Here is a 57,184-nt window from a genome sequence, read left to right on the forward strand (position 1 = left end):
CTTGTCGCGGACGACCTCCATTTCATACTCCTTCCAGCCGAGGACCGATTCTTCGATCAGGACCTCGGTGGTGGGAGAGGCGTCGAGGCCGGAATTGATGATCTCGTAGAATTCCGAGCGGTTGTAGGCGATGCCGCCGCCGGTGCCGCCCATGGTGAAGGACGGACGGATGATGGCGGGCAGGCCGACAACGTCGAGTGCCTGGGCAGCGATTGCCATGGCATGCGCCATGTAACGCTGCTTGCGGTCGGTCTCGCCAAGGTTCCACTGGTTTTCAAGTTCGTCGAGAGCTTTGTCGAGTTCTGCGCCTGACAGTTTAGCCTTCAGCTCGTTGCGGGCGGCTTCATGCGTCTTACGGTCGGCGTCCTTGATCTCGGTCGCGTTGGCGAGCATCGACTTCGGCGTTTCAAGCCCGATGCGGGTCATGGCTTCGCGGAAGAGGGCGCGATCTTCAGCCATGTCGATGGCGGCGGGCTTCGCGCCGATCATCTCGACATTGTAGCGGTCGAGAACGCCCATGCGCTTCAAGGAGAGCGCGGTGTTGAGTGCCGTCTGGCCGCCCATGGTGGGCAGAAGCGCATCTGGACGTTCCTTGGCGATGATCTTGGCGACAACCTCAGGCGTGATCGGCTCGACATAGGTTGCGTCGGCGAGGCCCGGGTCGGTCATGATCGTGGCCGGGTTGGAATTCACCAGGATGACCCGGTAACCTTCTTCCTTTAGCGCCTTGACGGCCTGGGTGCCGGAATAGTCGAACTCGCATGCCTGGCCGATGACAATCGGCCCCGCGCCGATGATGAGGATGGACTTGATGTCTTGGCGCTTGGGCATGGATCTATCCGTTCTTTGACCTGCGCGAAAAACCGGCCTGGGTGAGGGAGGTCACCGGCCGGGCGCAGAGAGATGGTCTTTTCAGGCTAGAAGCGGCTTATAGGGAAATGTTGGTCGGGAAGGAACCCCATATTTGCAGCCTCCGACAGGAAAGTTGGGGAGGGACTTTGGTGCTCTCCTGGGGCCGCCGTCATACGCGCTTCGTGCAGGACGATTACCGGAAGCGGATCAGACCCGAAGGAACTGCTCATGACCATCCCAGAACTCCCCGACCATCTTCATTTCTCCTCCCGCGGCCTCAATCCCGGGCCAATCCCGCATCATGGGATCCGCTACGATAGCTCCGGCAGGTTTTTGACCGAGCGCGGCAATACCGTGGTGTGCCATCTGGTCGAGGGTTCGGAGTCTGCTGCCGCGATTCTCGAGGCCCGGACGCGGTACACGACGATGCTGGGTGCCGACAAACTCGCCTTCACGGCGCCGTCCAGCCTGCATATGACGCTCTTCCAGGGGATTATCGAGACGCGACGGGCACTGCCCTACTGGCCGGGCGACGTGCCGGTCGAGACGCCGGTTGACGATATGACGGGTATCTTCATGGACCGTCTGGCGCATTTCCGTCCGGGAAAAGCCTTCTCCGTCGAGGTGAAACACGCGACGCCGCTCGGGCTTGTTGTTGATGGGGTGACCGATGGCGACCGGGCCGTGCTCAATGACTGGCGCGATCGTCTGGCGGATCTGCTCGGCTACCGGCATCCGGACCATGAGACCTATGCCTTCCACATTACCTTTGCTTACATGATCGAGCGTTTCGACGATGAGGCGCTGTCGGCCTGGATCCCGTTTCTGGAGGAGGTTGCCGCGGACATTCGCCGCCGCGCTCCGGTTATCGAACTGCGGGCGCCCGCCTTCTGCGCCTTCGACGACATGAACCATTTCGAAGAGCTTCTGGTCTTCGCGCCGGCTTGAGGCATGCCAGAATGAAAAATGGCGGGCCGAGGCCCGCCATTTCAGACATGCGTCTTTGAGACAATCTCAGAATTCTTCCCATTCCGCGCCGCTGGGGGCGGGCTTGGCGCCCATGGCCGAGGCGATCTTGCCGGCAAGGGCGCGGGCCGGGGAGGCGACGGGGCGCGCCGTTTCCGCGACCGTTGCAGGACGAGACGGGGCGACCGGACGGGCTGCCGTTTGTGTGGGAGCGGTAAAGCTGCGAGCGGCAGGCGCCGATGATGCCTGCTGCCGCGGACCGGAGCCGAGGTTGAACTGGGCAAGGCGGGCCGAGAGCGACTGCACTTCGGAGACCAGCGTGTGGGAGGCCGCATTGGTCTCCTCGACCATGGCGGCGTTCTTCTGGGTGCCCTGGTCCATGATGTTCACGGCGGCATTGATCTCGTGGAGGCCTGTCGACTGTTCGCGGGCGGCATCGACGATCGCATGAACATTGGTGTTGATCTGCTGTACTTCGGCGACGATGGCAGAGAGGGCCTCTCCTGTCTCGTCGACGAGCGAGACGCCGTGCTTGACCTGTTCGCCCGAGGCGGTGATCAGGGCCTTGATTTCCTTTGCCGCATTGGCCGAACGCTGGGCAAGTTCGCGGACTTCCTGGGCAACGACGGCAAAGCCCTTGCCGGCCTCGCCGGCGCGGGCAGCTTCAACGCCCGCATTCAAAGCGAGAAGGTTGGTCTGGAAGGCGATTTCGTCGATCACGCCGATGATGTTGGAGATCGACTGCGAGGACTGTTCGATCGCGCTCATGGCATCGATTGCCGAACGAACCACTTCGCCGGAACGTTCGGCGCTTTCCTTGGTGCGGCTGACCTGCTGGCCAGCCTCTTCCGCGCGCTGGGTCGATTCCTTGACCGAGCGGGTGATCTGGGAGAGGGCGGCCGAGGTTTCTTCGACCGAGGCTGCCTGCTGTTCGGTGCGGCGGGCGAGATCGTCGGCGGCCGAGCGGATTTCGTTCGAGCCGTTTTCGATCGTCGTCGCGTTGTCGCGGAAGGAGATCATTGCGGCGCGCAGCTTCTCGATCGAGTCGTTGAAGTTGCCGCGAATTTCGTCGAGTGCAGGAGAGAAGGGTTTATCCAGACGAACGGTCATGTCGCCGTCCGACAGGCGAGCGAGGCCGGAGCGCAGTTCGTCTACGACGAAGCGGATCTCTTCCTCACGCGCCTTGTGGCCCTTGGAACGTTCGACGCGTTCGACTTCTTCCTGTTCGTAACGGGCTTCGGCCGCCTTTTCGAGCTCCACCTTCTTGCGGTTGCTTTCCAGAAGCACGGCCAGCGAACGCGAGAGGTCGCCCAGTTCGTCGGCGCGGTCCTTGTCCGTCAGTTCGACGTCGAGGCGGCCGGCGGCGATATCGGTCGTCTGGCCGATGACGCGGTTGATGCGGCCGATGAAGCGGCGGGCAAGCAGCCAGCCGACGACGATCAGGATCAGGGTTGCACCGGCGATGACGAGGGCCGAGGTCCAGACGTTCTCAGAGACCGCGCCGAGAACGGTTGCGCTCGGGACGGCAACGACGACGTTCCAGACGGCGCCCGGGAAAGGCTCGATCGGAACCGCGATTGCCATGCGTTCCACACCGTCCTTGTCGACCATGGTGCCGACGGAGCCCGGCGACTTCAGCAGGCTTTCCCATGCGGTGGCGTCAAGCCCGCTATCCTTCAGCGCCTTGCCCATGGCCGCCTTGTCCGGATGGCTGACGAAGGCGTTGGCCGAGGACAGGAGTGCCACATAGCCGTCGCCCAGCGGTCGTTTGGCGGCGAGATCGGCGGCTGTCTTGTCGAGGTCGATATCGGCGCCGACATAACCGAGGGCGTTGCCGTTTTCCATCACCGGGATGGAGATGGTGGTCATCAGGACGTCCTTGCCGTCCACGGGATAGACATAAGGCTCGAGCAGGACCGTTTTCCCGGTCTTGACCGGCAGCTGGTAATAGTCGCCCGTCCCGGGCTTGTCGTAATCGACAAGCACATCCGTCTTGATGGTTCCACCCGCGCGATAGATGTAGGGCACGAAGCGGCCCGTCTGATCGTGAGCGGGTTTGCCGACGAAGTCTGCATCCTTGCCATCGAAGGCATTGGGCTCCCAGCCTGTGGAGAGGCCGATGGCGCCCGGAAAGCCTTCGAGCGTCTTCGTCAGAACGGCCATCACGACGTCGCGGTCGGCAATTCCTTTCTCTCGCAGCGCGGAGACGGAATAGTCGAGGCCAGCCACCATTTCGTGTGCGACGCTCAGGGTTCGATTGACCTCAGCTGCCGCGTCGGAGGCGGCCGTCTGCATCTTGTCGATGCCGGCCCCGCGGATCGTCCCGTAGCTCAGGCCGACCAGGGTCGCCGCGACGCCGATCGTGGTGACGACGCCCAATCCGACGGTCGAGAAGATGTTCCGGCTGGTGGCGGATTTGAATAACATGGGCCGTTCCCTCATGAGCCTATGACTGCAAGGCAGCGGACAACCGCCGCCGCGCCGGATTTGCGCCGGCCTTTGAGGATGACTTTAGCTGCCCATGGTTAAGTAGATATTTATATTCGACGAAGCCGTTATGCTCTGCGCTGCTTGATTGGCCGACGGATTGACCGGAAGGTGACCGGGATTTTGGCGAGTCGATCTGGGGGAGTGCCGATGTTCACGGAGTATGTGGATCATGACGGGTTGGGGCTGGCCGATCTGATCCGGCGCGGGCAGGTTTCTGCCTCGGAGGTCCTGGAGGCGGCGATCGCACGGATCGAGGCGGTCAATCCGCAGCTCAACGCCGTCGTTCGTCCACTGTTCGACCGGGCGCGTCAGAGAGTGGCGTCGGGCGTGCCGGAGGGAGCGTTTTCCGGCGTGCCATTCCTGGTCAAGGATTTGCTGGCGCAGATCGATGGCGTGCCGACGGGCAATGGCAATCGGCTGTGGGCGACGCGGGTTGCAAGCGGTAGCAGCGAGCTCGTCGAGCGATGGGAGCGGTCGGGTCTCGTGATTGCCGGGCGCACCAACACGCCGGAATTCGGTCTCACGCCCTATACCGAACCCGGCGCCAATGGACCGACGCGCAATCCCTGGGATCTGACCCGGACACCCGGTGGCTCGTCCGGCGGGTCCGGAGCTGCGGTCGCAGCCGGCATGGTGCCGATCGCATCCGGTGGCGATGGGGGCGGGTCGATCCGCATTCCGGCCTCGGCCTGTGGTGTCTTCGGGATGAAGCCGACCCGTGGGCGGACACCGGCTGGTCCCTTCATCGGCGAGGCGTGGTCGGGCTTTGCGGTCGAACATGTGCTCACACGATCGGTGCGCGACAGCGCGGGCGTGCTCGATGTGACACATGGACCGGATCGCGGCTCGCCACATCCGCTGCCGGTGCAGGAGGGCACGTTCCTGGATGCGTCGCAGCGCCAGCCGGGGAAGCTGAAAATTGCCGTGTCACGGGAACCGATGCTCGGAAAGGCGGTGGCGCCCGAGGTGATCGCTGCCTTCGACGACGCGGTGAAGCTGCTCGTCGATCTCGGCCATGAGGTGATCGAGGCCACGCCGCCCGTCGAGCGTGAGGCCTTCTCCATGGCCTTCCTGACAGCGCTTGCCGGGGAGCTGCGCGCCGATATCGAATTCACGGCGAAGACATTCGGGGTGAAGAACCGTCCTGGCGACTACGATGCTTCTTCCTTCGGCATGGGCCTTCTTGGCGAGGGTTTCACGGCCTCCGACCTCATCACCGCCCATCGCTATCTCACGCTCTCGGCCCGCTCGATCCTCGGCTTTTTCGAGGATGTCGACGTCCTGATGACGCCGGTTCTGTCGACGCTGCCGGTAAAGATCGGCGCGCTGCAGCCAAGTGCCATCGAGAAGAAACTTCTGACGGTGCTTGGTTATGTCGGCGGTGGGCGGCTCTTGAAGAAACTCGGGATTGCCGAACAGCTTGCGGCCCAGACATTCGAATTCATCCCGTGGACTCCGGTCTTCAACGTTACCGGCCAGCCGGCCATGTCGGTGCCGACAGGGTGGTCGCCCGAGGGATTGCCGATCGGGATGCAGTTCGTTGGCCGCTTTGCCGACGAGAACACGCTCTTCTCGCTCGCCGGTCAGTTGGAGCATGCGCGGCCTTGGAAGGACAAGCGCCCGCTGCTGTGACGTTGCCGATCAGAGGCCGGGGACGACGAGGACCTTGACCTCGCCGGGCTGTGGCGGGTTGCTGACCACCGCCGGTGCCTCGTCGAGCGAGACCTTGCGCGAGATGAGCCTTTCGACCTCGATCTTGCCCGAAGCGATCAGGTCGGCTGCGCGGCGATGGGTGAAGGGGTTGAGGAAGGACGTGACCAGCTTCACCTCGCGGAAGAGCAGGTCGAAGGGCTCGATTGCGATCTTTTCGCCTTGCGGCATCACGCCGAGGATGACCGCTGTGCCGCCGGGGCGTACGAGCTTTGTTGCCTGGATCACGGTTTCGCCGACGCCGGCACATTCCATGACGACATCGACGCCCCCAGGGACAAGGCCCGTCTCACCCGCAATCTGGGCGATGATGTCGCCTGCTGTGGGATCGACGCTGGCCGTGGCGCCCAGGTCTTCCGCGAGCTTGCGGCGGGTAGCCTGGCGGGTGACGAGGATCACCGTGGTTGCGCCTGCCAGTCTTGCGAGCTGCACCGTGAGCAGGCCGATGACCCCGCCACCGAGGACGACGACGGAGGAACCGGCTCTGATCTCGGCAAGATCTATGCCGTGCAAGCAGCAGGCCAACGGCTCACAAAAGGTGCCATGCATCGGATCGAGGTCTGCTGGCAGGAGAAAGGCCTGTTTGTGGGGAACCACGACATAATCGGCGAAGCCGCCGTCGCGGTGGATGCCGATGGCCCTCAGGTTCCGGCAGAGATTGACGCGACCATTGACGCAGTGGCTGCAGCGGCCGCAGGCAATGTTGGGGTCGCCCGTGATCCGGTCACCAACCGCAAAGCCTGTGACGGCGCTTCCCACGGTCTCTACGATGCCGCTGAATTCATGGCCGAGGGTCACCGGTGGGGTACAGGGAAATTCACCGTGGAAGAGATGCCGGTCGGTGCCGCAGACGCCACAGGCCTCGACGCGGACCAGAAGGTCATCCGGCCCGGCCTCAGGCTTCTCCACCTCCCGCGTGAAAAGTTGGCCCGTCGCCTCCAGTCGCATTGCCTTCATGTGCCACTCCTCCCAAAGCGCTCAACGGGCGGAGACTTGCATGTGGGAGGTGGGCTGCCAAGCGGTCCTGACGTGTGATCGGGTCGGAAGCGCTTGAGAAAGTTGCGACCTGCGCCTCGACGGGGAGGTCATCAGCTTCTAGATAGTTCAATCAACGACAATCGAAGGGCGCTTTCTGATGATCACCGTTCACTACCTGGACAACTCGCGTGCCCACCGGATCCTCTGGCTGCTCGAGGAGCTCGGGCTCGACTATCAGGTCCAGGTCTATCATCGGACGAAGGAATACCTGGCGCCCAGGGAACTCAAGGCGGTGCATCCGCTCGGCAAGTCGCCCGTTATCGAAGACAACGGCCGGATTGTCGCCGAAAGCGGCGCGATCATGGAGTATCTGATCGAAACCTATGGCGGGGAAGGGCTGCGTCCCGCTGCCGGTACCGACGAGCGTCTGCGCTACCGCTACTGGATGCACTACGCCGAAGGGTCTGCCATGCCGCTTCTGGTGATGAAACTGATCTTCTCGCGCATCCCGGGGCAAGTGCCCTTCTTCATTCGCCCGGTGGCAAAGATGATCAGCCAGGGCGTCTCGCGCAAATTGCTCGATCCACAGCTCTCCGACCATCTGGACCTGTGGATGGCCGAAGTTGCCAGGGATGGCTGGTTTGCGGGCAAGGATTTCTCCGCCGCCGATATCGCCATGAGCTTCCCGGTCGAGGCGGGGCTGACCCGGATTTCCGAGGGCAAGGACACGAGCGTGTTGCGCGGCTGGATCGAGCGCATCCGGGCTCGACCGGCCTATCAACGCGCGCTCGCGCGGGGTGGGGAATATGGTTACGCCAAGGCCTGAAGCGGCCGCTCTGCCTCCAGCGTTCAAGGTGCCTCCATCGTTCCGGTCGACGCAATGACGCTGCAAACGTCATGCCGTCACTGGTGTTAGGGAACAGTTCGGCTATCTTCTCATTGTGAGGGCTAGAGCGCAGAGGGGAAGCATCATGGAATGGAAGGGCCGTCGTCAGTCGGACAATATCGAGGACCGGCGTGGGCAATCCTCCGGCGGAGGCTTGGGCCGCAGCCCCTTTGGTCGATCCGGCATTCAGATCCCGATGGGTGGGCGCCGTGGCGGTGGCTTGAGCTTCGGGACGATCATCTTTCTGGTGATCATCTATTTCGTGCTCAAGGCCATGGGCATCGACATGCTGCAGGTTCTCGGTGAGGGCAATGTCGGAGGTGCGGGGTCCGGTTACGAGCAATCGATCGGCCAGCGTCCGGCAGGGCAGTCCAGTGACGATACGACCGCCTTTGTCCGCACGGTTTTGGCGGAGACGGAAACGACCTGGAATGCCATCTTCTCGGCGTCCGGCGAGCAGTATCGCGAGCCGATGCTGGTTCTCTTCAGCGGCGGCACGGTTTCTGCCTGCGGTCAGGCCTCTTCGGCCACCGGTCCCTTCTATTGCCCGGCTGACAGCAAGGTATATCTCGACACCCAGTTCTTCGATCAGCTTGAGCAGCAGTTCGACGCGGCGGGTGACTTTGCCCAGGCCTATGTCATTGCCCATGAGGTCGGTCACCACGTGCAGAACCTGACGGGCGTGTTGCCGGAATTCAACCGCCAGCGCCGCTCCATGGGCGAGCGTGAGGCGAACCAGATGTCCGTGCGCGTCGAGCTTCAAGCCGATTGCTACGCCGGCATCTGGGCCAAGTCTGCGGACAAGGAGGGCATTCTGTCCGATGGCGACCTTGAGGAGGCTTTGAATGCCGCCCAGCAGATTGGCGACGACACGCTGCAGAAGCGCAGCCAGGGTTATGTCGTGCCAGACGCGTTCAACCACGGCACCTCCGCACAGCGGATGAAGTGGTTCAAGCGGGGCTATGACAGCGGCAATGTCGGTGCCTGCGACACCTTCTCCGGCGCGATCTGACGCGCCGGCTCCTTCAACGGATCAGCAGGGCCGTCAGCCAGAGGCCAAGACCGAAGACGGTGTGGGCCAGAAGATTGAGGGCGCGGACTTTGGTCGGGTTCGGGGTTTTCGAGGCGGCCCAACCGATGCCGAGGCCAGGCTGTAGCAAGAACCAGCCGGCTGCGACCGTGGCGATGCCCCAGATCCAGGCCGGCAGGAAGGTCGGCTCCGCGAACCAGGCTGGCCCGACGAAGAGAGCCAGCATCACGCCATAGGCGATGCCGACGGCGTAGTGCGAGATCCAGCCAAGGGCCAATTCGTGGCGGTAGGGTTCTGCAGTGGCGATGGTGTCGTGGAAGATGCGCCCGGACTGCAGGTGGTAGAACCAGCGCCCGACGGGCGCCCAGTTTGCCTTCGGCTGCTTGAAGACAGTGGCGAGAATGATCGCCCAGATATCCATGGCGACGGTTGCTCCAAGGCCGATGATCGCGCCGCGCCAAACCAGTTCCAACATGTCTCGATCAATCTCTCGCTGCTTTCAGGAGCGGCGACCATAAGCGGGTTCCGATCAGGCAGAAAAGGGCGGTTTGGGCGGCATCCGTTCGGGCCCTGCATTTTCCGCTGATGTCGAAGAGGCCGCCTACAGCAGATGGCGGGTTTTCCATCAATAACTCTGATGTATCGCGCAAAAATTCTGCAACCTCGTGATTCCATCTTGCTGGAATGCGCGATGGCGCTTATCCCGTTGCGACATGCCGCTCGCCAGTATCCTGGAAGCGGCTTTTTTCGTTGAGATTATTGCCATGCACACCGACATCGCCTCGCTCGAAACCCACAGCCCTGCACCAACCGGTGCCGGCAGCTGGATGTCGCATATCCGTGCGACGCTCTCGCTCGGTATTCCCCTGATCGGGGCACAGCTGGCACAGCTCGGGATCCACACGACGGATGTCGTGATTGTCGGTCAGCTTGGGGCTGTGCCGCTCGCCGCCATGGTACTCGCCGGCCAGTTCTTCTTCACCATCTTCATCTTCGGCTCGGGCTTCTCCATGGCCGTCATGCCGATGGTGGCGCAGGCCTATGGCCGGGGTGACGTGGTGTCTGTGCGGCGCTCCATCCGCATGGGCATGTGGGTGTCGATCCTCTATGTGCTGCTGACGATGCCGCTGTTCTTCAAGGCGGAGGCGATCCTGCTTGCGCTTGGGCAAAAGCCTGAAGTCGCAGCACTTGCGGCCGGCTATGTCTTCATCATCCAGCTCGGTCTTTTGCCAGCGCTGCTCTTTGCGGTCCTGCGTGCGCTGGTCAGCGCGACCGGTCGGGCACGCATCGTGCTCTGGGTCACGCTCGGCATCCTCGTGCTCAACGCCATCCTCGCCTATGCGCTGGTGCTCGGGCATTTCGGCCTGCCGGCGCTCGGCATGACCGGTGCGGCGATCGTTGCCGTCATCGTGCAGTGGGTGAGCTTCGTGGCGATGGTCATCTACATACAGACCCGTGACGAGACGAAGCGCTATGAGCTCTTCATCCGTTTCTGGCGGCCGGACTGGCAGGCCTTTCGCGAGGTGCTGCATCTCGGCATGCCGATCAGCGTCACTGTGCTAGCTGAAGTGAGCCTGTTTAGCGCGGCTTCCCTGCTGATGGGCAGGATCGGGACGATCGAACTCGCCGCCCATGGCATCGCGCTGCAGCTCGCCTCGATCGCCTTCATGCTGCCGCTCGGATTGGCGCAAGCCGCAACCGTTCGGGTCGGTCTCGCCCATGGCCGCGGCAACTATCCGGAACTGGTGCGGGCGTCGATCACGGTGCTTGCCATTGCCGGACTGCTGTCGCTGGCGGGCGGGATCTTGTTCGTGATCGTGCCTGACCAGCTGTCGGCCGCATTCATCAACGAGAATGCCCCGGCCGCTGCCGAGGTGCTTGCCTATGCCGGACCGCTCGTCATGGTTGCGGGGCTGTTCCAGCTGGTCGACGGGTTGCAGGCAATTGCGGCTGGGCTGCTGCGGGGACTGAAGGATGCGCGGGTCCCAATGATACTGGCGCTCGTTTCCTACTGGCCGATCGGCTTTTTCCTCGCCTGGCTGATGGCCTTTCCGCTCGGAATTGGCGGGATCGGCATCTGGTACGGCTTCTGCCTCGGGCTTGCCAGTGCCGCGGTCATGCTCAGCCTGCGCTTCTATCTGAAGGTCCGGCATGAAATGCAAACGGCCCGGGGATGAACCCGGGCCGCCAATTTCGACTCTGATTGATTAGGCTCAGCGTTCGGCGAGTGCCGGTTCACCCTTCGTCTCGCGCACCATGTTGATGAAGCGGCGGAAGAGGTAGTGGCTGTCCTGCGGGCCCGGCGAAGCTTCCGGGTGGTGCTGCACGGAGAAGACCGGCTTGCCCTTGAGGCGCAGGCCGCAGTTGGTGCCGTCGAACAGGGAAACGTGAGTCTCTTCAACGCTTTCCGGCAGCGACTTCGAGTCGACTGCAAAGCCGTGGTTCATCGAGACGATCTCGACCTTGCCGGTGGTGAAGTCCTTGACCGGGTGGTTTGCGCCGTGATGGCCCTGGTGCATCTTTTCTGTCGTGCCGCCGAGTGCCAGGCCCAGCATCTGGTGGCCGAGGCAGATGCCGAAGAGCGGCTTGTCGCTCTTGACCAGGTTCTGGATGACCGGCACGGCATATTCGCCGGTGGCAGCCGGGTCGCCCGGGCCGTTCGACAGGAAGACGCCATCCGGGTTTAGCGCCAGGATATCTTCGGCCGAGGTCGTGGCGGGGACGACGGTGACTTTGCAGTCGAGGCCGGCGAAGAGGCGCAGGATGTTGCGCTTCACGCCGAAGTCGACGCAGACGATGTGATACTTGGCGTCAGCGGCGCCGAGCGTCGTGTGGCCTTCGGTCCAGGACCATGCCTTTTCGTCCCAGACGGAGGACTGGCCCGAGGTCGCGACCTTGGCGAGGTCGAGGCCGACGAGGCCACCCCAAGCCTTGGCTTCTGCCTTCAGAGCTTCCACGTCGAAGACGCCGTTCGGGTCATGGGCGATGACGGCGTTCGGGGCACCATTCTCGCGGATCCAGGCGGTCAGTGCGCGGGTATCGACGCCCGAGAGGCCGATGATGCCGCGGCTCTTCAGCCAGGCATCGAGATGGCTTGCGGAACGATAATTTGAAGGCTCCGTGATGTCGGCCTTGAAGATGGTGCCGACCGCGCCGTGGCGGGCAGCCGGCGTCAGGTCTTCGATGTCTTCGTCGTTGGTGCCGACATTGCCGATATGCGGGAAGGTGAAGGTGACGATCTGGCCGAGATAGGAGGGATCCGTAAGGATTTCCTCGTATCCTGTCAGTGCCGTGTTGAAGCAGACTTCCGCCTGAACCTTGCCCGTTGCGCCGATGCCGTGGCCTTCGATGACGGTGCCGTCGGCGAGAACGAGGAGGGCGGTCGGCTTGCGGGTCGTCCAGGGGGCTGTCGCGGTCATGGTCGTTCCTTGTTCGCCCGCGTCCCGGCCCCTTGTCGGAGCGGTATCGCAGGACCATTTATGTTGCAGATCGAGGGCGCGCGAAGTCGCGCGTTTTCAGCCCTGATGACAATTTGCGTGCAGGTGCCGAGCAATAGACATATCGCGTGGCGAGGTCAATTCCGGAGTTGCTTGGGGGCCTGATTTCCACCAAGCCATTTCAATGGTTTGCTCAATTCGTTTGCACTGCAGCACGCGTCTGGCTATGAGAACCACTTAACGAACACGGAAAAGCCACAATCACCGACGGTGAGACTGCGCTTCCACGGAGAAGAAAATGATACGCGACACGCTCGCCAACTCGCTGAAAGACTCACTGAAGGCCAAGGATGTCCGCCGGACCTCGACCGTTCGTCTGATCCAGACGGCGATCAAGGATCGCGACATTGCCAATCGCGGAACCGGCAAGGATCCCGTCACGGATGATGAGATCATGCTTATCCTGATGAAGATGATCAAACAGCGGGACGAGTCGGCCAAGATCTATGCCGACAACGACAGGCCGGAACTCGCCGCGCAAGAGCGCGAGGAAATCGTCATCATCAAGTCCTTCATGCCTGAGCAGTTGCCCGACGACAAAGTGCGCGAACTCTGTGCGGCCGTGATTTCCGAAACGGGTGCCCAGGGCCTGCGCGACATGGGCAAGTGCATCAGCACGCTGAAAGAGCGCTATTCCGGTCAGATGGACTTCGGCAAGGCTTCGGGCGTGGTCAAGGACCTGCTCAAGTAAGCTGTTTGCCTATCGCTTTGCGGCGCCGCCCTCGGGCGGCGTCTTGCGTTTCAGGGCTTGGAGCGCTTCTGCTCGTCGACGAAGTGGCGCAGGACCGCATTGATCCGGGTCTGGTAGCCCTTGCCGGTCGCCTGGAAGAAATCGATGATGTCGGGGTCGAGGCGGATGGAGATCGCCTTCTTCCTGTCCGGGATGACCATCTTGGCCTTGGACCAGTCAATGTCCATGTGATCCTTCCAGTCGGGATCGTCGCGCATGGCGCGCTCGATATCCTCGTCCGTCATGGCATCGACGCGGGCCCAGTCGGTTTGACTCTTTTCCCCGCGCGCTCGCTTTTCCAAAATTTCAGCGATTGTAGTGCGCGTGATATTCTCTTCGCTCATTTTTTCTCGCAACGCGTGCGGAGATGATCCGGCAGGCGTTTCCTCTCATGGTGTAGACTGCTGTAATCAATCGGCCGCTTTCCGGGCATGTCGCAAGGATGCGATGCTCCCCGTTGGTCACGGACAAAGTCTCAAGGCGAGGCCCGGCCAGAGCCAAAACAACATCGTCGAAATCAATCCCGTGCTTATGGCGATTGATGATCCGTTTAGCCTCGTCCCATTCGAAGGCCCATTCTTCCTGCGGAATGTCGTCCAGGCTTCGCATGGTCGAGGCTCTCAAAGTCTATAGTCAAGACTGTATATACAGATGTCACAACAATCAACCTCTGTGAATAACGGGCACTGCGCGCGAAAGCCTTGGCGCTTCATGACGGCGGCGCCTATATGGAGGATCAGCTTCCCAGGGATACAGATGCGTTTTTCCAGCGACTTCCTCGACGAGATCCGTGACCGCGTGCCGATTTCGGCCGTCGTCGGTCGCCGCGTGACGTGGGATCGGAAGAAAACCAACGTGTCGCGGCAGGACTATTGGGCCTGCTGCCCCTTTCATGGCGAGAAGAGCCCGAGCTTCCACTGTGAGGATCGCAAGGGTCGGTATCACTGCTTCGGCTGCGGCGTGTCGGGTGACCATTTCCGCTTTTTGACGGATCTCGAAGGCTTGAGCTTCGTCGAGGCGGTACAGCAGGTCGCCGACATGGCCGGCATTTCCATGCCGCAGCCCGATCCGCAGGCGGAACGCCGCGAGCGGGAACGCACGACGCTGCAAGACGTCATGGAAATGGCGACGCAGTTCTTCCAGGATCAGTTGCAGACGGCGAGTGGGGCGAGGGCGCGGGCCTATCTGCGCGAACGCGGGCTATCCGGCCGTACTATCGAGACGTTTCGGCTTGGCTATGCGCCGGAGAGCCGCAATGCGCTGAAGGAGTATCTGGCATCCAAGGGCGTACCGAAGGAGCAGATCGAGGCCTGCGGGCTTGTCGTGCACGGGCCGGATATTCCCGTCTCCTATGACCGCTTCCGTGACCGCATCATGTTTCCGATCCTGTCGTCCCGCGACAAGGTCATCGCCTTCGGTGGTCGCGCCATGGCGGCGGATGCCATGGCGAAGTATCTCAACTCCAACGAGACCGAGCTCTTCCACAAGGGTAATGTTCTCTACAATTTCTCGCGCGCTCGCCGAGCGATGCAGGGAGCGGATGGGGCCGATACGCTGATTGCCGTCGAAGGCTATATGGATGTGATCGCGCTCTATCAGGCGGGCATCGAGAATGCCGTGGCGCCGCTCGGTACGGCACTGACCGAAAACCAGCTGCAGCTGATGTGGAAGACGACGCCGGTGCCGGTGCTCTGCTTCGATGGCGATGGTGCCGGCCAGCGGGCGGCTTTTCGGGCCGTCGATCTGGCGCTGCCGCATATCAAGCCTGGCCAGTCGCTGCGCTTTGCTATGCTGCCTGACGGCAAGGATCCGGACGATCTCGTCAAGCGTGATGGACGCCAGCCCTTCGATCGGGTGCTGTCAGAGGCGCGGCCGCTGGCCGAGATGGTCTGGATGCGCGAGACGCAGGGTGGCGGTTTCGATACGCCGGAAAAGCGTGCGGAACTCGAAGCCAAGCTGAAGCAGATCGTCAACGTCATCGGCGACGAGAATGTGCGGCGCCATTACCAGCAGGATGTGCGGGACCGGCTCTACGGCTTCTTCCAGAGCGCCCAGCCCGGGCGAGGTGAACGTGGCAATTTCCAGGGTGGCGGCCGTGGACAGGGGCAGGGTGCGCGCAATGGCGGACGGCCTCCAGGGCCGGTTGCCTCGAGCCGCGGGACGATTTCCGACCGACTGGCGCGTTCCGGGCTTGTGCGTGGTGCGCTCGATCAGCCGACCCTGCGCGAGAGCGTGCTGGCGCTCACCATCGTCAACCATCCGCAATTGCTCGAAGACGAGTATGACGAGATTGCTGCCATCGACTATGAACATGTCGGCTTGCAGAAGCTTTGGTCATCGCTTCTGACGGCGGTTGCTGAAGCCGGTGCGTCGCTGACACGCGAGGTCCTGATACAGAAGCTGGAGGCCCATGGTCACGGCACGCTGCTGCGCGGTCTCGATCAGCAGATCCGAAATGCCCGGCTCTGGATCGCAACCGAGATCGCCGCTTCCGAAGACGCGCGGGAGGGGTATGGTCAGGCTCTCGCCCTCTACAAGCGGGCGCGGGCGCTGAAGCGCCAGCGCATGGAGCTCGAGCGTGAGATCGCCGAGGCGACCGAGACAGATGATGCCGGCCGCATCGAGCAGGTGATCAGCGCGCTGCACGAGGTTCAGCTCGAGGTTGCGCGAATGGAAAACCAGGAGGCGATCATCGACGGCTTCGGCGTGATGTCCGGTCGCGTCAAGGGACCGGCGACGGGACACGGCTGATATAATCGTTTGCATAAATCTGTTGCACTGCGGCGGCAAATAGGGGATTCAGGTCTTGTTCCATGGCTGCCGGAAGCAAGAGTGTCGCAGGACGAGTTCGATTTCATAGCCCGCAACGGGCGAAAATTCCGATCGTTCTGGCGATTGCCGAATGCGGTCTGGTGGGTGGCTCGGATCGGGACGTCAGGTTATCCACCGCGCGTGCGCCGCAGGCTTGCGGTGACCAATGTGATCTCGGCCATGGTCAGCCTGATGACCATTCCCTACATCCTGATCTACGCCTTCTACGACTGGTATGGTCTTTTGCCTGCCATTATCGCGTTTTCGCCGCAGATCGTGCTCTATGCGGTCACGCCCTTTTTCCATCGCTTCGGGCCAACGTCTGCCGCACTTTACCTCTGCAGTATCTGGCTGATCTTCGGGATCGGCTACTGCATGTTCTTTGGCCGGGAGTCCGGGCTGCATTTCTATTTTCTGCCGGGGGCTGCGGCCTCGATGCTGGTTTTCGGACCGGAGCGCCTCGTCCTCTCCGCCTGCGTGACGATCGCTGCGATCATTGCCTTCCTGCTGACGGAGGTGGTGTTCGTTGCGCCGCTTGATTTCATTCAGGTCGAGCCATTGTTCCTGGATGCGCTCTACTATCTTACGGTTCCCTTTGCCTTTCTCTTGATCTTCACGACGTCCTATTTCGCTTTCAAGGAGGCTTCCCAGGCGGAGATGGCGCTCGAATCGGAGCATGAGTTTTCCGAGCGGCTGCTTCAGAATATTCTTCCGCATGCGGTCGCCATGCGCCTTCGGGATCACGGCACGCAACTCGTAGCCGACCAGATCCCGTCTGCGACGATCCTGTTTGCCGATATCGTCGATTTCACGCCGCGAGCCGCGCGCTGGGAGCCGCAGCAGGTCATCGCGTTCTTGAGCCGCGTGTTCAGCCAGTTCGATGCGATCGCCAGCGCGCATGGGCTCGAAAAGATCAAGACGATCGGCGATGCCTATATGGTGGCCGGCGGGTTGCCTGAGCCGCAGCCGGATCACGAGGCGGCGGTGGCGCTGATGGCGCTCGATCTTCTCGCCTGTTGTCGGGGGATCTCGGAACAGGTGGGCGAACCGGTCGAGCTGCGGATCGGGCTCGACACGGGTCCGGTGGTGGCCGGTGTGATCGGGCCGAACAAGCTGCTTTACGATGTCTGGGGTGATACGGTGAACACAGCGGCACATATGGAATCACATGGCGTTGCCAGCCGCATCCAGGTTGCCGACTGTCTGAAGACGAGGCTTGAGGACCGTTTCGATTTCGAGCTTCGGGGCAATATCGAGGTCAAGGGCAAGGGGGCGATGCGAGTCTGGTTTCTGACTGGCGTGAAGGCCGAGGTCGCTGCCTCTCTCTGACGGCAGGCTTGCGGGCGGTTGCCCCTTGTTTCTGGTGCGTCACGTCCTACATCTGCGAAGATCGGTGATAAAGGCGCCGTAATACGGCTTGTTTTGTTGATTTTCCCGATCCAGCCTGCGGAAAGGCTTGACGTCAGGAAAAATTGTGGGAATCACCAATCCAAGCACACAAGGGTGAAGTGGGTTCGGACGGATCTCTGGTATGATGACCGGTCATGCAGACAATCAAGGTTTCGGGGCTGTGACCGCATTGCCCATAGTTAATCAGGAATTAAGCAACACTCCGTTAGGTCAGTGACAGCTATCCGCCCGGGTGAGTGGTCCGTCTCCCATTCCTCAGGCGACCAGCAGCATGATCAGACGTCAGGGAAAGCGACAAGATAAATGGCATCGAAAGTCAAAGAAAACGAAGAAGCCGACGGCGAACGCGACGGCGCGACGGACGGTCCGCTTCTCGATCTTTCCGATGACGCGGTCAAAAAGATGATCAAAGCCGCGAAAAAGCGCGGCTATGTCACCATGGATGAATTGAATTCGGTTCTGCCGTCCGAGGAAGTGACCTCGGAGCAGATCGAAGACACCATGGCCATGCTTTCCGACATGGGCATCAACGTCATCGAAGACGAAGACGTTGATGAGCCGGCTGCTGCCGAAGAGAGCGATGACGAGGACGGCGAAAGCGAGGGCGGCGAGCTCGCACCTTCCGCCGGTACTGCCGTTGCCACTGCCAAGAAGAAAGAGCCGACCGATCGTACCGACGACCCGGTGCGCATGTATCTGCGCGAAATGGGTTCCGTCGAGCTTCTGTCGCGCGAAGGCGAAATTGCCATCGCCAAGCGCATCGAGGCCGGCCGCGAGACGATGATCTCTGGGCTCTGTGAGAGCCCGCTGACGTTCCAGGCGCTGATCATCTGGCGCGACGAACTCAACGAAGGTACGACGCTGCTGCGCGAGATCATCGATCTCGAAACCACCTATTCCGGTCCGGAAGCCAAGGCTGCTCCGCAGTTCCAGTCTCCTGAAAAGATCGAGGCTGACCGCAAGGCTGCCGAAGAGAAGGAAAAGGAGCGCGCCAAGCGCCGTCCGCAGGCTGCCTCCGGTGACGACGACGACATCACCGCCATTGGCGGCGAAGGCATGCCGCCGGAAGAAGAGGAAGAGGACGAGGACGAATCGAACCTGTCGCTGGCCGCGATGGAATCGGAACTGCGTCCGCAGGTCATGGAGACCCTCGACCTCATCGCCGACACCTACAAGAAGCTGCGCAAGCTGCAGGACCAGCAGGTGGAGGCACGTCTTGCCTGTGCCGGCACGCTGTCGTCTGGCCAGGAGCGCCGCTACAAGGAGCTGAAGGATCAGCTGATCACGGCCGTCAAGTCGCTGTCGCTGAACCAGAACCGCATCGACAGCCTTGTCGAGCAGCTCTACGACATCTCCAAGCGTCTGATGCAGAACGAGGGACGCCTTCTGCGTCTCGCCGAGAGCTATGGCGTCAAGCGCGAAGCCTTCCTCGAGCAGTATCAGGGTGCCGAACTCGACCCGAACTGGATGAAGTCTGTTGCCAACCTGTCCGGCCGTGGCTGGAAGGAATTCGCCAAGGAAGAATATCAGACGATCCGCGATATCAGGGGCGAGATCCAGAACCTCGCCACCGAAACCGGCATCTCGATCGCCGAATTCCGTCGCATCGTGTCGATGGTCCAGAAGGGCGAGCGCGAAGCGCGCATCGCCAAGAAGGAAATGGTCGAGGCGAACCTGCGTCTCGTCATCTCGATCGCCAAGAAGTACACGAACCGCGGCTTGCAGTTCCTGGACCTGATCCAGGAAGGCAATATCGGCCTGATGAAGGCGGTCGACAAGTTCGAGTATCGCCGCGGTTACAAGTTCTCGACCTATGCGACTTGGTGGATCCGTCAGGCGATCACGCGTTCGATCGCCGACCAGGCCCGTACGATCCGTATTCCGGTGCACATGATCGAGACGATCAACAAGATCGTCCGCACATCGCGCCAGATGCTGCACGAAATCGGTCGCGAGCCGACGCCGGAAGAACTGGCCGAGAAGCTTGCCATGCCACTCGAAAAGGTCCGCAAGGTCCTGAAGATCGCCAAGGAGCCGATCTCGCTCGAAACCCCCGTGGGTGACGAAGAGGATTCGCATCTGGGCGATTTCATCGAAGACAAGAACGCGCTTCTGCCGATCGATGCCGCCATCCAGGCTAACCTGCGCGAAACGACAACCCGCGTTCTGGCATCGCTCACGCCGCGTGAAGAGCGCGTGCTGCGCATGCGCTTCGGCATCGGCATGAACACCGACCATACGCTCGAAGAAGTCGGCCAGCAGTTCTCGGTTACCCGCGAACGTATCCGTCAGATCGAAGCGAAGGCGCTGCGCAAGCTGAAGCACCCGAGCCGCAGCCGCAAGCTGCGGAGCTTCCTGGACAGCTAAGCTGGACATGGATGTCTGACATCATGACCCGTCGGAGTGATCCGGCGGGTTTTTTGTTACGCCGCTTGCTCGTAAGGTTAATTCGCCTTACTCTGTGTAAGAGGAGCGTTCGATGACAAGATTGAGCATCACATCTAAGGGTCAGGTCACCTTGCGCAGGGAAGTTCTGCAGCACTTGGGTTTGCGGCCGGGTGACAAAGTTGCCGTCGACCTGCTTCCCGATGGACGGGCGGCGCTATCCGCTGTGCGACGCGAAGGAAGCTTTCGCGATTTGGCGGATGTCCTCAACGGGCGCACGAATGGTCGCAAGTTGTCGCTGGATGAGCTGGATGAAGCGATCGCTGAGGCTGCAGCCGCTTCCGGCGACGTTTCCAGATCGCCGAAATGAAAATCGTTGCTGACACCAATGTCCTTCTTCGTGCGATCGTCGGCGACGACCCTGCGCAAGCGCAGGTAGCGCTCGATACACTGGCTGGGGCAGAGATGGTTGCTATCTCCCCGCAAGTCCTTTGTGAACTGGTTTGGGTTCTCGATCGGAGCTACGGGGTCCTGAGGGCTGACATTGCGACTGTCGTTCGAGGTTTGCTCGACACGAAAAACGTGGTTGTCGACGGCGCTCTTGTGCAAAGCGGTCTGGCAATGCTGGAAGCCGGGGGTGACTTCGCCGACGGTGTCATCGCTTTTTCCGGTCGGATGATGGGAGGCGAGCAGTTTGTGTCGTTCGACCGGAAGGCTGTCCGCATTCTCGCGGAGCGCGGCGTGGAAGCGTTGTTGCTTTCGTGATCACACGATCCGCATTCTGAACATTCCGCCTCCCTTTTCGCCGCAATCGTCGTTATGGATCACGCCATGACGGAAACGAGGAAGACAGGCTGGCGGCGTCTCGGCGGCGGGATGACGATTTCCCTGCTGCTGCACGCGCTTGCAGTGGCGGTTTTTCTGTTGAGTTTCGACAGCCCTGTCGATCTTGCCGAAGAGGAGCCGGCCATCGAGGTGACGCTGGTTGCGCCGCCGGAGGAGCCGGAGCCAGAGCCTGAGTCGCCGGCGCCGGAACCGGAGCAAACGGAAGAGGCCGCCGCACCAGAGCCTGAGGCGCAGCCACCTGCGCCGGAGCCTGAGGTCGAGCCGCAGCCAGAACCAAAGCCAGAACCAGAACCAGAAGCGCCTGTCCCGGCACCAGAAGTGCCGGAGCCGGAGGTGCCGGATGCAGCCCAGGTGCCCATCCCCGTTTTGAGGCCGGTGGTCCGATTCGGTGAGCAGGACCAAGGGCCGGAACTCTCGCGCGGCACTGAGGCTGAACCCGAGGCAGCGGAGGAGGCGACCGCCCCAGCGGAAGCTGAAACCGAGGAAGCTGCACCAACCGTTGCGCAGCCGGAGATCACTTTGCCGGAAGCACCGCCTGTCGAGACGGAGGTTGCCGAAGCGGCTGATGTGACGAGTGAGACCAGCGGCGAAGCGGAAACCTCGGCTACCCCGCAACCGTCGAATCTGCCGTCGGAGGCGGCGCTCCAGGAGGCGCAACTTGAGCCGCGCGAGGTGACGGAGTTGTTTTCTTCCGCCATCTCCGGCGACCAGGCTGCGATGACCGCCATGGCCGGGCTCACGCGGCAGGAGCGCGGCGATCAGCTTTGCGGTACTGAACTCAGCCAGCAGCTTCGCAACGGCAGCCCGGCCTATGTGCCCTATCTCCTGCCGATCCTGCGTCTGAAGGACGGCAATGTGGTGGATGTACCGCTCGCGGCCTTCCGTGACATCAACGGCGCCTGGATCAACATTGCCGTGCGCTGTGAAGTCGATGACGATGCCACACAGGTGGTGCGCTTCTCGCTCTCGATTGGAAAGACCGTGCCTCGCACCGAATGGGCCGAGCGTGGCTTTCCCGATACGTGACGGCGGAGCCGCTTAGCCCAAGCCCTTCCGGATCACCGCCATGAAGACCCGGGCGCCGATGGTGGTCAGGTCATCCGGATAGTCGTAGTCGGGATTGTGCAGGGCAGGGTGTTTCTCACCGGCGCCGAGGAAGAACATCGCCGAGGGGCAGATAGCGCGCAGGCGGCCGAAGTCTTCCGATGCGCGCATCGGCAGGGTTCCTTCGTCGAACCGCACACCCTCTGACGTCAGTGCCTCTTCAAGATGGGCAACGGCCTCCGGTGCGTTTTCGCAGTGGAAGAAGATGTCGTGGTAGCTGATGGCGTGCTCAAGGCTGGCTTCCCGTGCCGCCTCGACCACCAGCTGTTCCGCGTTCTCGCAAAGCTCGGCCATGCGATCGTCGATGAGGGTGCGGAGCGTCACCCAGATTTCTGCGTCGCCCGGGGCAATGCCGAAGGCCTGTTCGCCGAGAGAGGCGTGGGTGACGGTTGCGAGCGTGAAGTCTGTCGCGGGTGGCGCGCCGTTCGAGAGCGCCGTCAGCGCCGGCATGAGTTTCGACACCGCGGCCATGGGCGAGAGACCGGTTTCCGGCTGGGAGGCATGGGCCGTCTTGCCAGATAGCTGGATCTTCATGCCGCGCGATGCGCAGTTCACCGGTCCACTCTTCAGCGCGACGGTGCCGAAGGCAAGACCCGGCATGTTGTGCAGCGAATAGGCGAAGTCAGGGCGGATCTCGGCGAATCGCGGGTCTGCGAGCACGGCTGCTGCACCGCTGCCGTCCTCCTCGGCCGGCTGCCAGAGCAGCACGACACGGCCCCGGGCAATCGGCTGTCGCGACAGGCCGGTCGCCAATGCCAGAAGGATGGTCGAGTGACCGTCATGGCCGCACAGATGGCCTTTACCAGCGATGGTCGAGCGGTGATCCGCTTCCGATTTTTCCTCGATCGGCAGGGCGTCGAGCTCGGCGCGGAAGAGCAGGGTGGGGCCGGGCTCCTTGCTTTCGAAGACCGCTGCCACGCCGTGGCCACCAAGCTCGGTCAGGAGTTTCGACGGTGCGAGGGGACGCAGCGCTACCACGACCCGGCGCGCCGTATCACGCTCTTCGCCCGAGACTTCCGGGTGTCGGTGCAGGTCATGCCGGAAGGCTTGAAGCTCCACCACGTCACGGTTGGTCAGGAACATGCGCATCGTCTCCCCTTGTTCGATCCGGTGTTTACATCAATCAGCCGGGTCCCCCAAGGGGAGCTGCGGGCCTCAGAGCAGGAGCTTGACCGCAATCGAAGCCATCACGAGCGCAATGACCCCATCGAGCACACGCCATGCCATGGGCTTTTCAAACAGCGGGGCGAGGAGGCGGGCACCGTAACCGAGGCTGAAGAAGAAGCAGAAGGATGCCGTCATGGCGCCCAGGGCGAATGCGACCTCGTGGCCGGCATAGCGGGTCGAGATCGAGCCCAGCAGGACGACGGTGTCGAGATAGACATGTGGGTTGAGCCAGGTGAAGGCGAGGCAGGTCAAGAGCGCGGTGCGCAGGCCCGTTGCCGTCGTGTCGCCGGCGCGCATGCTGTTGCCACCCGTCCAGGCGGAATGAGCGCTGCGCAGCGCATAGGCGAAGAGAAAGGCCGCACCGCCATAGCGGAGCGCCGGCTCGAGCCAATCGAGGCGTGACAGTACGGTTGCGAAGCCCGCAACACCGGCTGCGATCAGGATTGCGTCCGAGATGGCGCAGGTCAGCACGAGTGGCAACACATGCTCGCGGCGCAGCCCCTGGCGCAGGATGAAGGCATTCTGGGCACCGATCGCGACGATCAGGCTGAGCCCGAGGAAAAAACCGGCAGTGGCTGCAAGCACCATGTTGAACTCTCCTGAGATGCCGCTTTGACTAACCAGGGCCTTCTCATTAGGAAAGGTAATAATCCTAATCCTGCATAAGGGTTGCTAATGTTTGACCCGGCCCAACTCTCTGCTCTGTCTGCGGTGCTCCGAACGGGCAGCTTTGAGCGTGCGGCCCAGACGCTGCATGTCACGCAGTCGGCGATTTCCCAGCGGGTACGCCAACTGGAGGAACAGGTCGGTACTTCGCTGATCATCCGGTCGCAGCCCTGCCGGGCGACGGAGGCCGGGGAAAGGCTGTTCCGCCATGCCGAGGAGTTGCGCCTGCTGGAGCAGGGCGTGCGCCGGGATCTCGGTCTCTCATCGAAAACGGGCGGGGAGACGGGCGCTTGGCCGACACTGCGGCTTGCGGTGAATGCCGACAGTCTCGCCACATGGTTCATCCCGGCGATGGCGGCGGTGAACGGCGTGCTGTTCGATCTTGTCATCGACGACCAGGATCACAGTGCCGAATGGCTGCAGCGCGGTGATGTGCGGGCGGCGATCAGCGGGTCGCCGAAACCGGTGCAGGGCTGCGATTGCCGGCCACTGGGGGCGCTGCGCTATCTGGCGACGGCAAGTCCTGCCTTTGTCGAACGCTGGTTCGGACATGAGGAAGTTACCGCGGCCAAGTTGAAGGATGCGCCCGTGATCACCTTCAATGCCAAGGACCGGCTCCAGACCCGCTGGGCCGAGAAGGCGCTCGGGGTTGGGGTTGCCGGCCCGTCCCACTGGCTGCCGTCGAGCCATGCTTTTGTCGATGCCGCGATTGCCGGTCTTGGTTGGGGCATGAACCCGGAACCCCTGGCCGCTGACGCCTTGTCCGATGGGCGGCTAAGGGAGTTGATGCCGGGAAACCCGCTCGACGTGCCGCTCTACTGGCATGTGAGCCGCACTGTCGCCACGGCGATGAAGCCGGTCACGGAGGCCGTGCTGCAGGCCGCGAGTGGCGTGCTGCGCCCCCTTGGATGAGGCACTCTAGCGGCTTGTCCAGACTTGCCACGGCCGATGCCGGGCCTATGTTCAAAACAAAGAAGGAGAGGCCCATGTCATTGGAAGACCAGACACTTGCCGTCATCGATGCCCTCAATCGGCACGACTTCGACGCGCTTCTCCCGATGTTCGCGGAGGAGGCGGTGCTCGACCTTCCCGACGGTATCAGGGTGATCGGGCATGCGTCCTTTCGGGATACGCTGGCGGCCTATGTGCTCCGCCACGGCATCACGCTGTCGGACCATGTCGTGATGACCGACCGGGCGGGTTTCCGGGTTGCGGTCGAATGTACGCTCAACGGCTCTGATCGCCGCGATGTGGAAGGCGGTCCCTCGGGAGACCAGGGGCCATATGCCTTGCCAGCGTTTCTGGTGCTGGAGCGCGAGAATGATCTCTTCTCGCGTCTCAGTCTGTTTGCAGGCGCCCGTCCCTAAGGCCGTAGAACTCAGCTTTGGCCGAGATAGGCTTCGAGGACGGTCACGATCATCGCGTGGTCTTCCTCTGATTTCAGGCCGGAGACGGTGATCGCCGCGACCACGCCGGTGCCCGCGACCCTGACGGGGAAGCTGCCGCCATGGTCCGCGTATTCCATGGGATCCAGGCCGATTTCGGAAGACACGCTGCGACCACGGGCGCGGTTAAGTTCGCCGACGCGCAGTGAGGCCTTGTGCATGCGCAGCGTCACATTGCTCTTGCGGCGGGCCCAATGGTCGTTATCCGGTGAGGCGCCGGGCAGGGCGGCATGAAACAGGGTGCGGTCCGGGGTGCGGATGTCGATGACCACGGGCGCCTTTTCTGACAGCGCGAGATCCACCAGACGGCGGCCGACCTCGAAGGCCACCAACTCGTCGAAGCTCTTGAAAACGAGCTGGGTTTCCTGTCTTTCGATGGTTTCGATCAGGCTCATCGGTGCGTGGTCCTCCGTTTTTCGGCCGGAGACTACAGAGGTCGGCCGGGGCTGGCTAGGGGCGGCGGCGCAGCTTTCCCCGGCGCAGGAGAAAGGTTTTACACATGGCGATGATGCGAGTGGCAGTCTCCACCCACGGGCAAGGCCTGTACGAGTTTACCCAGTCTGTTCGGGAGTTTTTGCGAGAGAGCGCAGCGGAGGAGGAGGGCGTGATGACGGTCTTCGTACGCCACACCTCGTGCTCTCTGCTGATCCAGGAAAATGCCGATCCTTCGGTGCAGACGGATCTCAAGGCATTTTTCCGCCGCCTCGTGCCGCCGACGACGGATCCGGCGATGGATTTCATCACGCATCGTGACGAGGGGCCTGACGACATGCCGGCCCATATCAAGGCAGCCCTCTTGCCGGTCTCGCTCTCTGTCCCCTTTGCCGATCGGCGCTTGCTGCTCGGTACTTGGCAGGGGATCTACCTCTTCGAGCACCGCGACAGCCCCCATCGCCGCGAAGTCGTCCTGCATGTCTGACGCCTCGAACCGGCTTGTGGTGACTAGGTGAACACTTGCTGAATACGGGATTCGGACTGCATTCAGGCGGCCGCTTCTACTCTCACATCAATCGCTTTCAACGGCGGGATGGAAACGACGGCGCAAGGATGCGCCTTTCAAGGAGAGAGAACATGTTCGGCATGCTTCGCAAAATCGGTCTTGCTGCCCTCGTCTCGGTCATGGCGACCACGGGCGTCGCGTCCACCGCATCCGCCGACAGCTTCGGCTGGGGCGTCTATATCGACGGTCCGCGCCATGGCGGCCCCGGCTGGGATCGCCCCGGCCGTGGCCCGGGCTGGGATGGCCCGGGTCGTGACCGTCCGCACCGCGGCGAGTGCCGTCCGCACCACGCCGTCGAGAAGGCCCGCTGGAACGGCCTGCGTCGTGCCTTCGTCGCCGATGTGACGCCGCGTCGCGTAGTGGTCGCCGGTGTTCGCCACGGCGGCCGCGACCGGATGGTCTTCGCCAATGTCCGCGGCTGCCCGGTCATCCGCTACTGATGAGGAATGGCTGCGGAGCCGGACGGCTTTCGCCCTGAGGCTCGAGCCTTGATCGCCCGCCGCCCGGGCCATGCAGAATGGGGCCAGACAAGACCCCGGCTGCATGGCCCGACTTTTCCATATCGTCATGTGCCGATGCCTTGAAGACGCCCGAATCGCTCCCCATATGGCGATCAACCCGCTGGTCCGGGCCCCTCTGGCAAGAGCTCCCGGCGCTCTTGCGATGTCGGACCTTTTCGACACCGCTGCCGGTCCAAGGACCAGTTCATGAGACGCCACCACTCCATCTTGATTTCACCCGGCCGTTTTCCGTCTGCCGACGGGGCATATGTACGCCCCGGTGAGCCGAAGCCACGCCTGCAGACGCAGCGTGAGTTCGGCCCCTCGTCCTCGCGTCAGGGGACTGCCCGATGATCGCCGAGTGGATTGCATCGATTTTCGCCATGCTTGTCGTCGATCCGATCGAGGCCGATATCCGTCAGCGCCTCGAAGAGATGAAGGCCCCGGTCGAGGTTGTCAGCCAGGCCGGTGACTGCCTGCGCACCACAGGCCCGCAGCTTATCGATCGCGCGACCGGTGATCTCTGGTGGGCCGGCACGACCGTGGTTTCGGTTGTCAGCGGCCTGACGAGCCCGGCCGAATTGCTCGATGCGGCAAACCCGGCCTGTGCGCCGCTTGCCAGCTATCTCGTTTCCGCTGAAGCTGAAGCCTGATCCATGACCGAGGAGGAGAATCGCGCCATGCCCCTATCCGTTGTTACGACCGCCGCCCATTCCGTCCATCCGCACGAAGAGGACGGTCTCGGCAGCATTCGCGCCCGTCGTAATCTGCTCGCCGGCTACTGGGCCGGATCGTTGATCGGCTTCGCCGGTGATGACCTAGGGCGCTATGCCCGCGACCTGCACATGGTCGACCATGTGGTGAGCGGTGACGGCGATGTGATTGCACGCCTGTCGCGTGACCTGGCGACTGCCGGCCACACCTTCACCAAGGCCGATATCGAAGCAGCACTGCGTCGCTTCCATGCCCAGGCTCTGAAGGATACTGGCTGCACGGAGTGAGCCTCCTGGCTCCTCCTAAAGTTCGGCGACCGGCGGCAGTATCTGCGTCCAATTGATCCGACCAAGCACTGGCGCGTTGTATCCCGCGCCAGACGCGCTACACTCGCTCGTGTCACCATGAACACGCTCGGGGAGGAGCAATTCTATGAGACGCATGTGGCCGGAGGAACTCAGCTCTATTCTCGACGGGGCGGAGGAAGTGACGCTCGAAAGTGCGGCGCGTCAGCGAGAAGATGGTTCGCATAGCGAGGCCATTCGCCGCCAGGCGCTGAAAGTCCGGGTAACGCAAGCCGATTTCGAACGCATCTGGCCGCTCGCTGAAGCGCGCTACCGTTTGCAGGGGGCCTTCGCCGGCAAGGCGATCACGCTCATCGTCAACAATCCTCATTACAGTCAGTGGCACCCGGCAGACGGCGGCACGGTCGAGAGCGTCTCCGACAGCGGGCGGGCCTATTCGACACCCTATGTGGTGGTGCATTTCCTGCTCGATGATGTCCGCGAGACAGTCGAGGCGTAATGTCCCTGGCTGGCCGCCCGGAAGGCGGTCAGCCGCTCATCCTGCTTCCCATCATAACCTGCAGCCCTGACCGGAATTGAGCCTGCGCCTCCGAGTTGCGAAGGTAATCGCTGTCGGCATTTTCCGGTGTCATTCCTGAAAAGCTTCGGGAACAATCTGCCGTCGTCGGCCTTTCCCAGCCATTGGGAGGCGCATGATCATGCCCAGCGACATTCAGACAGAAGACGTAGCGGACCTTGCGTCCCGGCTTGAGGCGATGACCGATGATGAGGTCTTCGCTGCCATGAAATCCCTCGAAATGCGCAGCGAAGATCCGACCAGTGATCGGGATGAGATCCTGGCCAGGATCGCGCTTGTCGAGGACGAGATCGAACGGCGCTTTCCAGGGCAGCTCCTGGCACCCTATCGACAGTGGAGGACTAGCAGCCTCTGACGGAGCCGCGAGACGACCGGTTTTCTATCGAGCGGCATCCTCTTCGGCTTTGCCCTTTTGAAGCCACCTTCCACGAAAATTCCCCGTTACCATCACGCCAAAAGGCCCGCCCGCGGGTCGGCGATGCAGAGACCAGGACATTCGATGAGCCACAGCACCACGCTTTCCCTAACGGTCAATGACCAGCCTCACCAACTCGATATCGACAACAGGACGAGCCTTCTCGACCTCCTGCGCGAGCATCTCCACCTGACCGGCACCAAGAAGGGCTGTGATCACGGGCAATGCGGCGCCTGTACCGTCATGATCGACGGACGCCGGGTGAATGCCTGTCTGACGCTGGCCGTCATGCATGACGGAGACAGCGTGAAGACAATCGAAGGCTTCGGCCAGCCTGGTGACCTTCACCCGATGCAGGCCGCCTTCGTGAAACACGACGGCTTCCAGTGCGGCTACTGCACCCCGGGCCAGATCTGTTCCTCCATCGCCGTGCTGGAGGAGATCGAGGCCAACATCCCGAGCCATGTCACTGAAGACCTCACCGCCAAGGCCGCGATCACCGCCGACGAACTCCGCGAGCGGATGAGTGGCAATATCTGTCGGTGCGGGGCCTATTCCAACATCATCGATGCCATCACCGAAGTGGCGGGAACACGCACATGAGAGCCTTTACCTATGAACGCGCCTCCTCGGTCGAGGCGGCCGCAAGCTCGGCTGCGAGCAATCCAGACGCGAAATTCATCGCTGGCGGCACCAACCTGCTGGATCTTATGAAGCTTGAGATCGAGACGCCCACTCATCTGATTGACGTCAACGGGCTTGGCCTTGATGAGATCGAGGTGACCGAGGACGGTGGGCTGCGCATCGGCGCCATGGTGCGCAACACGGATCTCGCGGCGCACGAGACGGTGCGCCGTGACTATCCTCTGCTGACGCGCGCCTTGTTGTCGGGTGCGTCCGGCCAGCTGCGCAACAAGGCAACGACGTCAGGCAATCTCTTGCAGCGGACGCGTTGCCCGTATTTCTACGACACTAACCAGCCCTGCAACAAGCGTCAGCCCGGCAGCGGCTGTTCCGCCATTGGTGGCTTTAGCCGCCAGCACGCGGTGGTGGGCGTCAGCGATGCCTGTATCGCGACGCATCCGAGCGACATGGCGGTTGCGATGCGTGCTCTGGATGCAGTGGTCGAGACCGTCCAGCCTGACGGTAGCAAGCGCATGATCGCCATGGAAGACTTCCACCGTCTTCCGGGCGATACGCCTCACGTCGAGACGGTGCTGGAGCAGGGCGAGATCATCACGGCTGTGGTTCTCCCACCGCCGATCGGTGGACGTCAGATCTACCGCAAGGTCCGCGACCGTGCGTCCTATGCCTTCGCCCTGGTTTCCGTCGGCGCCGTGATCCATCCGGACGGGACGGGCAGGGTGGCCCTTGGCGGGGTTGCTCACAAGCCTTGGCGGCTTGCCGAAGCCGAGGCACAGATGCCCAAGGGCGCGACAGCGGTTGCGTCTGTACTGTTCTCCGGCGCTCGTTCGACCGAGCAGAACCGGTTCAAGCTTGATCTGGTGGAGCGCGTCTTGAGCGCCGTGATCTTGGAAGCGAGGGGCTGAGGCCATGAAATTCGATAGACCAGCCACCACGAACCCCATCGACAATCTGAAGGTCGTCGGGCGTCCGATCCACCGCATCGACGGTGCGCTGAAGGTCACCGGCCAAGCGACCTATGCCTATGAAGGGCATGAGCCCGATCTCGAGTATGCCTACGGCTACCCTATAGGAGCCGCGATCGCCAAGGGGCGGATCCTGTCCATGGACGTCGAGGCGGCGAAGAGCGCGCCCGGCGTGCTGGCCGTTTTGACGACGCTTGATGTCGGCGACCGCGAGAAGGGTGAGTATAACACCGCGACCCTCTTCGGCGGCAACAAGGTGCAGCACTATCACCAGGCTGTGGCTCTGGTGATTGCCGAAACCTTTGAACAGGCACGTGCCGCCGCGTCGCTGGTCAAGGTGGAGTACGAAGAGGAGACGGGCTCCTTCGACCTCGATGAAGCGATGAAGACGGCGGTCAAGCCGGACGAAGACGAAGAGCCCGACACCGCATTTGGCGATTTCGACACGGCGTTCCCTCAGGCGCCCGTGACGCTCGATGCGCATTACCGGACGCCAGACCAGTCGCATGCGGCGATGGAGCCGCATGCATCGATTGCGGTCTGGGATGGCGATGCACTGCGTGTCTGGACATCCAGCCAGATGATCGACTGGTGGCGGCAGGATCTGGCGACCTTCCTCGACATGGACAAGGAGAAGATCCAGCTGATGTCGCCTTTCATCGGCGGCGGCTTCGGCGGCAAACTGTTCCTCCGCGCGGATGCCGTGCTTGCAGCACTGGGTGCGAAGGCCGCCGGGCGTGCGGTCAAGGTGACCCTGCCGCGGCCTATGATCATGAACAACACGACCCACCGACCGGCCACGATCCAGCGCGTCCGGATCGGTGCTGATGCCGATGGCAAGATCGAGGCGATCGCGCATGAGAGCTGGTCCGGCGACCTGCCGGGCGGCAAGCCTGAGACGGCGGTCAACCAGACGCGGCTTCTCTATGCCGGGGCGAACCGCATGACTGCCATGCGCCTTGCAACGCTCGACCTCGCCGAAGGCAACGCCATGCGCGCGCCCGGCGAAGCGCCGGGTCTGATGGCGCTGGAAATCGCCATGGACGAGATGGCGGATAAGCTGGGAATCGATCCGGTCGAGTTCCGGATCATCAACGATACCCAGGTCGATCCGGAGCATCCCGAGCGGCCGTTCTCGCACCGGGATTTCATTGGTTGTCTGCGCCTCGGCGCCGAGCGCTTCGGCTGGCAGGGTCGCCAGACGCCAGGCTCCCGCCGCGAGGGCAACTGGCTCATCGGCACCGGCGTCGCTGCAGCGCTCCGCAACAACCTCCTTGTTCCCTCGGGCGCCCGTGTCCGGCTTTCGCCGGAAGGGCGCGTGACCGTCGAGACCGACATGACGGATATCGGCACGGGCAGCTATACGATCATTGCGCAGACGGCGGCCGAGATGATGGGGGTCACGGTCGAGGAGGTCGATGTGCGCCTCGGCGATTCCCGCTTTCCTGTGTCGGCCGGCTCCGGCGGACAGTTCGGGGCCAATTGCTCGACCGCGGGCGTCTATGCGGCCTGCGTGAAGCTGCGCGAGGCAGTCGTCAAGACGATCGGTCTCAACACCGCCGACGTGGTCTTCGAGGGCGGCCAGGTTCGCTCCGGAAATCGCACTGTTCCGCTCGCGGAGGTCGCTGGCCCCGAAGGTCTTGTCGCCGAGGACACGATGGAATGGGGCGACCTTTCGAAGACCTATCAGCAATCGACCTTCGGCGCGCATTTCGTCGAAGTCGGGGTCGACATGGCGAGCGGCGAGTGCCGTGTGCGCCGCATGCTGGCCGTCTGTGCCGCCGGGCGCATCTTGAACCCGATCACGGCGCGCAGCCAGGTGATTGGTGCCATGACCATGGGCGTTGGCGCTGCGCTTTCCGAGGAACTGGCCGTCGACACACGCCGCGGCTTCTTCGTCAACCACGACCTTGCCGGCTATGAAGTCGCCGTGCATGCGGATATTCCGCATCAGGAGGTAATCTTCCTCGACGAGACAGATCCGATGTCGTCGCCGATGAAGGCCAAGGGTGTCGGCGAACTCGGCCTCTGCGGCGTCTCCGCCGCGATCTCAAACGCTGTCTACAATGCGACCGGAGTGCGGGTGCGCGAATACCCTGTCACTCTGGACAAGCTGATTGGTGGGTTGCCGGAGGTGGCCTGAGGTAAGGGGGAGGGCTGCCAAGTGCGCGTAGGGAGCTCGTTCATCTTCAATGGCGTGGTTCGACCATCTCTAGCTTCCCAGATTGGCTGAGTCGCGCCCTAGGGCTTCGGATCTTGAAGATTGATTTGTCTATGCGTTTGGACAGGACGGTGTTCACCGCGGCTCTGCGGTCGCTCTCATCGGCTTTCTTTGACGGACCTCTTCCGCCATAGGTGAGGGATCCTATGTCGATGAACTGACACCCTGTATCGTTGAAGGAAGCAGCGCGCGGGGGAGGGCGCGGCTGTTTTCGCAGAAGAGTGGAAAAAGCGTCATATCGCTCTTGCGTGGGGGGTAAGTTGCCGCTATGAGACAGCCCGCGCCAACAAGCGCCGACCAATGTGACCGGAGAGGTGGCTGAGTGGTCGAAAGCACCGCACTCGAAATGCGGCATACTCGCAAGGGTATCGTGGGTTCGAATCCCACCCTCTCCGCCAGGTTGTAGAGCCACTCGCTAGCAGCTTTTACAGCGCCTTGAATTTAAAGGCAATTCCTCGGTTCTTCACGAATCGTTACGGAGGTAATGGCAATGCGAGTAGCGCAAGATGTACACGTCACGGTATCGCGTCCGGTAACGAATCAAGACGGTCTCTCAACCCCAGCCAGCGGTCATCTGGACGCTCATCGACAGGGCGGTCCAGGTCCTTATCTGACGCGCTCAGGCTCCGTTTACATTTTTCAGATTAGGGTACCCCGAGACCTTGCAGGCAATGCTAAGCCGAGCCTGATCCGGATCAGCATCGGGCCATGCCTGCATCGGCGGGCGCGCATTGTTGCTGATCTTCTCGCGGCAAGGGCTCGTTTGATGTTCGAAGAGCGGAGGGCGATGGCGTTGAGCAATTCAGATAAGGAAAAAGATTCGCCGCTCAACGAGGGCGATCTCGAACTTGCTACCTGGCTTGGCCAAGTCAAAGGAGAGCTTGAGGTTCTCTCGTTTTTCTTTCGCCAGCCTGTTGCTCCCATCACTCTCGAGGATCAGAGTAAACTCGCTGGGATCCGGGATCTGGTTCAAATCAGCCAGCAAGTCGAAGCAAAGGAACGGGGCGAGCCCCATTCGCCGATCGTCGTGGAAAACGCAGAAGCATTGCGTCGAACTGCTGCCGCAAAATTCAACGTTGAAGATGCTTCGTCAACGTTGCCTGCGGATGCCCCGTCCGCTCCCGCGAAGATGGCATCAGCTCCAGTTCTGGAGGAGATTAAACAAACTTCGCAGACCGCCCAGCCAGTCGAAGTTGAGCCTGTGGCTTCTGTCGCAGAGGTCATCGAGGTGTCTGGACAAGAGCCGAACTTAACCCCCGAAACAGCACCAGCAGCCATAGCAAAAACGACGTCTCTGACGGGACAAGCTGACTTGCCTCCAGCTCAGTCGACTGCTCGCGGTGTTTCCCGGACTGAGAAGATTCCCCTTGATAAATATGGGATGCCGATTTCTCTGGACAAACTGGACAGAAGGCTTGTCCACCGGGCACCCTCGGATGTGCCCAAACTCAGCGTAGTTGCGCATCAACATATCCAGAGCCAGATCGATGAAAACGGCGAATGCGAAGATGGGGATATCAAAACCGCGAGAATGCGAATTCAAGTTTTTCTTGATCTCATCGGAGACCACCCGGCGGACCGATACAGCGGCGTGGATCTTCAGGCGTTCGTCAATCTGATGGCGCATTGGCCAAAGGAACAGAAACGACGCCTTAAAAATGAAAGCGCATTTGAGACCCTTGAGCGCTCCAAGACCAATTCGTACACGCCTCTTGGGGCAAAGACCCTGCAAGACGGCTATGTCGCCGTCGTCAAGTCGGCGATCCGCTCTGGGATGACCAAGTGGGGTTATCTTGATCCATTTGCAGGTGTTTCGTTACGCTACTCCAAGGGGCATCGTCCATCTAAACCAAGTGTTCCATTAAGTTCCCAGCAGCTTAGTCGTCTCTTTAGGGAGGGCATTAACAGTGGTTACATCGACAATGCTCTTTTGCCTTTGCTCGCCCATCTCACGGGTCGCCGTCTCGGGCTGCTGACGTTTTTGACGGGCAAAGACATCCGACAGAAATACGAGAATGTGTGGGTCGCGAGCACCGATGGTGTCGTCGAGGTCGATAAAGTGTGGAAACGCGTGCCGGTTAAAACTGCGGAGAGCCTCAATTTCTTCGTGCTTCACGACTTCCTGCGGGAGATTGGCTTCATCGAATGGGCAACGCGTAAAGGTGATGAATATCTCTTTCCTGATCTCGTTCGGCTGGAGGATCCCGCCAAAAGTGCGTCTTCATATATGGGGCGCTTGTTTAAAAAGGCTGGCATTGAACAAGGTAATCGCGAAGTCTTTCACTCGCTCCGCGGCGGGAAAATCGAGGAAATGCGGGCCAACAAAATCGATGATCGGGCTCGTGTTCTTCAGGTGGGGCACTCTGTGGGAGGTGATGAACACTCGAAGTACGGGTTCTCAGTTCTTAGTGAAGACAACGCGTTCGAAATCGCGTTCGCGCCGCTCAGTGAACGGGTCGACTACTCCATGTTCAATGGTCTCGATTTCGACAAGCTTGCTCTCAACCGTCGCAAGAAAGGGCACCGAAAGCCCGTTGTCGAAGAGACAGGAACGGTAAGCAAGCGTTCGGCAAAGAAAAAATCGTAAGCCTGGTTTCAGGTCCGCATGTTGGGCATCGACGCTCGGCCACATTCTACCCTGCGTCCCGGACTGTCTTGTTAGAGTTTGCGCTTCGGACATCGGATAATGACGATGCCCCTTGCTATAGCGTGCAAACCTGGAATCTTGACTGCTCTCCCGCATTGCTAGTGAGAGGGGGCACGGCTCAGATTTCAGGATTGCCGCTAAAGCGCGCTTGGCTCAAGCTTCCCATCGCTAATCGGTCCCTCTCGAGATAGGCGCTGATCAGGACATCGACCCTCGAAAATCGATTCTTGGATAAACGCCGTTACACGGAGTAACGGGGGGAGCAGATGTAGTTGAATGGTTACGGCGTTTGTGCGCTGACATGCTTGCGCGACCAATGGACCTTTCGACAGCACAAAGTGCTGCCGAAGACTGGTCGGCAGATTACGCACCAAGATGGCGCTTTGGCCGGAAGGGGGAAAGGGCAGGGTCGTATTTTTCGGCAAGCTCCCAGAAGACCTGCTCGGCTTCCTGTTCGCTGAAGCCCTGCTTCACCAATTCCGTCAGCAAAGACTCGCACACCTTGCTGAGTGCTTTCTCGGGACGGAGACGCCCCTTGGCCGCAGTGATCATCTGCCACAGCAGCACGCGTGCCAAGTCATCACGATTTGGGCGTCGCTTTTCCCGGGATAGTTTGCGCAAATTGCTCTGTCTCCTAGCCTGATTTTCCAGCTTCTGTTTTCTTGATTTTCTCATGGTCTTCTCCTGTTTGGTTGAGCCATGAGTGTCGTCGGCGCTGATGCAAGAGACAAACGGCGTGATGTTTCGCCGGCCGATGAGCGCATACGTTTCCTGCAATGTTGGCACTCCGGAAAGCGTTCTTGAGGTCAGACTGTTCTAAGCGAAACGAGCCTGCACGTAGTGCTTCAGGATCAATAATATGTGTGATGAAATACATCGTCGAGTTCAGTTTAAAAGCTATTCTTTCATTACGATACTGAATTAATAGCAATTATGCATGAATTATATAGTTTGACATTTATCTATTTATAGTCTAATATTGATTATCAATATTGTAATTTCACTTGTTGATTTAAATTAAGGAGACGAAAAATGAAGTATAAGGTTTACGCTCAGCGCCTGAGCACAGAGGTAATGGAGCTTCCCGCTACGGATAAGTGGGAAGCGCTTAAGCTGGCCGCCGAGAAGGTTATTGAGGCAGGCGATAGCAACGTGATCCGTGTCGCGACGGTTGATGCTGACGGATGTGTCTACAGTCAGATGATACCAGAATTGCGATGGAGTGACTTTGTATCGCGCGGCCCACAAGAGGGAAGCGAGGTGTCGCAAATCGCCAGCCAGTTCCGCTTGCAGATCGTCAAGAGCTTGAAGATCATCGATAAGGTTGCATGCGACTTCTATTCGCTCTCAGACCTCGCGGCCGAGAGTAACTGCACCGAAGATGAGGCGTTCTCACATGTTGATATTGGAGATGAATATCGCACGCTGAATTGGCTTATCGAGATTGCGCGAAAAGCGCTCGATCTGCCGGAGTATCGTTTTTTGCCATCTTCAGAAGCCATCTCGGAAGGGCTGAACGACGAGGCCGTCTACGAGGAAGACTGCGACTGGTGTGGTCCCAAGCGACTGGATAGTGTTTATCCCGCACGCTTCTACCGCAATCTACCCCGATCGCATCCCGACGCATGTAAGCAGACGGAGCCCGCCTGAGCTGACCGCGAGGATCCAGTGAAAATCCCTGGATCCTCTTATGTTAACCTTTAGAAGCGCCCTTCAACCCGAACTCTGTTGTTCTGAGCCGCAGGGGCACAGTCTTTTGCACGATATTGTCGTTGTCAGCGATCTGCTTTGGGTCGACGTAACCATGAGCATGGTCAAGGTGAAGATAGACTGCCGAGTATTTGATGTGCCGAGCACGGATGCCTGCGCGTTCACAAGCCGATAGCCGACTCATTGTCCTCAGCGCCTTAGCCGATACGTTCATCGGAACCCGCCGACAGCTATCGCATCGGATCGCCAACAGGATGAGTTGTTTCCATTAAAGCGAGCGGTCGACGGCGAAATCCTATTGAGAATTCCATCTATACCCCAATCGGCTGCTTCCAGCTTCCAGCTTCCAGCTTCCAGCTTCGTGCGATGTCGGCGGGCGGCGTCATGGCCATTCTCTCTCAGCCCTTCTTCGTCAAAGGCCTTTCCAGAGGCGATGTCTTGCTCGTTCAGCAAAACACTCGTCGGCATTGGAAGCTTGCAATACGTGCCCGACAGAAACGTACGCGGTTTCGCATGGCGGGTATCTGTCCATCCAATCAACAGCAATGGGGGGTGCTCCGAGCATAGAAGGTCCAGCATCCTCTTTGTCTCACCGAGGCTTGCATCAGGCCATCCGCTTTCTGGAAGCTTCAGCTTCCACGTCCAAATCGCCGATGTGAGTCTCTGATCGGCCGAAGGCACATGACAGAAAACTTGACCGCTACCGGCTTCAGCAGAACCTGAATGAGTTCTGTCTATAGTCGAAAAGTCGTTTGCGCACGAATCGCCGAATCCTAGATAGGAATCGACTAATCCGCATTCCGAATCGCGTCAGCATAAATTGAGATAAATTGACCTGATTTGCCCGTAACGCATTCCAATTCGACTTGATGTGCGGGTGACTTAGATCGAGTTGGCTGCGAGGTATGTGACCTTGATTTAGGTTCCTGACAATTGAGGGTAGTTTCTCGAGGATAGCTGCCACGCCCATCACGCCCCCCCAATTCCTCGAAGATCTGTTGCGTCAGCGTACAGCGGGTACACATGCTCTCCCCGGCATGTGTTACGCCGTGACAGCAGGAATCGATTTTACGGAGTTTGGACACGGAAAATCTCAACTGGGAATCGCCAGATCGGTGTTTGGCAACGCGGATCTGGAATTCGGAATCGAACGGGCGCCAATCGGAATCGCGGATTCAGATCACACCGTGACCGGATCTGTCTTTTGCTCTCCTGACGACAGTGCCAGCGCTTTGCGGAACTCATCCCCCGACATGACGCCGATATCTGCCAACTGAGTGGCGATCGCGACCATAGCAGTTTTGTGCCTTGTCAGCATCTCTGCCACCATGGCCTCAGCGCGCTGAAGCCGCGCGTCAACCCGGTTTCGAAGCTCGGCGTCGTAGAGCAACTGCTGCTGTGCCTGTTCCGGCGCGAAGTAGATCAGCGGATTGACATCGGAGAACCCAAGCTGTGTTTCGGCTGCCAGCATCAGCCGCGTTGCCCTGGCCAGATCGCTGTTCGGGTCGCCACCAGATCCAGCCAGTGTCTCCCCAAAGACCAGCAGCTCGGCAGTCCTTCCCGCGAGTGATGCAGCGCAGGTGCGCATGAGCCAGTCGTCGTTCTGGGGTCTGTCATGGAAAGGCGTAAACTCGACCTGGCCGAAGCTTTGAACTGACCCGTTCAGGCTGCCACCGACGGTGACAGCGTAGACAACTCCCGTCTCAAAAAGGGTGTAAGCCATAGCATGCCCGACTTCATGCACCGCAAGCCGATAACGATGATCACCCGTGAGCCTGACGCGGGACGCCGTAAGCGCCGTCTCGATATCAGCCCAGGTGATCGGTCGCCGTTCGCGTCTCGTCTTCTGCCTGACCTCGCGCACTAGCCGCTCGATATCGGCTCCCGTTCTGCCGCAGGCCAACAGAGCCAGCCGGGACAGTGGCGCGAGATTGAGTTTCTGTTCGGTGTGTTGATGGCTCAAGCCATCTGGACATTCATTCATGCTGTGATCCTCCTGCTGCCTGACGCCTTTGCGTTCACTAGACTTTGCTCGGGACTGGAATTGGTCGCTTCCGACACAAGCTTGTCATCAGCTTGAGTGACGTCGGGTTTGTCCGGCTTCGGTGCGGTCTCAATGACCTTCGTGAGATCTGCTCCAAGGTGATGCGCGAGAATGCCTGTCAGCGCTTCGATATCAGGCCGTGGGATCTGCACATGCCGCTCCAACCGCCCGGATCGCAGGAGAGCTGGATCAAGCTTGTCCGGCAGGTTCGTTGCCGCAATGATAATCACGCCTTCGGTCTTTGCAGCCCCGTCGATGAGCTCAAGGACGCGGTTGATCAGAGATGCCCAATAATCATCGTGTTGCTTGTGACCTCGGCTATCTCCTGAAGCGCGTGATCCCAGATTGTCGATCTCGTCGATGAACAGGATGGCCGGCCGATGTTCGGTCGCAACTGCGAAGGCGGCATTGATCGATTTCAGCACGTCGCCAAGATAACTGGCTTCCAGCCAGCGAGCGACGGACGTTGCCAGCAGCGGCACCTGCAGCGTGTTGCAGAGCGCTTTTGCGAAGGTCGTCTTGCCTGTTCCAGGTGGACCGGACAGAAGCAACCGACTGCTCAGCTCACTCCAGTCCAGCAAACCCTGACGCCAGAGATCCAGATCGAGCCTGAGACTGCCTGCCCAGTCTGCCGCCTCTCCATATCCGCTGAGCGTCTCGACGCGCAACACGGCCTCGGCGTCGGCAGGTTGCGGGCGGATGACCTCGACGGACGCAGAGCCAGCGCTCTTGCGTTTCTCTTCAGGCTTTGCACCCGACCGCCATTCCGGAACGCCCGAGCTCTTCCTGCGGCCGTCGGTACTTTCGCCATCACCGCCCTCCGGATCTGACGCGCGATCGTCTCTGAGAGCCTCGAATGCGGAAATGATTTCCGCATTGGACCGCCCTGGACGCACGATCAGGGCGAGGTCATCGAGATGCAGATGATCGAGTGTCAGGCCCTTCTCCCGCATCAGTTCAAGAGACTGTTTCGGTGCAATGCCGCAGCAGATCTGCAAAAGCTCGCCCAGCAGGGTATGATCGAGCCCATGTGTCTCAAGCACAAGGTCAGCGGCGTGCATGATGATGTCGGGCAGGTCCTGATCCGTCTGATCAACCAGCAGAATCGGCGGGGGAGGCGCGCTGTTGATCGCCTCACTCAAAGCTCTGCTCAACGCTCGATCTGAGATTTTGTGAACTTCGCTCCCGGCAATTGTCTTGATCCGTTTGCGTAGTTTCCCCCGCCGCCGTTCGCTGTAATCGCAGATCCCGGCGAGACGCACGAGTTCGTCAAGCTTCAGCCATGACGGCATGATCAGCCCGTCCTCAAGAGAACGACCAAAATGGCGTTGGAAGCCTGGGACGGGTACGCGCAAGACAATGAACGGATCCGGGCGGTACAACACCGATCGCAACGCCTCCCATCCGCCAGGATGTGATCCGACAGCGCGGGCAATCAGCAGAGCCACCACAACGGGTGCGGCTTTCGGAAGCGCCAGTTGCTGACGAAGCAGCGCCAGCGCTTCACGCTCGGATGCGGCCTGGCGCTGCAGCTCCGCATCTGATCCTGACGATGACACCAATGACGACGTCGACGACATCCGAGCATCTCCAACGGAAGCGGCGGACGGCTGCTGGGACTGCCAGTGTTCCGCAAGAGTATCTGCGTGCCGGCCGGCATGGCCGAGCCTGCGGGACAGGATCTGCCTGCCCTGATCTCCGAGCGACAACAGGTGCATTAGCTCAGTAGTGGGAGCCCAGCGACTGATCATAGTTGGACCAGCACTGCCGCCAGCGTCATAAGCGAGTTCATCAAGCAAACCTGCGACAGCTGAATGTTGATAGAGATCGAGAACAGCAAGCCGTCGGATGCGGCGAAGCAGATATCGCGTCACGCGATCGGTGAGGGTTTCCATCATGCCTTCTCCTCGACCAGGGGCTTCGGGCCTTTGCCCTCGAGCCAGTCGCGGACCATCAGTCCCGTCGGATCGCCGGCCGCGCAGAGCTTTTCCAGATCTTTTCGGATCATGACAGGAAGGCTGCTTAACGCGATCGGCCTTTTACGTGTCCAGTGGATGGCCTGGCGCACAATGAAGGCGGGGTCGACCGGGAGGCTGACCGTCTGCCGCTTCTTAAACGCCCGGTATGGGATACAATTCTCGGGCGACGAGTTGCCAGGACGGGACATCAGCGCCTCGAAAGACTGCCGGGCTCGCGACGGCTTCTTAGGCGTTGTCGATGCCAGGGGCGCTGAAGAATGAGCTGTCGTTTCCGTGGCCGCTTCGGGCACCGAGGCGTGGCGGACCGGGAAGGGAATGATGATTGCTGATGGTTGTTTCGACATGACGTGTTTCCTCTGCCGCAGCATCAGAGATGCGCGGTCACAATGACGGAATGGATGGATGGATTGGGAAAGCGGCCGGCGCCGGCCGCCGGACAACTCGGCTTAGCTTAGCGCCTGTGGCCGAACAGTCGGCAGACTGGCAAACCCGATGCGGATTTCAGGTCGCTCGCCTGCTCCTGAGCCCACCACGCCGACTATTCGATCGTCACGACCAGGCGGTCTGCGCTCATCGGAAGCATGTCGCTGGGTCTCGAGCCATGGCATGGCCCCTGCCCGACGCTCATCCTCGCTCAAGTCGCGGGCTTGAGCATAGTGTTGCAGGGCCTCGCGCCAGACTTGTTCGACCGCGGTCTGGAACGACCGCCGCAGATAGGCAATCGCTTTGCCTGCACCATCGACCCCAAGCAGGTGGTCGAGATCGCTGACGGGCCAGATACCCGAGGAAGCATCGCGACTGGCGTTCTGGGCGTCGAGAATAACGACTTGGACCGCTTCGACACTGAGCCGATGATGCTCTTGATAAAGCAGATCAGGAACAGTCAGTGCGCCCGCAAGCATGCGCTTCTTCAACTCCTGCAGTCGCACGGCATCGTATGAACTGAGACTGCGCTTGACGTCGACGACATGTGCGATCTTGGTGCCGCGGTTCATGATGATCATGTCTGGCGTGTAGCCACGCCGACCACCGCTATCGGCATCGAGCGTCAGTGATGCATAATGGCGAGGATCGTTCCGCTCGACGACATCAAGAGCCGCCTTGCTGACGGGCAGACGAATGTTCTCTGTCAGCACTACAAGTTCGGGATTGAGGCCCGCGATCATCTGAATACCACGCTCGATCAGGCGACCTTCGGCCGCCGACAGACCGCGCAGCAGGCTGGAGACATCGGAAAGTCCTGAGGCAAGTGCGTCCATCAGGGCGGTCGAGCCGAAGCTCGATGTCAGTACCTGATGGCATAGTCCATCAAGCTTCGGATGCAGCACGTCTGGATCGACGGCATGCGAATAGATTGGTGCGGAAGCCGCACCGGAAACGGTGTTGGTCATGTCATGTATCCTGTTGTTGCGCGACATCAGGGCAAAAGTTACGGCCCGACTGAGGACGCCGTCCGGCGCGCTCGACCATCACAACTGCCGGCGATGTCAGAAGAGTTCGATCAGGCCTGCGGAAACGCAGACGGTGAACCGGAGCCAGCAACGGCAGAACGCCTTTCTGCCACGGCACGATCTGAACGAGGATCAACAGGATCCATGAGGGGGAGTGCTTCCATCACGGAAGCGAAGCGGTTAGGGGTCTTCATAGCCCAAGTCCTTGTCACTAAGGTTGCGGGTCAGGCCCTCGTTCGGTGTTACAGCACCTGCGGGGGCCGCTTAAGTTCCGGAGATCGTTTATTTATCCGGCACAGCCCAGACTTAGCCCGGAGATCGCTCGCCGACAAGATGAATAGAACGTATCCGGAACAAAGAGCCCTGGTATGGTTAACGGGCGCATAAATCGTTTGCCAGGAGATGGTGTATCCTCGCGATCGGTTGCGGCCAGCGAGCTTGACTGCTGTGCCTGCTCCTCGTGTTCGAATAGATGGATCATAGTCTGGCCCGTCTTGCCTATGGAGCCTCAGGCGCTCGTGAGACAGGTTTCGCCGGACAGAGTGGGACTGATCTTCATGAGATAGTAGCGCTCTATTTTGCTCGATGCTTCCAGTCGGCGCAAATGCATGTGGTTTGGGTTCGTCATCATGCAACGAGAAAACCTAGAAGTTCTGTGAGTTCCAGCTGCTGAGCGTGCGGTACTCACACATGGGACACATTGAAGCTGAATTGAACGAGGGCGCGGAGTGTTTGATGCCGTGGGATTTCGTCGGAGCGGGTGCTGGTGTCTCTTTGCGACGAGACTTGCAGGACTACGTTTGCAGATCAGGCAACAAAACCAGAGCGGCATATTGGGCGCTCTCGTGCGTGTTGTTGGCGGGTCGATTTGACCCTGACATCTGGTGCCGGCTGCTTTAGTTCCCGCGCTGGTCGTTGGAGTGATCTGTTATCAGGCATGGTTATGAGCTGTCGTCCCGCGCTGTTTAGCAGACGGGCTCAGTCGGCGTCCACGCGCAGACGATCGTCATGGTTCCATCGCAAGGGGACATCGATGTAACACAAGCGGTGGCCCCGCCTTCGGTTCTTCGACCTGCTGCTCTGGCAGGGGCCGTGATCAGGCCGCGGCACATTCAGCTTCACTTGCCGATGGCCAATGGCAAACAGACCGGAACTACTAATATGATGGAAGCCGTCAGGTACGGTTTGCAGTGGGAAACGACGGATGAATTCCTGCGCATCGAGCGTCATCAGCTTCTGGGCGGCGCCTGGGCGATAATCCCTTTATCGGGATGTGATGACGCGATCGCTGTCCATGCTGACGAGGCGGGGATTGGAGATGGCGATGCGATAGGTGTCGCGACTCATATACGCCAATACCTGCCCCGATCCTGCATGGCGGCTCGGCAGTTTGAGCCATGCATTTGGGTTGGCGGTTCGACAAGAACATACCTGGCTCATTTCCCCGGCCGACTGGGTTTAGCTTTCCGTGTGAGATCGTCGCCTATGCGGTCTGGGCCTAGTGCCGCTTCGTCCTGAGCAAGGTCAATGTCGAGGTTCCATTTGCCGAGCGCGGTCATCGTCAAGCGGGAAGCTTTGCACCCCCGGGCAACCGCGTTGGCCGCCCTTTACCAACTGCATCCGGGGGGCGGTAGCCGAAGCCTAGTGGCACATGGATGTGGTCATAGTAACTTTGGGTGGTAGAAAACTCCAGCCTTGCCGCGCCATTGACGCCGATGATGATGTTCACGACAGTTTGGTTCAAGCTCCCAGCAACATGGGGGTTTCTACGCTTCTATTCTCTGGCTTGGTCAGGCAGCAGATCACTGCGAGCGGTAGTAACGGACAAGCTGGGCAGCCACGCAAAGCCGGTCTTGACCATCGCGCTTGATGCCGATCATCGGTTGCACAAGGGGCTGAAGAACCGAATGGAAGACTTCTGACAGGCTCGGAAACGCGCTAGGAGAGCATGGGTCGCTGTAAATGGGCCGCAGTCGCAGCGCTTCCTGTCCGCCCGCACCAAGCCAACATGATTTTCTATTCCCGCCGCTTTACACTCACCGCCATCTCATGACGTCACTGTCGGACTTGCATTCAGCCTGTGGGCCGAGTAAATCGCTGAACAGACACCCTGACGCTCGTGCAACAGAGGCATCTCCACCCACCGGCAAGCAACTTGGCAATGCCTTATTGGGGTTATGTGGAATCGGACATATCCCTTGATCTCAAACGGTTGCCTGATATCCGAAGTGTTGTCCACGTATCAAAGCCGTTTCGGTGGTGCTCCCGACTATACGTATGGATTAGTCGAGGGCCAAGGCAGGCCCGAGTCGCCAGTGCCCGGCTTTTGATCATGCATGTCCTTGCATCACCGAGCGCGGAGCAACACGCAAAAAGTTAATGAATGTATTTTGCGCTATGCAATCCGATTCCGCCTCATCATGTGCTAGGGACGGCACTTCCTCATGGGGCCGTCGACAGCCACTTGTAAGCAGGTTGTGCATCTAGAGCGGATGCAATTGGCCAAAGCAGGGGAACGTGAGTTAAGACATAGACTGTTGCAACGTCCCAATTGCGGTGTATGCGATACTCGCGCCTGAAATCCAAGCGGCATCTTGGGGTGCCTAAACTTCAGTCTTAAACTAGGTGAATATGAAAGACGCTCTCTTCTTAAGACTCTTGGAGATGTCGAGGATACGGAAGCGCGTGATGGCGCTCGTCGTTGACGCCGCACTTTGCGCTTTAACAGTTTGGCTTGCGTTCTGCCTGCGACTTGACGCTTGGGTTACACTTTCCGGTATGCAGTGGCTCGCCATCGCAGCGTCAATCGCGATTGCCATCCCTATCTTCATCAGATTCGGCTTTTACAGAGCTATCTTCCGTTTTATCGGTTGGTCAGCATTTTTCGCTATCATTAAGGCGGTCTCGCTCTATGGTTTGATCTATCTGACTATATTTACAACCATAAGCATTCCCGGCATTCCTAGATCCGTAGGCATTCTTCAGCCTCTACTCTTGCTAATTGCCGTCGGAATGTCTCGTCTCGTCGTTCGTTATCTTCTTGGTGAAACCTATCGACGGAGACTCAGCGGCGCAGCCCAGACCAACGTCATCATCTATGGTGCAGGTTCGGTAGGGCGGCAATTGGCGAGCGCATTGGAGAGCTCAGGGGAGCAGAGGGTCGCCGGTTTTCTTGATGACGATAACAGTCTGCATGGCTCGCTGATCAATGGTATTCGCGTCTATAACCGTGCTGACCTCAGCGTTCTGGTCGCGAGTTGTAACGTAAAAACGGTCCTGTTAGCGCTGCCGAATTTGAAAGCATCAAGGCGCAACGAAATCATTGAATCCCTTCGGGGTGAACGCGTTGCGGTGCGTCTAGCGCCAAACATAAGCGAAATTGCAAAAGGAAAACTTGATGCGGCGGCATTCCTGGATCTGGATGTTCATGATCTTCTCGGTCGAGAGCCGGTTCAACCTGATCGCGAATTATTAGAGCGAAATGTCAAAGGTAAGAACGTATTGGTGACCGGTGCGGGCGGATCTATCGGTAGTGAGCTCTGCCGGCAGATTATGGTTCTAGGTCCAGAAAAGCTGCTCCTTGTCGAGCAGAGCGAATATGCACTCTACTCCATTCACTCCGAGTTGCTCCGGCAGTATCCCGCCGCTGAAATGCGCATCATACCGATACTAGCCTCGGTGCGGGACGAACGACGTATAGGTGACATTCTTGCGAGCTGGAAGGTTGCTACAATTTACCACGCCGCAGCTTACAAGCATGTGCCCTTAGTCGAGCACAATGCGATCGAAGGAGTTCGCAACAATGTTTTTGGCACTTTGGTTGTTGCCAAGGCGTCGTTGGCTGCCGGCATCGACAACTTCGTACTCGTAAGCACAGATAAGGCGGTGCGTCCTGCCAACATCATGGGAGCGAGCAAGAGACTTGCGGAGATGGTCTTACAAGCGCTTGCGCAAACAATGCCAACGACTAAGTTCTCCATGGTTCGTTTTGGCAACGTGCTAGGATCGTCGGGCTCGGTTGTGCCACTTTTCCGTGATCAGATTCGTGGCGGAGGCCCAATCACTCTGACCCATCCAGATATAACGCGTTTCTTCATGACCATACCGGAAGCGGCGCAGCTCGTGATACAAGCCGGCGCTATGGCCGAGGGTGGCGATCTTTTCGTACTGGATATGGGAGAGCCGGTCAGGATCATTGATTTGGCGCGGCGAATGGTGGAGCTCTCGGGCTTAACAGTTAAAGATGGTACAAACCCGGACGGTGATATCTTGTTCGTTACCACCGGACTTCGCCCGGCAGAAAAACTCTTTGAAGAGCTGCTGATCGGTGAAAACCCTACACCGAGTCAGCATGACCGGATTATGCGAGCGCGAGAGGATTTTATCCCATGGCAAATACTGCAAACTCATTTAGAGGGCCTTGATCGACTGATGGACAAGGGGGATGTAAAGGGATTAAGAGCCCAACTTGAATTGCTTGTATCGGGTTATTCTCCCTCGGAGAAAATTCATGATCTCCTCTCGATGCGGCGTGAAGAGGTATTGAAGTCAGACGAACTTATGCGATGAGAATCGGTGATGAGCGCACAATACAAAGCTGTGAGGCTGCCTTCATGATAAAAGCTGCGGCCTTCTCCAGCTGCGGTATTCCGGTGGAAGGCGGCGCGCGCCAGTTGACTGCCGCTGATGGCTTTCTTGTAAGGCTACGCCTAAGTTCTCGCTCTCCGACCGTTCAGCCGAGTGTGGTACATCTATGATTGTGTCAGACGAGTTGAAGCGCGGCGAATCTGACTGTCACAGCAGCGAGCGCGTCATGTAGCAGCTGCGGGTTAACCGGTTAGGTTGATAAAGTTTCGTTTCATCCCAGGAAGGGCTAGTATGACTGCTAAGTCTACAATTTCAGTCTCCGAAAGACTCATTGAAAAATTAGACAGAAAAGAAGCGACTATCGGCATAGTCGGTATGGGTTACGTTGGTCAGCCACTGGCACTGCGGTATTCCCAGCTAGGGTACAAGGTTATCGGTTTTGACGTAGACCAGAGGCGTGTAGACCGCCTTAACAGCGGAAAATCCGATATAGAGCATATATCGGATGAGGCGATCCAGGCGGCAAACGCTGGAGGCATGGAAACTACTGCAGATGTCAGTCGCAGCCCAGAAGCAGATGCCCTGATCCTTTGTGTGCCAACACCGCTCAATAAATACCGCGAACCCGACCTGAGTTACGTCATCAACACTATTGATTCGTTCTTGCCTTTCCTCCGCGTCGGTCAGGTTGTCTCTTTGGAGAGCACAACATATCCCGGTACCACTGAAGAAGAGCTTCTACCTCGGATTGCCTCGCGATCCCTAGATGTTGGCGAAGAGATCTTTCTCGTCTACTCGCCCGAGCGTGAAGACCCCGGCAACGCTAACTTTACCACCAGCACTATCCCCAAGGTGGTCGGTGGCCATTCTCCGGTCTGCCTCGAAGTTGGCAAGGCGCTCTATGGTCACGCGATTGATCATGTAGTCCCTGTCAGTTCGACGAGGGTGGCTGAGATGACCAAGCTGCTGGAGAATATCCATCGAGCGGTCAACATTGGCTTGGTTAACGAGATGAAAATCGTTGCAGATCGTATGGGCATTGATATTTTTGAGGTGATCGACGCTGCGGCCACCAAGCCGTTTGGCTTTACCGCCTATTACCCCGGCCCGGGCCTCGGGGGACACTGCATTCCCATTGACCCGTTCTACCTCACGTGGAAAGCGCGCGAGTTCGGACTACACACACGTTTTATCGAGCTTTCCGGTGAAATTAACCGAGCCATGCCGGAGTATGTCGTCAGCAAAGTCGCGAGTGCTCTAAACCAACGTCGTAAATCACTAATGGGCAGCAAGGTTTTGGTGCTCGGCATCGCCTACAAAAAGAATGTAGACGACATGCGAGAGAGTCCTGCGGTGGAGGTCATGGAGCTACTAAGAAATTCAGGGGCTGAGGTAGCGTATTCTGATCCGCATGTGCCGGTCTTCCCAAAAATGCGGGAGCATAAGTTCGATTTGACGTCGGTGGAACTCAGTCCCAACACACTGGCCAGCTTCGACGCGGTGGTCCTGACCACTGATCACGAAAGCTTCGACTACGAGATGATCCGCGCGGAAGCTCAACTGATCATCGATAGCCGTGGCGTTTATCGTCTGACCGCAGCAAACATAGTGAAGGCGTGAGACCATGAAGCGCTTTGCCCTTATCGGTGCCGCTGGCTATATTGCCCCTCGACACATGAAAGCTATTCGCGACACCGACAACAGCCTCGTCGCAGCCATGGACGTGAACGATTCTGTAGGAATTATCGATAGTCACTTCCCTGATGCGCGATACTTTACCGATTTTGAGCAGCTGGACGCACACGCGTACTCCGAACGCCTAGCTGGACGCCCGTTGGATTATGTTTCCATCGCGTCGCCGAACTTTTTGCATTCAGCTCATATGCAATGGGCGCTACGCGCGGGAGCGGATGCAATATGTGAAAAGCCGCTTGTGCTTTGGCCAGAGCAAATCGACCAGCTGAAGGCGATTGAGGCCGACACGGGCCATAAAATTCATACCATCCTGCAACTACGTCTTCATCCAGCAATTCTGGACCTGCGCGATCGTGTCAGCAAAATGCCGGCTGAAGAAAAGGCGGATGTCGATCTGACCTACATTACGGCACGTGGAGACTGGTATCTCAGAAGCTGGAAAGGCGACACCGAAAAATCGGGCGGAATAGCCACAAATATCGGCGTGCATTTTTTTGACATGCTGCATTTTGTGTACGGTAAATTGCATGAGAACATCGTCCATCTAAATACACCGACTAGGGCAGCAGGTTATCTGGAGTACGACCGTGCTCGTGTTCGCTGGTTTCTGTCGTTGGATGTCAATGACGTGCCTGCCGAGGAGAGGGAAAAAGGCAAGCGCACCTTCCGCTCGGTCACCGCCGACGGCGAAAGCGTGGAGTTCTCAGACGGCTTCACGGAGTTGCACACCAGAATTTACGAGGACATTCTGTCGGGTGGAGGCTTTGGTGTTGAGGATAACCGAACGGCAATCGAGACTGTCACCGACATCCGCAGCGCTCCTGTTGCTCCACTCGGAGAGCTGTCCCACCCGTTTCTTAAGAGGTAGCCATGAATTACTTCCAGCATTCGAGCGCCATCGTTGATGATGGCGCGCAGATTGGTGAAGGAAGTCGGATCTGGCACTTCGTCCACATTTGTGGCGGCGCCCGCATTGGTGCTGAAGTGTCCCTCGGACAGAACGTCTTTGTGGGGAACAAGGTTGTTATTGGAAACAAATGCAAGCTGCAGAATAACGTTTCTGTTTACGACAATGTAACGCTGGAAGACGGTGTGTTCTGTGGCCCATCTATGGTCTTCACTAATGTATACAATCCGCGCGGACTGATTGAGCGGAAAGATCAATACCGCGACACGTTAGTTCGCAGGGGTGCCACCCTCGGCGCGAATTGCACTATTGTATGCGGCGTAACCATTGGGACCTATGCTTTCATCGGTGCCGGTGCAGTGGTCAATCGAGACGTGCCCGATTTCGCACTGATACTCGGCGTCCCTGGGCGCCAAGGAGGTTGGATGAGTGCTTACGGTGATCGGCTGAATCTGCCACTGACTGGCGAAGCCACTACAGTCTGCCCGCATACCGGCGATGTCTATAACCTCTCAGGGTCAGTATTGACCCGTATCGAGGCCTGATAACTATGATACCTTTTATTGACCTTGCTAAGCAACAAGAACGACTGCGCGAGGATATCACAGCCGGTATCACTCGGGTTCTGGCGCATGGCCAGTATATACTTGGACCAGAAGTGGCTGAGCTCGAGGAAAAGCTCGCGGCTTATACTGGCGCGGCACATTGCATAACAGTTGCAAACGGGACCGATGCGCTACAAATTGCGCTCATGGCGTTGGGCGTTGGTCCTGGTGACGAGGTCATCACCCCCGGCTTCAGCTATATTGCCAGCGCGGAGGCGGCAGTCTTGCTGGGTGCTAAGGTTGTATACGTTGATGTCGATGCTATCAGCTACAATATGGACCCAGCGCTCCTTGAGGCCGCGATCACCCCGCGCACCAAGGCTATCATTCCGGTGTCACTGTACGGTCAGCCTGCTGATTTCGATACTATCAACGCCATTGCTTCACGCCATGGCCTTCCCGTAGTAGAGGATGCTGCTCAGAGCTTTGGCTCCAGCATTCGCGGTGAAAAGTCGTGCAATCTGAGCACTATTGCTTGCACAAGCTTCTTCCCCTCCAAGCCTCTGGGATGTTACGGGGACGGTGGAGCAGTATTTACTTCTGACCGAGAATTGGGCAATTTAATCCGCCAGATCGCCCGACACGGTCAGGAGAGACGATATTACCACGTTCGCGTTGGTGTGAATTCGCGCCTTGACACTTTACAGGCCGCGATCCTGCTGCCGAAGTTGGCAATCCTTGATGATGAAATCGCAGCGAGGAATAAAGCCGCCGAGATCTACGACCAAGCGCTCCGTGAATCGGATATAGTAACGCCTAAAATCGGCGAAAGTTACACAAGCGCGTGGGCGCAATACACCGTTCGCGTTCAAAACCGCTCGTTAGTGGAGGGTGTTCTGAAGGCCGCCGGCATACCAACGGCCGTGCATTATCCGCTCCCCCTGAACCGCCAGCCAGCCGTCGCAGATGCAAGTGCCAGGCTGCCTGTCGGTGATAAAGCAGCTGATGAGGTCCTTAGCTTGCCAATGCATCCTTACATCAGCCTTGATGAGCAACTCCGGATCAGTGAAACACTTTTGAATGCCGTTAAGGACGTGTCGCGGGATCAATGTTCCTAAGAACCGAGACAATAATCGGATTAAGTGCCGGCCGCGTCCACTCGTCCTACGAGTCGTACGGTTCTTCTATCGTTCGCTTCGGTGCGAAACTCGTGGCTACCAGGTGCGCGCTTAGCTCGCCAGCTTATGCTAATCTTCGGTCAGGGCGTTAACACCAATGACGATACCAGCCCACGCCGATACAGATAACACGCGCGGCTTTCGTCTGGTTTCCGAGTTTCCTGAACTGATGATCATGATTTTCGAACCGAGCCGCCCCCCTAGATTCAGCGCCTTAAGGAGCACAAATGCCCGTTATTATTGACTATGGGGTTGGCAATATTGGCTCGATCAAAAACATGTTTCGCAAGATTGGAGCCAGTGCTTCACTGGGATCCACGGTAGACGACATAGCCCGCGCTGAAATGCTGGTACTTCCTGGTGTCGGGGCTTTTGACACTGGAATGCGTCATTTACGCGCTTCTGGCCTCGTCGATGTACTTAATCAACGTGTTCTCAAAGACCACATTCCGGTGCTTGGCATCTGCCTTGGGGCGCAACTAATGACAATGTCGAGCGAGGAGGGAACTGAGAAAGGCTTAGGTTGGCTAAATGCGCAAACACTCAGAATGGATTTCACGGGCATTCCCGGAAAATGGCCGTTGCCGAATGTCGGATGGCGCGCCGTGACCCCAGCAAACGGATATACGATGCTGCGTGAAATTCCGGAAGTGCCCAGGTTTTACTTTGTTCACTCATACTATCTTGCGCCGAGAGAGCCGGCCATCACATCAATGACAGCGAAGTACGGTTTTGAGTTTGCATGTGGATTGCGTAAAGACAACATTCACGCGGCTCAATTCCACCCGGAGAAAAGTCACGCCTTTGGTATGCAGTTTTTGCGTAATTTTTTGGAGGACTACTCCTGATGCACTCAAGATTCATCCCCGTTTTGCTACTCAAGGACGGGGGATTGTATAAAACTCGGAGATTTCGAAACGAAACCTATCTCGGCGATCCGGTAAACACCCTGAAAATATTTAACGACAAGCAGGTCGATGAAGTTGTTCTTCTCGATATCGGTGCAGCGCGCACTGGCGCGGCACCGGATATTCGAATGCTACGGGAAATTGCATCCGAGTGTTTCATGCCTCTAGCATATGGCGGCGGAATAAACTCCGTCGATCAGGTTCGGGAGATCTTAGCCGTTGGTTTCGAAAAGGTCGTTGTGAACTCGGCGGCATGGACCGATCCTGCATTGGTGCCATCCCTCACAAATAGATTTGGCAGTTCTTCTATAGTTGGCTCAATCGACGTCTCAAGAAACTGGATGGGTCGAGAGAAGGTCTATATACGCGGCGGAAGAGAGCCCATTCCAATGAGTGTCCTCGACTGGGCAAGTCAACTCGAGCAGAGGGGCGTCGGAGAACTGATGATCAACTGCATCGATCGAGACGGCGAGATGACAGGATACAATCTTGAACTAATTCATAGAGTAGCGGACGCCGTCTCTGTGCCTGTGATCGCAGTCGGGGGCGCGCGCAATGTGGACGATCTCAACACTGTGATCTCAGCTTCCGGAGCGTCAGCTGCCGCTGCCGGTGCAATGTTCGTGTTTCAGGGTAAGCACCGCGCGGTTCTTATCAGCTATCCGAACTCGCACGACAGGGTCTGATCAGGACACGAACGATGCTGCTAAGCGAAATTTTAAAGGCGAATCGTTCATGAGCAATCTGCGCGTTCATCGTAAACAGTTTCTGATAAGCTCCTCTGGCAGATTTTTAGCGCCTGAGGGTTGGTCGCAGCTAGACGTTGCAGGATCAGTAAAGCTCTATCACTGCCCGGAACTTCATATTGCGCATGCACTTAACGCAATCGGGCAGCCAGTCATCCTTATTGGAAACGCCATAGAAATCGCTGGAAACGGCGCCCCTGAGCTGCGTCTAAGTGAGATAACTCACGACAACTGGCGCGAGATCACAGACACATGGGGCAATCGTTGGGCGCTTATCATCGGCACATCCATTACCACCGACGCTAGCGGAATGCTTGGCGTGTTCGCACCCAGCCCGCAATACCGGCGTGCAGATTTCGCAGTTTCCTCTAGTGCTAGACTTCTCTCCACCCTTTACCCAGAGTGCGATGAGGTCGTCCGTGGCGTAGCATACGCCCCGGCAACACCCATGGCAGGCATATACTGCCTGTTGCCGGGGCAGTGGCTTGACGTGGTCAGCGGTGAAGTCTTGCAACCAACAAGGCCGATCTTTGATTTCATCGACCGAAGTCCCGAGCAGATTAGAGACGAATGCTGCGCTCTCTTGATCGAGTTTATGCGGCAAGCTCACCGCATAGAGCAGGACACTTTATGGATTTCCCTCAGTGGCGGAGCGGATAGCCGACGAAATCTAGCGGCGGCGCTAGCGGCAAAGGTCAACTTCCAACCATTTTCATTTTTGAAGAAATATTGGCAGACCTCAGACGCGGATAGAAAAATTCCTCTGCTATTGGGCAGAGTTGTCGGTATCGAGACTTTAATAATTGATGCTGGCGAATATCTTGAAGATTCTCAACTCGTAAAACTATACAGAGAGCATACAACGTTCCGAGCTGAGCTGTTCCCTGGTGAGCTTTTCTATTATTTCACTGGTGGACACTGGGATGCCATTCCACGATATTCAGCCATTATTGACGGACAGAATTATGAACTCGTCGGAAATTACTACTACCGAAGGGTTCCGAAATTCTCCGCGCCTGAAGAGATGCTAGATTGGGCCTTCGAGTGCCCCAGCGAGACCAGGCAATTGTCCTTACGCTATCTGGAATCAGCTTCTGGCGGCTCAATGCAGGACATGAGAGACTTCGCCTTCCTATTGGCGAACTCGTCTGTCTACGGGCAAATGTACCAAGCTATGGACCTTTGGTGTAATACATACGTCCCGGCGAACTGTCGCAGATTGTATTCGCTTGCGCAGTCCATTAGCCCAGAGCTCAGACAGGACAAGACCTTCTGGATATCAGTAACGAATCAGCTGCAGCCCAGCTTCAGCGCCGTCGCGACTAATCCAAGGGACGGGCTACTGAAACTTGTCGTAGGCTCGGTATGGCGACAAGGCCTTTTTTCAACCGTCAAACTGGTTTTCAAGAAAATCTATAGACTACTCCGTTACTGTGAGCGATAGATGCTGACCAACCTTGTATCTGGTGGCATCACTCGGGCCCGTATGGCGCTAAGCCATGGTCGAGGCGCTTACATGATGAGCCTAGCCGCATCACAGCTGGCTCCATTAGTTAGCGCGCCAATTGTATCTCGGCTCTACAGCCCTGAAGAGTTCGGCGTCTACGGCCTGTATTTTGGGATCGTCGCGATTCTTGCAAGCGTTTCCTCCCTTGCCCTACATAATTCGATCGTTCTTGAGGAGGTGGGTAGGCGTGCTCTTCACGCAGTCACTCTATCATTCGCCACTTTGATTGCGTTTTCGGTTTCGTTGTTTTTGCTTATTTTTCTTTTCGACGGCGACTTGCTTAGTAAATTGGTCGGCAGCGATACGTACGCGGTAATTTACTTTCTGCCGCTGTCAGTATTTCTCAGCGGCACTCTGATGTGTTTGACAAGTTGGGCTATCCGTAACAATAGATTTGGCTTGTTGGCTCGGAACAAGATTGCTCTCTCGATCACGACCGCTTTTCTCCAGGTTGCTTGCGGCCTCTGGGATTTAGGTTCGATAGGGTTTGTGTTGGCCAATATGGCTGGTGTTCTCTTGGCAGTTTTGTTGTTCGTCGCTCCCATCGGGAGGCAATGGAGGGATATCGCGTTTTCACCTTCCATTGCGGCAGCGCGAAGATTGCTTGCCCAAAGAAAGAGCATCGTGTACTGGATGCTCCCCGCCAATCTCGTGAGCAGCATTACTAGTTTTATGCCGGAGCTGGTCATCGGCAAGCTCTTCGGCGTCGCCTTGCTCGGACAATACGTGCTGGCCAACAGAATGGTTTCATTTCCGGTCGCTTTTATATCGTCTGGAATTCAGGATATATTCCGTCATCAGGCGGTATCTGAGTTTCAATCGACCGGAAAGTCTCGAAAGTCATTTTGGCGATTTCTTATGATTTTATTAGTTATAGCGGTAATGGTACTGGGTCCAGTAATACTGATATCACCGTATGTTTTCCCAAAATTGTTTGGCTCACAGTGGGGAGATGCTGGGGCCCTTATACAGGCAGTCTCATTCTTGACGCTTGCCCGCTTTGTCTCGTCGCCATTGAGTTACATATGGATAATACACGATCACCAGCGGCTCGATCTTCTGTGGCAAATTGGTCTGTCGGCGCTGAGCTTCGCAACGTTGTTGCTTCCGCCATTGCTGGTCCCGAACATTACCCTTTATTCGACACTTTTCCTCTACAGCGTGGTCGTCGGGGCGTGGTATGTGCTCTCGGTGTTCGTGTCCCATTTTTTGTCCGGCGGAGCGCGCTCGTCGCCAGACAAGCCAGCTGGCGTTTGACTGACGCCGCCAATTCAGAAAAACACAGGTGCAGATCCGCCATGATTTATGCTGATAACCCATACACTAAGCTTCTACACAAGCACCCGTATCAGGAATGCAAGTGCTGTGTCATGGACACCTCGGATCCGTGGATTAGCTTCGACGAACGCGGTGTCTGCAACCATTGCCTGGCCTACGCTCGCTACCTCGAAACAGTTGGCACACCTAAAGACCGAGAGCGCAAACTGGAGGCGATGATTTCCGGTATCAAGGCTAGGGGTAAGGGCAAAGACTATGATTGTATCCTGGGCCTTTCTGGCGGCGTGGACAGTTCATACCTAGCTTGGTTCGCAGTCGAAAAGTTGGGCTTGAGGCCACTCGTTGTTCATGTTGACGCAGGTTGGAACTCCGAACTGGCAGTCAATAACATTCAGAACATTGTACAGCGCCTGAAGCTAGACATGCACACGCTGGTCATCGACTGGCCCGAGATCCGGGATCTTCAAAAGGCGTACTTTCTAGCTGGCATCGCTAACCTTGACGTGCCGCAGGACCATGCTTTCATCGCTTCGCTTTATAAAGAGGCACTAAAGTACGGGATAAAGGACATACTGAGCGGCGGAAACATGCAAACCGAGTCAATTCTACCGGATGCATGGGGCTACGACGCGTCGGACTCGGTATCCTTGAAGGCAATCCACAGAAAATATGGCACCGTTAAGCTTAAGAATTATCCGACCGTAAGCACGCTCGAAAAGTATGTCTACTACCCGTTTGTGCAGAAGATGCGGGTGCATAGGCCTCTCGAGCTTATCGACTATAAAAAAGAGTCTGCAAAGGATACCTTAAAGCAGAGCATGGGCTGGAGAGATTACGGCGGAAAGCACTATGAATCGCTTTTCACCAAGTTTTTTCAAGCGCACTATCTGCCAACCAAGTTCGGCTATGATAAACGCCGTGCCCATTTCGCAAGTTTGATCGTTTCAGGGCAGATGACTAAAGACGAAGCGCGGCGCGAGCTTGAGAAGCCGCTCTACGACCCTCGAGAGCTTGTCGATGATAAGGCTTTTTGGATCAAAAAATTGGGGCTATCTGAGGTCGAATTCGAACGTGTCATGGCTGCGCCGCCATCATTTTACACCGATTTCGCCAATAATGAAAAATCGCTCGGTCATCTTAAAATGGCGGCGCGAGTGGCCAAGCGGCTCTTCGGAAAACTCCGTCTGCAACCGCCGATTCGGTGATTGACGCAATGTCTAGTTTCACGCTTCACATTTTCCTTACTTCCGCTGGCAACGAAAGCCGGCTCTACAAAGAGGCAGCATACACCATATCAGCCGGAATATGTCGGCGAGTCTTGCTGATTGGCCTTTGGAAGGATGGTCTTGCGACAGACGAAATCACTGATTTCGGCTTGGAAATATATCGGCATCCAACAATGATCGCCCGGTACAGCAAGGCACGCGTTCTGCGTCAATTCGGAATTCTGCGGAATGTCTTATTGATGTGGAGCCTGCTGCAGTACGCTCTTGCTTGCATCGGTCGCGCTCGCCAACTGCGCCCCGATCACGTAAGCTGCCATAACGCCGTAGCCCTTCCCATCGCTTGGGCTGCGTCTCGGTTCTCAGGAGCCACACTGGAGTACCTACCGCATGAGCTCGAAACACAGCGGACTGGTTTGTCAGGGCTTCAAAAGCGTCTCACCAGCATTGTCGAACGTTGTTTT

General features: G+C 58.8%; 51 protein-coding genes, 1 tRNA gene and 1 pseudogene (2 of these 53 running past the window's edge). 37 read left to right on the top strand and 16 right to left on the bottom strand.

Annotation, left to right across the window (positions count from 1 at the left end; translation table 11 throughout):
- A protein-coding gene (gene carB, locus AC02Y0_RS05075) for a carbamoyl-phosphate synthase large subunit (protein WP_476382835.1) crosses the window boundary here: on the bottom strand, window positions 1–831 show its start. Its footprint begins 2,652 nt before the window's first position; 831 of the gene's 3,483 nt are visible here — the first part of the coding sequence; its start codon is at window positions 829–831; the stop codon falls past the left edge of the window.
- Window positions 832–1,080: 249 nt separating this feature from the next.
- Here carB and AC02Y0_RS05080 point away from each other — a divergent pair, with 249 nt between their 5' ends.
- Window positions 1,081–1,800 carry a DUF1868 domain-containing protein gene (locus AC02Y0_RS05080; RefSeq protein ID WP_476382836.1) on the top strand — a complete coding sequence of 240 codons (720 nt, stop codon included), beginning with the start codon at window positions 1,081–1,083 and terminating at the stop codon, window positions 1,798–1,800.
- Window positions 1,801–1,866: 66 nt separating this feature from the next.
- On the opposite strand, the gene AC02Y0_RS05085 is transcribed toward AC02Y0_RS05080, so the two are convergent.
- Window positions 1,867–4,245, bottom strand: a complete 2,379-nt coding sequence (locus AC02Y0_RS05085; RefSeq protein ID WP_476382837.1) for a methyl-accepting chemotaxis protein — start codon at window positions 4,243–4,245, stop codon at window positions 1,867–1,869.
- Window positions 4,246–4,455: 210 nt separating this feature from the next.
- On the opposite strand from AC02Y0_RS05085, the gene AC02Y0_RS05090 reads away from it, so the two are divergent.
- Complete coding sequence (locus AC02Y0_RS05090) at window positions 4,456–5,940, top strand: amidase (protein WP_476382838.1); 1,485 nt, start codon at window positions 4,456–4,458, stop codon at window positions 5,938–5,940.
- Between the two features lie 9 nt (window positions 5,941–5,949).
- Here the strand turns inward: AC02Y0_RS05090 and AC02Y0_RS05095 are convergent, their stop codons facing one another.
- Entirely contained in the window at window positions 5,950–6,975 is a 1,026-nt protein-coding gene (locus tag AC02Y0_RS05095) for a zinc-dependent alcohol dehydrogenase family protein (RefSeq protein WP_476382839.1), read from the bottom strand.
- A 178-nt stretch (window positions 6,976–7,153) separates the two neighbouring features.
- Between AC02Y0_RS05095 and AC02Y0_RS05100 the strand changes: the two genes are divergently transcribed.
- Together AC02Y0_RS05100 and ypfJ are read left to right on the top strand one after the other, a co-directional pair.
- Window positions 7,154–7,822: a glutathione S-transferase family protein gene (locus AC02Y0_RS05100; RefSeq protein ID WP_476382840.1), complete on the top strand. Its 669-nt coding sequence runs from the start codon at window positions 7,154–7,156 to the stop codon at window positions 7,820–7,822.
- A gap of 145 nt (window positions 7,823–7,967) precedes the next feature.
- Window positions 7,968–8,894 (top strand): KPN_02809 family neutral zinc metallopeptidase, encoded by a 927-nt coding sequence (gene ypfJ / locus AC02Y0_RS05105; protein WP_476382841.1) that lies wholly within the window; start codon window positions 7,968–7,970, stop codon window positions 8,892–8,894.
- A 13-nt stretch (window positions 8,895–8,907) separates the two neighbouring features.
- On the opposite strand, the gene AC02Y0_RS05110 is transcribed toward ypfJ, so the two are convergent.
- Window positions 8,908–9,387, bottom strand: coding sequence for a DUF2938 domain-containing protein (locus AC02Y0_RS05110; protein WP_476382842.1), 480 nt, complete (start codon window positions 9,385–9,387; stop codon window positions 8,908–8,910).
- Between the two features lie 289 nt (window positions 9,388–9,676).
- On the opposite strand from AC02Y0_RS05110, the gene AC02Y0_RS05115 reads away from it, so the two are divergent.
- Entirely contained in the window at window positions 9,677–11,089 is a 1,413-nt protein-coding gene (locus AC02Y0_RS05115) for an MATE family efflux transporter (RefSeq protein WP_476382843.1), read from the top strand.
- A 36-nt stretch (window positions 11,090–11,125) separates the two neighbouring features.
- Here AC02Y0_RS05115 and carA read toward each other — a convergent pair whose 3' ends face one another.
- A complete protein-coding gene (gene carA / locus AC02Y0_RS05120) occupies window positions 11,126–12,331 on the bottom strand; it encodes a glutamine-hydrolyzing carbamoyl-phosphate synthase small subunit (protein ID WP_102017987.1) in 1,206 nt (401 codons plus the stop codon).
- Window positions 12,332–12,647: 316 nt separating this feature from the next.
- On the opposite strand from carA, the gene AC02Y0_RS05125 reads away from it, so the two are divergent.
- Complete coding sequence (locus tag AC02Y0_RS05125; RefSeq protein ID WP_476382844.1) at window positions 12,648–13,100, top strand: GatB/YqeY domain-containing protein; 453 nt, start codon at window positions 12,648–12,650, stop codon at window positions 13,098–13,100.
- Window positions 13,101–13,150: 50 nt separating this feature from the next.
- On the opposite strand, the gene AC02Y0_RS05130 is transcribed toward AC02Y0_RS05125, so the two are convergent.
- Together AC02Y0_RS05130 and AC02Y0_RS05135 are read right to left on the bottom strand one after the other, a co-directional pair.
- Window positions 13,151–13,483, bottom strand: coding sequence for a BrnA antitoxin family protein (locus AC02Y0_RS05130; protein WP_476382845.1), 333 nt, complete (start codon window positions 13,481–13,483; stop codon window positions 13,151–13,153).
- On the bottom strand, window positions 13,446–13,748 hold the full coding sequence (locus AC02Y0_RS05135) for a BrnT family toxin (protein ID WP_476382847.1): 303 nt from the start codon (window positions 13,746–13,748) through the stop codon (window positions 13,446–13,448). Before AC02Y0_RS05135 ends, AC02Y0_RS05130 begins: the two co-directional genes overlap by 38 nt.
- A gap of 147 nt (window positions 13,749–13,895) precedes the next feature.
- Between AC02Y0_RS05135 and dnaG the strand changes: the two genes are divergently transcribed.
- The 6 genes from dnaG (at window position 13,896) to AC02Y0_RS05165 (ending at window position 21,617) form a co-directional block, all read left to right on the top strand.
- Window positions 13,896–15,890, top strand: a complete 1,995-nt coding sequence (gene dnaG, locus AC02Y0_RS05140; RefSeq protein WP_476382848.1) for a DNA primase — start codon at window positions 13,896–13,898, stop codon at window positions 15,888–15,890.
- A gap of 81 nt (window positions 15,891–15,971) precedes the next feature.
- On the top strand, window positions 15,972–17,279 hold the full coding sequence (locus AC02Y0_RS05145) for an adenylate/guanylate cyclase domain-containing protein (protein WP_476382849.1): 1,308 nt from the start codon (window positions 15,972–15,974) through the stop codon (window positions 17,277–17,279).
- Between the two features lie 384 nt (window positions 17,280–17,663).
- Window positions 17,664–19,727 carry an RNA polymerase sigma factor RpoD gene (rpoD, locus tag AC02Y0_RS05150; RefSeq protein ID WP_102017981.1) on the top strand — a complete coding sequence of 688 codons (2,064 nt, stop codon included), beginning with the start codon at window positions 17,664–17,666 and terminating at the stop codon, window positions 19,725–19,727.
- A 112-nt stretch (window positions 19,728–19,839) separates the two neighbouring features.
- Window positions 19,840–20,115 (top strand): AbrB/MazE/SpoVT family DNA-binding domain-containing protein, encoded by a 276-nt coding sequence (locus tag AC02Y0_RS05155; protein ID WP_476382850.1) that lies wholly within the window; start codon window positions 19,840–19,842, stop codon window positions 20,113–20,115.
- Complete coding sequence (locus AC02Y0_RS05160; RefSeq protein WP_476382851.1) at window positions 20,112–20,510, top strand: type II toxin-antitoxin system VapC family toxin; 399 nt, start codon at window positions 20,112–20,114, stop codon at window positions 20,508–20,510. Before AC02Y0_RS05155 ends, AC02Y0_RS05160 begins: the two co-directional genes overlap by 4 nt.
- Before the next feature lie 66 nt (window positions 20,511–20,576).
- A complete protein-coding gene (locus tag AC02Y0_RS05165; protein ID WP_476382852.1) occupies window positions 20,577–21,617 on the top strand; it encodes a DUF930 domain-containing protein in 1,041 nt (346 codons plus the stop codon).
- A 12-nt stretch (window positions 21,618–21,629) separates the two neighbouring features.
- Here the strand turns inward: AC02Y0_RS05165 and AC02Y0_RS05170 are convergent, their stop codons facing one another.
- Window positions 21,630–22,778, bottom strand: coding sequence for an amidohydrolase (locus AC02Y0_RS05170; RefSeq protein WP_476382853.1), 1,149 nt, complete (start codon window positions 22,776–22,778; stop codon window positions 21,630–21,632).
- Between the two features lie 72 nt (window positions 22,779–22,850).
- Entirely contained in the window at window positions 22,851–23,450 is a 600-nt protein-coding gene (locus AC02Y0_RS05175) for a LysE/ArgO family amino acid transporter (protein WP_476382854.1), read from the bottom strand.
- An 87-nt stretch (window positions 23,451–23,537) separates the two neighbouring features.
- Between AC02Y0_RS05175 and AC02Y0_RS05180 the strand changes: the two genes are divergently transcribed.
- Together AC02Y0_RS05180 and AC02Y0_RS05185 are read left to right on the top strand one after the other, a co-directional pair.
- Window positions 23,538–24,440 (top strand): LysR family transcriptional regulator ArgP, encoded by a 903-nt coding sequence (locus AC02Y0_RS05180; protein WP_476382855.1) that lies wholly within the window; start codon window positions 23,538–23,540, stop codon window positions 24,438–24,440.
- A gap of 74 nt (window positions 24,441–24,514) precedes the next feature.
- Window positions 24,515–24,895 carry a YybH family protein gene (locus AC02Y0_RS05185; RefSeq protein WP_476382856.1) on the top strand — a complete coding sequence of 127 codons (381 nt, stop codon included), beginning with the start codon at window positions 24,515–24,517 and terminating at the stop codon, window positions 24,893–24,895.
- 11 nt (window positions 24,896–24,906) lie between these two features.
- Here AC02Y0_RS05185 and AC02Y0_RS05190 read toward each other — a convergent pair whose 3' ends face one another.
- Window positions 24,907–25,368, bottom strand: coding sequence for a heme-degrading domain-containing protein (locus AC02Y0_RS05190; protein ID WP_444559205.1), 462 nt, complete (start codon window positions 25,366–25,368; stop codon window positions 24,907–24,909).
- Between the two features lie 104 nt (window positions 25,369–25,472).
- On the opposite strand from AC02Y0_RS05190, the gene AC02Y0_RS05195 reads away from it, so the two are divergent.
- The 11 genes from AC02Y0_RS05195 to AC02Y0_RS05245 all read left to right on the top strand — a co-directional run bounded on the left by AC02Y0_RS05195 (window position 25,473) and on the right by AC02Y0_RS05245 (window position 34,902).
- The gene (locus AC02Y0_RS05195) at window positions 25,473–25,892 is read left to right on the top strand and encodes a secondary thiamine-phosphate synthase enzyme YjbQ (protein ID WP_476382857.1); all 420 of its coding nucleotides are present in this window, start codon (window positions 25,473–25,475) and stop codon (window positions 25,890–25,892) included.
- Window positions 25,893–26,044: 152 nt separating this feature from the next.
- Window positions 26,045–26,413: a hypothetical protein gene (locus AC02Y0_RS05200; protein WP_476382858.1), complete on the top strand. Its 369-nt coding sequence runs from the start codon at window positions 26,045–26,047 to the stop codon at window positions 26,411–26,413.
- 410 nt (window positions 26,414–26,823) lie between these two features.
- The gene (locus AC02Y0_RS05205) at window positions 26,824–27,126 is read left to right on the top strand and encodes a hypothetical protein (protein ID WP_102017971.1); all 303 of its coding nucleotides are present in this window, start codon (window positions 26,824–26,826) and stop codon (window positions 27,124–27,126) included.
- Window positions 27,127–27,153: 27 nt separating this feature from the next.
- The gene (locus tag AC02Y0_RS05210) at window positions 27,154–27,474 is read left to right on the top strand and encodes an ATPase inhibitor subunit zeta (protein ID WP_476382859.1); all 321 of its coding nucleotides are present in this window, start codon (window positions 27,154–27,156) and stop codon (window positions 27,472–27,474) included.
- A 154-nt stretch (window positions 27,475–27,628) separates the two neighbouring features.
- The gene (locus AC02Y0_RS05215) at window positions 27,629–27,991 is read left to right on the top strand and encodes a hypothetical protein (RefSeq protein ID WP_476383959.1); all 363 of its coding nucleotides are present in this window, start codon (window positions 27,629–27,631) and stop codon (window positions 27,989–27,991) included.
- A gap of 193 nt (window positions 27,992–28,184) precedes the next feature.
- A complete protein-coding gene (locus AC02Y0_RS05220; RefSeq protein WP_476382860.1) occupies window positions 28,185–28,424 on the top strand; it encodes a hypothetical protein in 240 nt (79 codons plus the stop codon).
- 78 nt (window positions 28,425–28,502) lie between these two features.
- Window positions 28,503–29,087 (top strand): aldehyde dehydrogenase iron-sulfur subunit PaoA, encoded by a 585-nt coding sequence (gene paoA / locus AC02Y0_RS05225; protein ID WP_476383960.1) that lies wholly within the window; start codon window positions 28,503–28,505, stop codon window positions 29,085–29,087.
- The gene (locus tag AC02Y0_RS05230; protein ID WP_476382861.1) at window positions 29,084–30,034 is read left to right on the top strand and encodes an FAD binding domain-containing protein; all 951 of its coding nucleotides are present in this window, start codon (window positions 29,084–29,086) and stop codon (window positions 30,032–30,034) included. The genes paoA and AC02Y0_RS05230 overlap by 4 nt, the downstream gene beginning before the upstream one ends.
- A 4-nt stretch (window positions 30,035–30,038) precedes the next feature.
- Complete coding sequence (paoC, locus tag AC02Y0_RS05235; RefSeq protein ID WP_476382862.1) at window positions 30,039–32,237, top strand: aldehyde oxidoreductase molybdenum-binding subunit PaoC; 2,199 nt, start codon at window positions 30,039–30,041, stop codon at window positions 32,235–32,237.
- Window positions 32,238–32,623: 386 nt separating this feature from the next.
- Window positions 32,624–32,713: transfer RNA gene (locus AC02Y0_RS05240), tRNA-Ser, on the top strand.
- A 368-nt stretch (window positions 32,714–33,081) separates the two neighbouring features.
- On the top strand, window positions 33,082–34,902 hold the full coding sequence (locus AC02Y0_RS05245) for a site-specific integrase (protein WP_476382863.1): 1,821 nt from the start codon (window positions 33,082–33,084) through the stop codon (window positions 34,900–34,902).
- Window positions 34,903–35,325: 423 nt separating this feature from the next.
- On the opposite strand, the gene AC02Y0_RS05250 is transcribed toward AC02Y0_RS05245, so the two are convergent.
- Window positions 35,326–35,739: a hypothetical protein gene (locus AC02Y0_RS05250; protein WP_476382864.1), complete on the bottom strand. Its 414-nt coding sequence runs from the start codon at window positions 35,737–35,739 to the stop codon at window positions 35,326–35,328.
- A gap of 255 nt (window positions 35,740–35,994) precedes the next feature.
- Here AC02Y0_RS05250 and AC02Y0_RS05255 point away from each other — a divergent pair, with 255 nt between their 5' ends.
- Window positions 35,995–36,612, top strand: a complete 618-nt coding sequence (locus AC02Y0_RS05255; protein ID WP_476382866.1) for a hypothetical protein — start codon at window positions 35,995–35,997, stop codon at window positions 36,610–36,612.
- A gap of 1,240 nt (window positions 36,613–37,852) precedes the next feature.
- Here the strand turns inward: AC02Y0_RS05255 and AC02Y0_RS05260 are convergent.
- The 5 genes and pseudogenes from AC02Y0_RS05260 to AC02Y0_RS05280 all read right to left on the bottom strand — a co-directional run.
- Window positions 37,853–38,656: an ATP-dependent metallopeptidase FtsH/Yme1/Tma family protein gene (locus AC02Y0_RS05260; protein ID WP_476382867.1), complete on the bottom strand. Its 804-nt coding sequence runs from the start codon at window positions 38,654–38,656 to the stop codon at window positions 37,853–37,855.
- On the bottom strand, window positions 38,653–40,614 hold the full coding sequence (locus AC02Y0_RS05265; RefSeq protein ID WP_476382868.1) for an AAA family ATPase: 1,962 nt from the start codon (window positions 40,612–40,614) through the stop codon (window positions 38,653–38,655). Before AC02Y0_RS05265 ends, AC02Y0_RS05260 begins: the two co-directional genes overlap by 4 nt.
- Window positions 40,611–41,039 (bottom strand): hypothetical protein, encoded by a 429-nt coding sequence (locus tag AC02Y0_RS05270; RefSeq protein WP_476382869.1) that lies wholly within the window; start codon window positions 41,037–41,039, stop codon window positions 40,611–40,613. Before AC02Y0_RS05270 ends, AC02Y0_RS05265 begins: the two co-directional genes overlap by 4 nt.
- A gap of 102 nt (window positions 41,040–41,141) precedes the next feature.
- The gene (locus AC02Y0_RS05275) at window positions 41,142–42,086 is read right to left on the bottom strand and encodes a hypothetical protein (RefSeq protein WP_476382870.1); all 945 of its coding nucleotides are present in this window, start codon (window positions 42,084–42,086) and stop codon (window positions 41,142–41,144) included.
- Between the two features lie 1,025 nt (window positions 42,087–43,111).
- Window positions 43,112–43,520: pseudogene (locus AC02Y0_RS05280) on the bottom strand (transposase); the annotation flags it as partial.
- Between the two features lie 1,314 nt (window positions 43,521–44,834).
- Here AC02Y0_RS05280 and AC02Y0_RS05285 point away from each other — a divergent pair.
- The 11 genes from AC02Y0_RS05285 to AC02Y0_RS05335 form a co-directional block, all read left to right on the top strand.
- Window positions 44,835–46,715, top strand: a complete 1,881-nt coding sequence (locus AC02Y0_RS05285) for a polysaccharide biosynthesis protein (protein ID WP_476382871.1) — start codon at window positions 44,835–44,837, stop codon at window positions 46,713–46,715.
- A 393-nt stretch (window positions 46,716–47,108) separates the two neighbouring features.
- Complete coding sequence (locus tag AC02Y0_RS05290; protein WP_476383961.1) at window positions 47,109–48,353, top strand: nucleotide sugar dehydrogenase; 1,245 nt, start codon at window positions 47,109–47,111, stop codon at window positions 48,351–48,353.
- 4 nt (window positions 48,354–48,357) lie between these two features.
- Entirely contained in the window at window positions 48,358–49,296 is a 939-nt protein-coding gene (locus tag AC02Y0_RS05295) for a Gfo/Idh/MocA family protein (RefSeq protein WP_476382873.1), read from the top strand.
- 2 nt (window positions 49,297–49,298) lie between these two features.
- Entirely contained in the window at window positions 49,299–49,880 is a 582-nt protein-coding gene (locus tag AC02Y0_RS05300) for an acyltransferase (RefSeq protein ID WP_476382874.1), read from the top strand.
- Window positions 49,881–49,885: 5 nt separating this feature from the next.
- Window positions 49,886–50,998, top strand: coding sequence for a DegT/DnrJ/EryC1/StrS family aminotransferase (locus tag AC02Y0_RS05305; protein ID WP_476382875.1), 1,113 nt, complete (start codon window positions 49,886–49,888; stop codon window positions 50,996–50,998).
- Window positions 50,999–51,285: 287 nt separating this feature from the next.
- Entirely contained in the window at window positions 51,286–51,906 is a 621-nt protein-coding gene (gene hisH, locus AC02Y0_RS05310; RefSeq protein ID WP_476382876.1) for an imidazole glycerol phosphate synthase subunit HisH, read from the top strand.
- Window positions 51,906–52,652, top strand: a complete 747-nt coding sequence (locus AC02Y0_RS05315; protein ID WP_476382877.1) for an AglZ/HisF2 family acetamidino modification protein — start codon at window positions 51,906–51,908, stop codon at window positions 52,650–52,652. Before hisH ends, AC02Y0_RS05315 begins: the two co-directional genes overlap by 1 nt.
- 49 nt (window positions 52,653–52,701) lie before the next feature.
- Complete coding sequence (locus AC02Y0_RS05320; protein ID WP_476382878.1) at window positions 52,702–54,156, top strand: hypothetical protein; 1,455 nt, start codon at window positions 52,702–52,704, stop codon at window positions 54,154–54,156.
- Window positions 54,157–55,476: an oligosaccharide flippase family protein gene (locus AC02Y0_RS05325; protein ID WP_476382879.1), complete on the top strand. Its 1,320-nt coding sequence runs from the start codon at window positions 54,157–54,159 to the stop codon at window positions 55,474–55,476. It begins immediately after the preceding gene.
- A 113-nt stretch (window positions 55,477–55,589) separates the two neighbouring features.
- A complete protein-coding gene (locus tag AC02Y0_RS05330) occupies window positions 55,590–56,702 on the top strand; it encodes an N-acetyl sugar amidotransferase (RefSeq protein WP_476382880.1) in 1,113 nt (370 codons plus the stop codon).
- An 8-nt stretch (window positions 56,703–56,710) separates the two neighbouring features.
- A protein-coding gene (locus tag AC02Y0_RS05335) for a glycosyltransferase (RefSeq protein ID WP_476382881.1) crosses the window boundary here: on the top strand, window positions 56,711–57,184 show its 5' end (the start). 726 nt of this gene lie beyond the right edge of the window; only the first 474 of its 1,200 coding nucleotides appear in the window; the start codon lies at window positions 56,711–56,713; its stop codon lies beyond the right edge, outside the window.

The organism is Allorhizobium sp. nf9_anc, from assembly GCF_056323085.1.

Bases quoted from the DNA above. Each gene is read 5' to 3' on its own strand.
- AC02Y0_RS05080 (WP_476382836.1), top strand. From the start codon at position 1,081: ATGACCATCCCAGAACTCCCCGACCATCTTCATTTCTCCTCCCGCGGC.
- AC02Y0_RS05085 (WP_476382837.1), bottom strand. From the start codon at position 4,245: ATGTTATTCAAATCCGCCACCAGCCGGAACATCTTCTCGACCGTCGGA.
- AC02Y0_RS05090 (WP_476382838.1), top strand. From the start codon at position 4,456: ATGTTCACGGAGTATGTGGATCATGACGGGTTGGGGCTGGCCGATCTG.
- AC02Y0_RS05095 (WP_476382839.1), bottom strand. From the start codon at position 6,975: ATGAAGGCAATGCGACTGGAGGCGACGGGCCAACTTTTCACGCGGGAG.
- AC02Y0_RS05100 (WP_476382840.1), top strand. From the start codon at position 7,154: ATGATCACCGTTCACTACCTGGACAACTCGCGTGCCCACCGGATCCTC.
- ypfJ (WP_476382841.1), top strand. From the start codon at position 7,968: ATGGAATGGAAGGGCCGTCGTCAGTCGGACAATATCGAGGACCGGCGT.
- AC02Y0_RS05110 (WP_476382842.1), bottom strand. From the start codon at position 9,387: ATGTTGGAACTGGTTTGGCGCGGCGCGATCATCGGCCTTGGAGCAACC.
- AC02Y0_RS05115 (WP_476382843.1), top strand. From the start codon at position 9,677: ATGCACACCGACATCGCCTCGCTCGAAACCCACAGCCCTGCACCAACC.
- carA (WP_102017987.1), bottom strand. From the start codon at position 12,331: ATGACCGCGACAGCCCCCTGGACGACCCGCAAGCCGACCGCCCTCCTC.
- AC02Y0_RS05125 (WP_476382844.1), top strand. From the start codon at position 12,648: ATGATACGCGACACGCTCGCCAACTCGCTGAAAGACTCACTGAAGGCC.
- AC02Y0_RS05130 (WP_476382845.1), bottom strand. From the start codon at position 13,483: ATGAGCGAAGAGAATATCACGCGCACTACAATCGCTGAAATTTTGGAA.
- AC02Y0_RS05135 (WP_476382847.1), bottom strand. From the start codon at position 13,748: ATGCGAAGCCTGGACGACATTCCGCAGGAAGAATGGGCCTTCGAATGG.
- dnaG (WP_476382848.1), top strand. From the start codon at position 13,896: ATGCGTTTTTCCAGCGACTTCCTCGACGAGATCCGTGACCGCGTGCCG.
- rpoD (WP_102017981.1), top strand. From the start codon at position 17,664: ATGGCATCGAAAGTCAAAGAAAACGAAGAAGCCGACGGCGAACGCGAC.
- AC02Y0_RS05155 (WP_476382850.1), top strand. From the start codon at position 19,840: ATGACAAGATTGAGCATCACATCTAAGGGTCAGGTCACCTTGCGCAGG.
- AC02Y0_RS05160 (WP_476382851.1), top strand. From the start codon at position 20,112: ATGAAAATCGTTGCTGACACCAATGTCCTTCTTCGTGCGATCGTCGGC.
- AC02Y0_RS05165 (WP_476382852.1), top strand. From the start codon at position 20,577: ATGACGGAAACGAGGAAGACAGGCTGGCGGCGTCTCGGCGGCGGGATG.
- AC02Y0_RS05170 (WP_476382853.1), bottom strand. From the start codon at position 22,778: ATGTTCCTGACCAACCGTGACGTGGTGGAGCTTCAAGCCTTCCGGCAT.
- AC02Y0_RS05175 (WP_476382854.1), bottom strand. From the start codon at position 23,450: ATGGTGCTTGCAGCCACTGCCGGTTTTTTCCTCGGGCTCAGCCTGATC.
- AC02Y0_RS05180 (WP_476382855.1), top strand. From the start codon at position 23,538: ATGTTTGACCCGGCCCAACTCTCTGCTCTGTCTGCGGTGCTCCGAACG.
- AC02Y0_RS05185 (WP_476382856.1), top strand. From the start codon at position 24,515: ATGTCATTGGAAGACCAGACACTTGCCGTCATCGATGCCCTCAATCGG.
- AC02Y0_RS05190 (WP_444559205.1), bottom strand. From the start codon at position 25,368: ATGAGCCTGATCGAAACCATCGAAAGACAGGAAACCCAGCTCGTTTTC.
- AC02Y0_RS05195 (WP_476382857.1), top strand. From the start codon at position 25,473: ATGGCGATGATGCGAGTGGCAGTCTCCACCCACGGGCAAGGCCTGTAC.
- AC02Y0_RS05200 (WP_476382858.1), top strand. From the start codon at position 26,045: ATGTTCGGCATGCTTCGCAAAATCGGTCTTGCTGCCCTCGTCTCGGTC.
- AC02Y0_RS05205 (WP_102017971.1), top strand. From the start codon at position 26,824: ATGATCGCCGAGTGGATTGCATCGATTTTCGCCATGCTTGTCGTCGAT.
- AC02Y0_RS05210 (WP_476382859.1), top strand. From the start codon at position 27,154: ATGCCCCTATCCGTTGTTACGACCGCCGCCCATTCCGTCCATCCGCAC.
- AC02Y0_RS05215 (WP_476383959.1), top strand. From the start codon at position 27,629: ATGTGGCCGGAGGAACTCAGCTCTATTCTCGACGGGGCGGAGGAAGTG.
- AC02Y0_RS05220 (WP_476382860.1), top strand. From the start codon at position 28,185: ATGATCATGCCCAGCGACATTCAGACAGAAGACGTAGCGGACCTTGCG.
- AC02Y0_RS05230 (WP_476382861.1), top strand. From the start codon at position 29,084: ATGAGAGCCTTTACCTATGAACGCGCCTCCTCGGTCGAGGCGGCCGCA.
- paoC (WP_476382862.1), top strand. From the start codon at position 30,039: ATGAAATTCGATAGACCAGCCACCACGAACCCCATCGACAATCTGAAG.
- AC02Y0_RS05245 (WP_476382863.1), top strand. From the start codon at position 33,082: ATGTTCGAAGAGCGGAGGGCGATGGCGTTGAGCAATTCAGATAAGGAA.
- AC02Y0_RS05255 (WP_476382866.1), top strand. From the start codon at position 35,995: ATGAAGTATAAGGTTTACGCTCAGCGCCTGAGCACAGAGGTAATGGAG.
- AC02Y0_RS05260 (WP_476382867.1), bottom strand. From the start codon at position 38,656: ATGAATGAATGTCCAGATGGCTTGAGCCATCAACACACCGAACAGAAA.
- AC02Y0_RS05265 (WP_476382868.1), bottom strand. From the start codon at position 40,614: ATGATGGAAACCCTCACCGATCGCGTGACGCGATATCTGCTTCGCCGC.
- AC02Y0_RS05270 (WP_476382869.1), bottom strand. From the start codon at position 41,039: ATGTCGAAACAACCATCAGCAATCATCATTCCCTTCCCGGTCCGCCAC.
- AC02Y0_RS05275 (WP_476382870.1), bottom strand. From the start codon at position 42,086: ATGACCAACACCGTTTCCGGTGCGGCTTCCGCACCAATCTATTCGCAT.
- AC02Y0_RS05285 (WP_476382871.1), top strand. From the start codon at position 44,835: ATGGCGCTCGTCGTTGACGCCGCACTTTGCGCTTTAACAGTTTGGCTT.
- AC02Y0_RS05290 (WP_476383961.1), top strand. From the start codon at position 47,109: ATGGGTTACGTTGGTCAGCCACTGGCACTGCGGTATTCCCAGCTAGGG.
- AC02Y0_RS05295 (WP_476382873.1), top strand. From the start codon at position 48,358: ATGAAGCGCTTTGCCCTTATCGGTGCCGCTGGCTATATTGCCCCTCGA.
- AC02Y0_RS05300 (WP_476382874.1), top strand. From the start codon at position 49,299: ATGAATTACTTCCAGCATTCGAGCGCCATCGTTGATGATGGCGCGCAG.
- AC02Y0_RS05305 (WP_476382875.1), top strand. From the start codon at position 49,886: ATGATACCTTTTATTGACCTTGCTAAGCAACAAGAACGACTGCGCGAG.
- hisH (WP_476382876.1), top strand. From the start codon at position 51,286: ATGCCCGTTATTATTGACTATGGGGTTGGCAATATTGGCTCGATCAAA.
- AC02Y0_RS05315 (WP_476382877.1), top strand. From the start codon at position 51,906: ATGCACTCAAGATTCATCCCCGTTTTGCTACTCAAGGACGGGGGATTG.
- AC02Y0_RS05320 (WP_476382878.1), top strand. From the start codon at position 52,702: ATGAGCAATCTGCGCGTTCATCGTAAACAGTTTCTGATAAGCTCCTCT.
- AC02Y0_RS05325 (WP_476382879.1), top strand. From the start codon at position 54,157: ATGCTGACCAACCTTGTATCTGGTGGCATCACTCGGGCCCGTATGGCG.
- AC02Y0_RS05330 (WP_476382880.1), top strand. From the start codon at position 55,590: ATGGACACCTCGGATCCGTGGATTAGCTTCGACGAACGCGGTGTCTGC.